This is a genomic window from Novosphingobium sp. AAP83, from assembly GCF_001295795.1.
Taxonomy (GTDB): domain Bacteria; phylum Pseudomonadota; class Alphaproteobacteria; order Sphingomonadales; family Sphingomonadaceae; genus Novosphingobium.
In genome coordinates this window covers 1-51,496 of record NZ_LJHY01000027.1, presented here as the reverse complement: position 1 = coordinate 51,496, position 51,496 = coordinate 1, and the positions used below count along the sequence as shown (strand labels likewise).

The 51,496-nt window shown below is 59.7% G+C and carries 44 protein-coding genes; 22 read left to right on the top strand and 22 right to left on the bottom strand.

The window, feature by feature from the left end; all coding sequences use genetic code 11:
• On the top strand, positions 1 to 1,484 hold a 1,484-nt coding region (locus IP81_RS15060; protein WP_197274656.1), incomplete at its 5' end, for an FG-GAP-like repeat-containing protein.
• A 7-nt stretch (positions 1,485 to 1,491) separates the two neighbouring features.
• Here the strand turns inward: IP81_RS15060 and IP81_RS15055 are convergent.
• Positions 1,492 to 2,793, bottom strand: coding sequence for a capsule biosynthesis protein (locus IP81_RS15055; RefSeq protein ID WP_231626897.1), 1,302 nt, complete (start codon positions 2,791 to 2,793; stop codon positions 1,492 to 1,494).
• 320 nt (positions 2,794 to 3,113) lie between these two features.
• Between IP81_RS15055 and IP81_RS15050 the strand changes: the two genes are divergently transcribed.
• The gene (locus IP81_RS15050; RefSeq protein WP_231626896.1) at positions 3,114 to 4,445 is read left to right on the top strand and encodes an LTA synthase family protein; all 1,332 of its coding nucleotides are present in this window, start codon (positions 3,114 to 3,116) and stop codon (positions 4,443 to 4,445) included.
• Here the strand turns inward: IP81_RS15050 and IP81_RS15045 are convergent.
• A complete protein-coding gene (locus tag IP81_RS15045; RefSeq protein WP_054108839.1) occupies positions 4,426 to 5,229 on the bottom strand; it encodes an SDR family oxidoreductase in 804 nt (267 codons plus the stop codon). The two genes, IP81_RS15050 and IP81_RS15045, sit on opposite strands and share 20 nt — an antisense overlap.
• Positions 5,230 to 5,335: 106 nt before the next feature.
• On the opposite strand from IP81_RS15045, the gene IP81_RS15040 reads away from it, so the two are divergent.
• Positions 5,336 to 6,049 carry a sterol desaturase family protein gene (locus tag IP81_RS15040; RefSeq protein ID WP_231626895.1) on the top strand — a complete coding sequence of 238 codons (714 nt, stop codon included), beginning with the start codon at positions 5,336 to 5,338 and terminating at the stop codon, positions 6,047 to 6,049.
• A 5-nt stretch (positions 6,050 to 6,054) separates the two neighbouring features.
• Here IP81_RS15040 and IP81_RS15035 read toward each other — a convergent pair whose 3' ends face one another.
• The 5 genes from IP81_RS15035 to IP81_RS15015 are packed head-to-tail and all read right to left on the bottom strand — an operon-like array spanning position 6,055 to position 11,363.
• Positions 6,055 to 7,257 carry a glycosyltransferase family 1 protein gene (locus tag IP81_RS15035; RefSeq protein ID WP_054108828.1) on the bottom strand — a complete coding sequence of 401 codons (1,203 nt, stop codon included), beginning with the start codon at positions 7,255 to 7,257 and terminating at the stop codon, positions 6,055 to 6,057.
• Positions 7,254 to 8,891, bottom strand: coding sequence for a capsule biosynthesis protein (locus IP81_RS15030; RefSeq protein ID WP_054108827.1), 1,638 nt, complete (start codon positions 8,889 to 8,891; stop codon positions 7,254 to 7,256). The genes IP81_RS15035 and IP81_RS15030 overlap by 4 nt, the downstream gene beginning before the upstream one ends.
• A complete protein-coding gene (locus IP81_RS15025; protein WP_054108838.1) occupies positions 8,888 to 9,499 on the bottom strand; it encodes a histidine phosphatase family protein in 612 nt (203 codons plus the stop codon). The genes IP81_RS15030 and IP81_RS15025 overlap by 4 nt, the downstream gene beginning before the upstream one ends.
• 9 nt (positions 9,500 to 9,508) lie before the next feature.
• Positions 9,509 to 10,369: a 3-deoxy-manno-octulosonate cytidylyltransferase gene (locus tag IP81_RS15020; RefSeq protein WP_231626879.1), complete on the bottom strand. Its 861-nt coding sequence runs from the start codon at positions 10,367 to 10,369 to the stop codon at positions 9,509 to 9,511.
• Positions 10,362 to 11,363, bottom strand: coding sequence for an SIS domain-containing protein (locus IP81_RS15015; RefSeq protein ID WP_054108836.1), 1,002 nt, complete (start codon positions 11,361 to 11,363; stop codon positions 10,362 to 10,364). The genes IP81_RS15020 and IP81_RS15015 overlap by 8 nt, the downstream gene beginning before the upstream one ends.
• Before the next feature lie 178 nt (positions 11,364 to 11,541).
• Here IP81_RS15015 and kdsA point away from each other — a divergent pair, with 178 nt between their 5' ends.
• Together kdsA and IP81_RS15005 are read left to right on the top strand one after the other, a co-directional pair.
• Positions 11,542 to 12,372, top strand: a complete 831-nt coding sequence (gene kdsA / locus IP81_RS15010; RefSeq protein WP_054108826.1) for a 3-deoxy-8-phosphooctulonate synthase — start codon at positions 11,542 to 11,544, stop codon at positions 12,370 to 12,372.
• A gap of 32 nt (positions 12,373 to 12,404) precedes the next feature.
• A complete protein-coding gene (locus IP81_RS15005; protein ID WP_054108825.1) occupies positions 12,405 to 13,457 on the top strand; it encodes a phytanoyl-CoA dioxygenase family protein in 1,053 nt (350 codons plus the stop codon).
• Between the two features lie 5 nt (positions 13,458 to 13,462).
• Here the strand turns inward: IP81_RS15005 and IP81_RS15000 are convergent, their stop codons facing one another.
• From IP81_RS15000 to IP81_RS14990, 3 genes are all read right to left on the bottom strand, one after another.
• A complete protein-coding gene (locus tag IP81_RS15000) occupies positions 13,463 to 13,654 on the bottom strand; it encodes a hypothetical protein (protein WP_231626877.1) in 192 nt (63 codons plus the stop codon).
• 147 nt (positions 13,655 to 13,801) lie between these two features.
• Positions 13,802 to 15,175, bottom strand: a complete 1,374-nt coding sequence (locus IP81_RS14995) for an alkaline phosphatase family protein (RefSeq protein ID WP_054108823.1) — start codon at positions 15,173 to 15,175, stop codon at positions 13,802 to 13,804.
• Positions 15,175 to 17,475 (bottom strand): TonB-dependent receptor domain-containing protein, encoded by a 2,301-nt coding sequence (locus IP81_RS14990; RefSeq protein WP_054108822.1) that lies wholly within the window; start codon positions 17,473 to 17,475, stop codon positions 15,175 to 15,177. Before IP81_RS14990 ends, IP81_RS14995 begins: the two co-directional genes overlap by 1 nt.
• Before the next feature lie 177 nt (positions 17,476 to 17,652).
• Here IP81_RS14990 and IP81_RS14985 point away from each other — a divergent pair, with 177 nt between their 5' ends.
• The 4 genes from IP81_RS14985 to IP81_RS21540 all read left to right on the top strand — a co-directional run bounded on the left by IP81_RS14985 (position 17,653) and on the right by IP81_RS21540 (position 23,803).
• The gene (locus IP81_RS14985) at positions 17,653 to 19,812 is read left to right on the top strand and encodes an RNA degradosome polyphosphate kinase (protein WP_231626875.1); all 2,160 of its coding nucleotides are present in this window, start codon (positions 17,653 to 17,655) and stop codon (positions 19,810 to 19,812) included.
• Complete coding sequence (locus IP81_RS14980; RefSeq protein WP_231626873.1) at positions 19,813 to 21,270, top strand: exopolyphosphatase; 1,458 nt, start codon at positions 19,813 to 19,815, stop codon at positions 21,268 to 21,270.
• A gap of 127 nt (positions 21,271 to 21,397) precedes the next feature.
• The gene (locus tag IP81_RS14975; RefSeq protein WP_054108834.1) at positions 21,398 to 23,638 is read left to right on the top strand and encodes a fused MFS/spermidine synthase; all 2,241 of its coding nucleotides are present in this window, start codon (positions 21,398 to 21,400) and stop codon (positions 23,636 to 23,638) included.
• A gap of 42 nt (positions 23,639 to 23,680) precedes the next feature.
• Complete coding sequence (locus IP81_RS21540) at positions 23,681 to 23,803, top strand: hypothetical protein (protein ID WP_255352434.1); 123 nt, start codon at positions 23,681 to 23,683, stop codon at positions 23,801 to 23,803.
• Between the two features lie 89 nt (positions 23,804 to 23,892).
• Here IP81_RS21540 and IP81_RS14970 read toward each other — a convergent pair whose 3' ends face one another.
• Positions 23,893 to 25,197 carry a sugar MFS transporter gene (locus IP81_RS14970; protein ID WP_054108820.1) on the bottom strand — a complete coding sequence of 435 codons (1,305 nt, stop codon included), beginning with the start codon at positions 25,195 to 25,197 and terminating at the stop codon, positions 23,893 to 23,895.
• A 91-nt stretch (positions 25,198 to 25,288) separates the two neighbouring features.
• The gene (locus IP81_RS21345; protein ID WP_231626858.1) at positions 25,289 to 25,471 is read right to left on the bottom strand and encodes a hypothetical protein; all 183 of its coding nucleotides are present in this window, start codon (positions 25,469 to 25,471) and stop codon (positions 25,289 to 25,291) included.
• Between the two features lie 6 nt (positions 25,472 to 25,477).
• Between IP81_RS21345 and IP81_RS21340 the strand changes: the two genes are divergently transcribed.
• The 5 genes from IP81_RS21340 (at position 25,478) to IP81_RS14945 (ending at position 31,044) form a co-directional block, all read left to right on the top strand.
• A complete protein-coding gene (locus tag IP81_RS21340; RefSeq protein WP_231626856.1) occupies positions 25,478 to 25,627 on the top strand; it encodes a hypothetical protein in 150 nt (49 codons plus the stop codon).
• Between the two features lie 177 nt (positions 25,628 to 25,804).
• Positions 25,805 to 26,674 carry a peptidyl-prolyl cis-trans isomerase gene (locus tag IP81_RS14960; RefSeq protein ID WP_197274655.1) on the top strand — a complete coding sequence of 290 codons (870 nt, stop codon included), beginning with the start codon at positions 25,805 to 25,807 and terminating at the stop codon, positions 26,672 to 26,674.
• Positions 26,671 to 27,669: a HupE/UreJ family protein gene (locus tag IP81_RS14955; RefSeq protein ID WP_157573264.1), complete on the top strand. Its 999-nt coding sequence runs from the start codon at positions 26,671 to 26,673 to the stop codon at positions 27,667 to 27,669. The genes IP81_RS14960 and IP81_RS14955 overlap by 4 nt, the downstream gene beginning before the upstream one ends.
• A 91-nt stretch (positions 27,670 to 27,760) precedes the next feature.
• On the top strand, positions 27,761 to 29,650 hold the full coding sequence (locus IP81_RS14950; protein WP_054108816.1) for a DUF3604 domain-containing protein: 1,890 nt from the start codon (positions 27,761 to 27,763) through the stop codon (positions 29,648 to 29,650).
• Between the two features lie 344 nt (positions 29,651 to 29,994).
• Positions 29,995 to 31,044 carry a hypothetical protein gene (locus tag IP81_RS14945; RefSeq protein ID WP_231626854.1) on the top strand — a complete coding sequence of 350 codons (1,050 nt, stop codon included), beginning with the start codon at positions 29,995 to 29,997 and terminating at the stop codon, positions 31,042 to 31,044.
• A 211-nt stretch (positions 31,045 to 31,255) separates the two neighbouring features.
• Here the strand turns inward: IP81_RS14945 and IP81_RS14940 are convergent, their stop codons facing one another.
• On the bottom strand, positions 31,256 to 32,434 hold the full coding sequence (locus IP81_RS14940) for an ROK family transcriptional regulator (RefSeq protein WP_054108814.1): 1,179 nt from the start codon (positions 32,432 to 32,434) through the stop codon (positions 31,256 to 31,258).
• 106 nt (positions 32,435 to 32,540) lie between these two features.
• On the opposite strand from IP81_RS14940, the gene IP81_RS14935 reads away from it, so the two are divergent.
• From IP81_RS14935 to IP81_RS14915, 5 genes are all read left to right on the top strand, one after another.
• Positions 32,541 to 35,039, top strand: coding sequence for a TonB-dependent siderophore receptor (locus tag IP81_RS14935; protein ID WP_054108813.1), 2,499 nt, complete (start codon positions 32,541 to 32,543; stop codon positions 35,037 to 35,039).
• Positions 35,040 to 35,121: 82 nt separating this feature from the next.
• Complete coding sequence (locus tag IP81_RS14930) at positions 35,122 to 36,360, top strand: glycerate kinase (protein WP_054108812.1); 1,239 nt, start codon at positions 35,122 to 35,124, stop codon at positions 36,358 to 36,360.
• Positions 36,357 to 37,625: a trehalase family glycosidase gene (locus IP81_RS14925; RefSeq protein WP_197274654.1), complete on the top strand. Its 1,269-nt coding sequence runs from the start codon at positions 36,357 to 36,359 to the stop codon at positions 37,623 to 37,625. The genes IP81_RS14930 and IP81_RS14925 overlap by 4 nt, the downstream gene beginning before the upstream one ends.
• Positions 37,586 to 38,887 (top strand): MFS transporter, encoded by a 1,302-nt coding sequence (locus tag IP81_RS14920; RefSeq protein ID WP_054108811.1) that lies wholly within the window; start codon positions 37,586 to 37,588, stop codon positions 38,885 to 38,887. Before IP81_RS14925 ends, IP81_RS14920 begins: the two co-directional genes overlap by 40 nt.
• Positions 38,880 to 39,782: an ROK family protein gene (locus IP81_RS14915; protein WP_197274653.1), complete on the top strand. Its 903-nt coding sequence runs from the start codon at positions 38,880 to 38,882 to the stop codon at positions 39,780 to 39,782. The genes IP81_RS14920 and IP81_RS14915 overlap by 8 nt, the downstream gene beginning before the upstream one ends.
• On the opposite strand, the gene IP81_RS14910 is transcribed toward IP81_RS14915, so the two are convergent.
• Positions 39,779 to 40,531: a phytanoyl-CoA dioxygenase family protein gene (locus tag IP81_RS14910; protein WP_054108810.1), complete on the bottom strand. Its 753-nt coding sequence runs from the start codon at positions 40,529 to 40,531 to the stop codon at positions 39,779 to 39,781. The genes IP81_RS14915 and IP81_RS14910 overlap by 4 nt on opposite strands.
• 94 nt (positions 40,532 to 40,625) lie before the next feature.
• Here IP81_RS14910 and IP81_RS14905 point away from each other — a divergent pair, with 94 nt between their 5' ends.
• Positions 40,626 to 41,417, top strand: a complete 792-nt coding sequence (locus IP81_RS14905) for an AraC family transcriptional regulator (protein WP_054108809.1) — start codon at positions 40,626 to 40,628, stop codon at positions 41,415 to 41,417.
• 262 nt (positions 41,418 to 41,679) lie between these two features.
• On the top strand, positions 41,680 to 43,113 hold the full coding sequence (locus IP81_RS14900; protein ID WP_054108808.1) for a DUF6880 family protein: 1,434 nt from the start codon (positions 41,680 to 41,682) through the stop codon (positions 43,111 to 43,113).
• Between the two features lie 137 nt (positions 43,114 to 43,250).
• Here the strand turns inward: IP81_RS14900 and IP81_RS14895 are convergent, their stop codons facing one another.
• The 8 genes from IP81_RS14895 to IP81_RS14860 all read right to left on the bottom strand — a co-directional run bounded on the left by IP81_RS14895 (position 43,251) and on the right by IP81_RS14860 (position 50,013).
• A complete protein-coding gene (locus IP81_RS14895; protein WP_054108807.1) occupies positions 43,251 to 43,784 on the bottom strand; it encodes a nuclear transport factor 2 family protein in 534 nt (177 codons plus the stop codon).
• Between the two features lie 6 nt (positions 43,785 to 43,790).
• Positions 43,791 to 44,321 (bottom strand): SRPBCC domain-containing protein, encoded by a 531-nt coding sequence (locus IP81_RS14890; RefSeq protein WP_082356200.1) that lies wholly within the window; start codon positions 44,319 to 44,321, stop codon positions 43,791 to 43,793.
• Between the two features lie 11 nt (positions 44,322 to 44,332).
• Positions 44,333 to 45,103 carry an SDR family oxidoreductase gene (locus tag IP81_RS14885; protein ID WP_054108806.1) on the bottom strand — a complete coding sequence of 257 codons (771 nt, stop codon included), beginning with the start codon at positions 45,101 to 45,103 and terminating at the stop codon, positions 44,333 to 44,335.
• A 68-nt stretch (positions 45,104 to 45,171) separates the two neighbouring features.
• Positions 45,172 to 46,212, bottom strand: coding sequence for a 4-hydroxy-2-oxovalerate aldolase (gene dmpG, locus IP81_RS14880; protein ID WP_054108805.1), 1,041 nt, complete (start codon positions 46,210 to 46,212; stop codon positions 45,172 to 45,174).
• A gap of 14 nt (positions 46,213 to 46,226) precedes the next feature.
• Positions 46,227 to 47,165 carry an acetaldehyde dehydrogenase (acetylating) gene (locus IP81_RS14875; protein ID WP_054108804.1) on the bottom strand — a complete coding sequence of 313 codons (939 nt, stop codon included), beginning with the start codon at positions 47,163 to 47,165 and terminating at the stop codon, positions 46,227 to 46,229.
• 10 nt (positions 47,166 to 47,175) lie between these two features.
• Positions 47,176 to 47,970, bottom strand: a complete 795-nt coding sequence (locus IP81_RS14870) for a fumarylacetoacetate hydrolase family protein (protein WP_054108803.1) — start codon at positions 47,968 to 47,970, stop codon at positions 47,176 to 47,178.
• Positions 47,957 to 48,787 carry an alpha/beta fold hydrolase gene (locus tag IP81_RS14865; RefSeq protein ID WP_054108802.1) on the bottom strand — a complete coding sequence of 277 codons (831 nt, stop codon included), beginning with the start codon at positions 48,785 to 48,787 and terminating at the stop codon, positions 47,957 to 47,959. Before IP81_RS14865 ends, IP81_RS14870 begins: the two co-directional genes overlap by 14 nt.
• Before the next feature lie 14 nt (positions 48,788 to 48,801).
• Positions 48,802 to 50,013: an acyl-CoA dehydrogenase family protein gene (locus IP81_RS14860; RefSeq protein ID WP_054108801.1), complete on the bottom strand. Its 1,212-nt coding sequence runs from the start codon at positions 50,011 to 50,013 to the stop codon at positions 48,802 to 48,804.
• Positions 50,014 to 50,365: 352 nt separating this feature from the next.
• Between IP81_RS14860 and IP81_RS14855 the strand changes: the two genes are divergently transcribed.
• Positions 50,366 to 51,478 (top strand): flavin-dependent monooxygenase, encoded by a 1,113-nt coding sequence (locus IP81_RS14855; RefSeq protein WP_082356203.1) that lies wholly within the window; start codon positions 50,366 to 50,368, stop codon positions 51,476 to 51,478.
• Positions 51,479 to 51,496 lie beyond the last annotated feature (18 nt).

Here is a 51,496-nt window from a genome sequence, read left to right as displayed (position 1 = left end):
AGCCATTTATCACGCAAGTTGGTACAGGTTCGCGTTTGGCGCTGCTGTTTGGCGGTGATGCAGAAAGCATAACTTTTAACAATATCTTGCCGTCGCAACTTAGCGCGTCAGACTTTATCTTCTCATCAACGGCCACTGGCTCCACATTCAACGGAACGGACTTCACTTCTCAGCCTGATGTCATCTTGGGAAGCCTTGGGCCGGACACCATTAACGGGTTCAGAGGTAATGATACGATTGTTGGTGGTGCAGGCAACGATACGATCAATGGTGGTAGCGGTAATGATACAATAGACGGCGGTCTTGGCGCGGATACTGCCGTTTACAGTGCTACCGCCGCGCAGCTTACAGTTTCGATCGGGGCAGGCGGGGTGGTCACGGTCAGTTCGTCGGCTGATGGCACCGATACGTTGACCAATGTGGAATTTATCCAGATCGAGGGCATCCCTTACCGCATCAGCCGCTTTGATGATTCGAACACCCCGCGCGTGGCGAACTTCGCCGTGGGCGCGGGCGGGTGGTCTTCGCAGGACCGGTTCCCGCGCATGGCGGCGGATGTGAACGGGGATGGACTGGCGGATATTGTCGGCTTCGGGCAGGCGGGCACGCTGGTGGCGCTGGGGCAGGCTGGCGGTACGTTTGCTACGCCGGTTACGGCGGTGGCCAACTTTGGCGTCAATCAGGGGTGGTCATCGGACAACATTTTCCACCGCGAGATGGCCGATGTGAATAACGATGGCCGTGCCGATATCGTCGGCTTCGGCTTTGCAGGTGTGCTGGTTTCGCTGGCGCAGGCCAATGGGACTTTCGGGGCGGCAACGCTGGGGTCCAGCAACTTCAATCCGGCCAATGGCTGGTCCACGCAAGATGGCGCGGCGCGGACTCTGGCCGATGTGAACGGCGATGGCTTTGCCGATATCGTCGGCTTTGGGGCGCCGGGGACTTTTGTGGCGCTGGGCACGGGGACGGGGTCGTTTGGCACGGCGACTTTTGCGCTGGCCAATTTCGGGATCAGTCAGGGCTGGTCATCGAACAACGTGTTCCACCGCGAAGTGGGCGATGTGAATGGCGATGGCCGCGCGGATATCGTCGGTTTTGGCGCGGCGGGCACGCTGGTGGCGTTGGGACAGGCCAATGGCACTTTTGCCGCAGCTACACTGGCGTTGGGCAACTTTGGCACCAATCAGGGCTGGAGCACACAGGACGTGTTCACGCGCGATGTGGCCGACGTGGATGGCGACGGGCGTGATGATATTGTCGGGTTCGGCGTGGCAGGCACCTTCGTGGCTTATGGCCAGACCAACGGCACATTCAGCGCGGCTTCGTTTGAACTGGCCAACTTCGGGCGTGATCAGGGGTGGAGCAGCGACAACATCTTCCACCGCGAACTCGCCGATGTGAATGGCGATGGCTTGGCCGACATCGTCGGCTTCGGCTTTGGCGGGGTGTTTGTGGCATCAGCATTTGACGGGCTGGTGCTTTAGCAGGGCGTTATTCCGGTGGAAGGCCATTGCCATCAAATCTGGCGATGGCGTGCCGGACAACCAGATCGAGCGCTGTTTTGGAGAAAAATCCGCCCGGGATCAGGCAGTGTTCAATCAGCACGCGGCGGAATGCAGCGTAGACCTGCTGATCCGGGGGCGGGATTTCTTGCCAGAATGCATCAAGGCCGCCCTGGTAGCACACCCCGGCGATATCATAGATGGCAATGCCCAAGGCCACGGTCGGGATGCCCATGGATAGCCCCAATGTGCCGCTGGTGCTGTTGATCGTGACCATGCCGCGTGATTGGCGTGCCACTGGCACAATATCCCCACTGGGCAAGTAATCGATCCGGTCTTCCACACCAAAGCGCACGGCCATGTCCGTGGTTATCTGCTGCCAATCGCGAACCCCGTTATCCAGCGGATGCTCTTTCACCACAAGCCGGGTGTCTGCCGGAGCGTGGGCCGCAAACGACGAGACGACAACTTTCAGCGCTTCGGCAATACCCGCAAAGGGTGAGTGCAGTCTGATCTGGGCATCGGAATCGAGCTGGAGCGGAAACAGGAAATAGGGTTGGCCCGCTGTGTCCAGCCGCTCCATCAGCGCGGCAGCTTCGGCGTTGCGTTCCTTGCTGCGGCGCAGCTTGCGCCACCAGCCCATGCCTTCGACCACGGGATGCCAGGGGCGGTGGTTGTTCCAGTTCGAATAATGCCAGCGGGTGAGTACGTCAGCCACATTATACAGCAACCCTTCCGTTGCGCGGCGGCGGAACGATGATGGCACCTGGCTGTGTGGCGGAACAGGCGGCAAGGCGGCGGCTGTTTCGAGATACCATTGCGGATCGCGCGGCAAGGCGGAATGCCCATTCACGCCATCGCGTTCGAAGGTAACCCAGTCCGGCCGGATATAGCCTTCTTCGAATACGTGAACCGGGATGCGCAATTCGCGGCACACTTTGGTGGCAAGCATGTGATGATCGCGGCAATCGCCGAAGAGAATCACATCGGTGATTTGCTTGTCGGCGATGATGCCTTCAAACGCCTTGGGCCAGTCTTTCAGCGTGCCGCGATAATCGATTCCTCCGGGAAGCCGCCAGAACAGGCGATCACCGCCGTTGAAATTGACTTTGTGGACCCTGTGCCCGGCCTTGAGCAGACCCTGCCCCAAATGGCGGAACAGTGGACCCATCAAGCCCTGAAGCAGAAGGACGCTGCGCTTTCCGCGCAGCTTGCGTCTGGCCGGGTCCGAAAGTGTCGCCATGGAAAGTGCGTCATTGTCGGTCGAAGACGAGGGCTTGTTGGACGTCATATGTCATTGCCGTACTGCCAACATCGGCTCTGGTCGATGCACAATGTCACATTTCCACCGGGTAATTGCGCTAATGATCACCCGATCTGGATGGACTTTGGGTTTGGCGGTGACAGCTTTGGCGGAGCTTGGTAACGGCGAGACAGGCGTATTGCACACCTTGCGCGCATTGGTGGTTTGTAGACATTGTGACAGCGACGTTTGTGATAAGTCTGGCTTTGTTGGCACTATCGCTGTTGCTTGATGCCTGCGTTCGTCCTCGGGCAGGGCGAGGCGGGTTGCTGCCAGGACGCAATTCCGCAGGGATGTGGCTGCACAGCTTGGTAATTGCCATTGTGTTCGGTTTTATTCTGGCGGTTTGCGGCCATGTGCCGGCATCTGCGGCGCTCGCTTTGGCGCTGATGGCGCTGTTCATGATGGTGTCGAATGCCAAGCGCGCGATGCTGGGCGAGCCGCTGGTATTCTCTGATCTGGCGCTGGTCGGGGCGATCTTCAAGCATCCCCAGTTCTATCTTTCAGCGCTCACCCGATCGCAAAAGGCCTTGCTGGTGATGGCCGCGCCGGTGGTGCCTGCGCTGGTGTGGTGGTTGTTTGTACCGTCATGGCAGGCCCATCTGGCAGGACTTGGGCTTGCATTGGCAGGGGCGCTGCTGATCAGGCTGTCGTTGAAGCTTCCGGCCATAGAACGGCTTGCCCGCGAGCCTGATCTGGAGGGCGATGTTGCACGCTATGGCCTGCTCGCGACCTTGATCCTCTATCGTCGCCGTTGGCGCGAAACGCGTGATCCGGTGCCTGTCATGGCGGCACAGACATTGCCGCACCCGCAAGAATTGGCGATTGCGATCCAGTGCGAATCGTTTGCCGATCCTGTCGAGATATTCGGCGATCCTGCACTGTCATTGCCGGGTTTGGCGGCGGCAAGGGAACAGGCGTGGCAGTGGGGTGATCTGCTGGTGGACGGCTTTGGTGCCTATACGATGCGTACCGAATACGGCGTTTTGTTTGGACGGAGCGAGGCGGAATTGGGGTTCCGCCGGTTTGACCCTTACCTGACCGCGCGGGGTGAAGGCTCCTATGCCTTGCCCGCACGTTTGTTGGCCGCAGGGTGGAGAAGCCTGTTCGTTCATCCGCATGACCTGCGGTTCTACAATCGCGACGAGATCATGCATGCCGGCGGATTTGCAGGGCTGGTGGGCGAGGAACGCTTTGCTCCGCCCGCGCCCGATGAAGGACGCTATGTTACCGATAAGGCGATGGCGATCGAGATACTCGATCTTGCCGCCAAAGCCGCAGTGCCGACGCTGGTTTTTGCGGTTACGATCGAGAACCACGGGCCTTGGGAGCCCCATGCCTCGGCCGGTAGTCTGACAGACGGTTACATGAGGCTGGTACGGAACAGCGATGCGATGCTGTTGACACTGCGCGATGGACTGGCTGCGCTGGGACGCCCTGCAACGCTGGTGTTCTATGGCGATCACCGTCCCAGCATTCCGGGTGTTTCGGTTCCCGGAGCTGCACGACATACGCCCTATGTCATCTTGCGGTTTGATGCAGGCGGGCAGATTGTGCCGGGAGAAGGGCAGCGCGTTGATCTGACGCCTGCACAATTGCACCATGCAGTGCTAGGCTTGATTAGCGGTCAGGCGGGGTAAGTGCGTTGAGCAACTTGTCCCGCAAAAAGCGGGGCAGGGCGCGGTCTATCCATCGCAGCAGGGCGAATGGCCAAGGCGTTATCAGGTGCGGCTGACCGCGCATGGCGGCTTTGGCGATCATCTGCGCAGCGTGTGCAGGCGTCAGGATCAAGGGCTTGGGGCCATCAACTTTGCGCGCTGCTGCGGTATTGATGAAGCCGGGTGAAACGAGGGTGACGGTGACGCCGTGGTTGCGCAAATTGATGCGCAAGGCATCGGCAAAGCGCGCAAGGCCCGCTTTGGACCCGGCGTAAGCCGCTGCAAACGGCAGGGCGTGAAAGGCTGCGGCAGAACCGATCAGGACGATCTTGCCATGCCCCCTACGGGCCATCCTTGCGCCAAGTTCGGCGGCAATGGCGGCGGGGGCAACGAAGTTTACCACCCCCAACCGCGCAACCTGCCCGGCATCTTCAACTGCATCGCCAACGGCCCTGATATCGCCGAGGCCCGAGGCGACAATCGCCAGATCAAAAGGGCCAGTGTCGTCGTCAACGGCGATGGCGGCAATGGCTGCGGCGATATCCTGCAAATCGCATATGCGCACGTCAGTGCTGGCTGCGCCTGCGATTCGGCATTCCTGCGAAATGGCGGCAAGTTTTCCGGCATCGCGGCCCCACACGCACAGGGCCGCGCCAGACCCGGCATAGAGTTTTGCCAAAGCTCCGCCGAGTTCGCCCGACGCACCGATGATCAGTACGCGGATTGGCCCGGAGATGCGTTCATTTTGGTTAGAATTTCTCGCCATGCCCCACAGGCTTACGCGTTCAAACGAAAATCGGAAAGGTGGCGCAGCAAACAGCGGCGGAGCAGTGTTGCAGTGCAGCAACGGTAGATTTACAAAGCGGATATGTTTGCCTGTACCTGATGTCAGTTGTGCTTGTTCTTCCATCGTGGTGGCTGGTTTACTTCTTGACAGAAACGGCCAAGTCTTGTCGAGAATAGCCGTAATGTCACGTCGTAATCCGCACTCGCAGCAGATCAGGCTGTTCAAAAATGAGCAGCTTGAACAATTGACGGTGATTTCGCCTCGCGGATTCGCCGTGATCTGGTGTGTACTTTTGCCATCCATTGCCTGGGTGGGTTGGGGTAGCGCAGATTTGGCAGCGGCGCTCGGCCTGATTGTGGCGGGCATAGCGGTTTGGACGGTGTTCGAATATGTCATGCACCGTTATCTGTTCCATTGGAAATCGAACGCGCCATTGGTGCAAAAGTTCGTCTTCCTGATGCACGGCAATCACCATGCCGATCCGAATGACGGTCTGCGCAACCTGATGCCGCCGCTTGCCAGCATTCCCATCGCAAGCGTGGTGTGGGGCGTTCTCATCCTGTTGTTGGGTGCGCCCGGAACATGGGTGTTTCTGGGCTTTATGATCGGCTATGTCGTTTATGACATGACCCATTACGCCTGCCATCAATGGCCGATGAAAGGGCGTCTGGCTTTCATGCTAAAACGCCACCACATGCGCCATCACCATATCGGTCAGCACGGCAACTATGCGATTACGGCGCTGTTCTGGGATCGCGTGTTTGGTTCGCTGATCCGGTCGGTCAAGCCGCGCGGGTAATTGCGCTAGTCGCGTTCCAGCCCGGCAATGGCCTGGGCGACGATTTCCATATGCTCATCCCAAGCGGGTTCATGCCAATGCGGCAGGCGCTGCTGCTGGGCCTGAAGCGCCGGGCCGCTATTAGCGTAATCCAGAATGCGTGATCCCCATCCGGGACCGTCAAGCGGATCAAGGTAATCCGGTGCCGCACCGCCCACTTCATGATGGGCGGGGATATCGCTGCATATCACGGGCACGCCAACCGCAAGCGCCTCGGCCACTGGCATTCCGAAACCTTCGGCAAATGAGGGCATCAACAAGGCGCGTGCGCCGCGCAGCAGCCCGGCCAGTTGCGCATCGGAACAGCCGCTCAGTTCTGTCACGTGGGGTTTCAGCGCAGGACAGCGGTCGAGCATGTCGAGCACTTGTTCGTTTTCCCAGCCGCGTTTGCCGATGATGACAAGGGCCGGAACTTGGGCGGCGGGCAGGCTTTGCACAAATTGCCGCCACAAGTTGAGCAGGAGCAAGTGGTTTTTGCGTGGCTCGATCGTGCCAAGGCATACGAAATAGGGCGGGGCATCTGCGGGCAAGTTGCTGGCAACATCGGCCAGTGGTTCGGTGCCGAGCAAGGCTACATGCAGCGCGATGGTGCGGCCACTGCGCTCTATCCATGGCTGGAACGACCGGCCGGTGGCGGCGGAATTGACGATCACGGCATCGGCATGATCGGCTACGGTCTGCATCCGCAAGCGGTGCAAGGCCGCGCCTGATGGCCGGGCATATTCGGGGTATTCTATCGGGATCAGATCATGCACCATGCAGATGAAGCGAGCATTCTCGCGGGCAAGGATGCGCCCCATTTTCTTCGCATTGGTCAGATGGTGCGGCGATACTTGGAGGAAGATCGTGCGTTGCCCTTTGGCCATTGCCGGGGGGCGTTCGGGAAGCAGGCGCGCCATCCATGGCAGGATGGAAATAACCGAACGCTGCTTGGGCTTTTCGCCACCCTTGGCCCAGCGCTGTTCCAGTTCATCGAGATAGGCCAGCGCAGTTGCACGGCTGATGCGCCCGTACAATCCGGTGGGATGGACCGCAGCAAAACACAGGGCATCGCCGTAAATCCGCAAAAGCCCGCGCGCATAGGCCATTTCGACGCGGTCCACACCCGATGGTGTGGAATAGCGCACGCGCGAGATCAGGCGCGAAATGTCGAGTATTACCTGTGTCATCGCCAATGGGCCATAAACCGCCCTTGCAGACGGCGCAAAGGTTCAACCCAGCCAAGCCGGTTGGGTGTGTGCGCGGCAGACATGCGTTGGATCAGCACTTCGGGCGGGCAGGGCAGCCCACTGACCGGATCGAGATAACGCGGGTATAAAATCAGCACACCTGCGACAAGTTCATCCAGCGCCAGCCTGCGCCCGCGCCGGTCGGGCACTGTACCCAGATCGCGGGTCAGGCCCCAACCTGCATAGAACGGCGTGCCGTGGCAGGTTACCTCGAGGCCGCGCATGAGCGCTTCAAAGCCGGTTAGCGAGGTGTTGACGTGGACCGCATCAACCGCATCCAGCAGGGTTGCCATGCCGCCACCGCGCACGATCCGGTCGGCAATTTGCAGCACGTCTTCATCGGCGACAGCGCCTTTGCGGTGTCCGGCATCGACATCGGGATGGGGGCGGAACCAGATTTCGGCATCGGGTTCCAGCGCGCGGGCACGGCGCAACAGTTCAAGGTTCGATTGCAGCCCACCGCCGCCGGCGATGACGGACATGTCGTCTTCCACTTGCGCAGGCACCAGCACGATCCGGCGCCCGGGAGTGCGCAGCGGAACCGTTGAGCCTGTGCCGACCGAATACTTGCTGATGCCTGAGGCAAGGATTGTCTGGCGCAAAGCACCGGCGCGGTCGATCAAGGCCGGGGTGAAGGTGTTTGTTGCGAGGATATGTTCGAGATCGCTGGGCGATGATGGATCAAAGTGAATGCCGCGCCTGTCCACCACCACCGATGAAGGCGGCACAAGGTTGCTGCCAAGCCCGACCGAGCGCACAAAGCCATCCTCCACACGGACCAGCGGCGTGCCTTGGCTTGCGGCCTCTGCCAGCAGGGTGGGCGATACGCGCGAGGGCCAAATCGCGACAGCACCGCCTGCCCGGCGCGCGATTTTGAGGGCCTTGGTCGCGCGGGAGACGATGTGAAGCGTTTGTCCCGGAACCCACAGGAAACGGCGGATTTCGTCACGCTTCCACCACGCCATGCCACATGCGGCGCTGATAGAGCGGTTGCTGGCAATCAGCCGCCGCCATTCGGCCAGCAGGGCGATGGTTTGCGCGATGGTGGCGGGCTGGCCGGTGAAGGGATCGGTGTAGCGTGCAGCGCTGATGGCTTGCAGGGCCTTGCTATCAAGGTCGGCGGGGGTGTCCGCAGGCGTGCCATAGCGGCCTGCCGACAGGACCTGCACCGGAACGGCGCAGAGGCGCGCAATGGCTACCCATTCATCATTGCCGTGCGCAATAAGCTGGCCTGCGTTCTCCAGCACGGACCATGGATCAACATCACCGATCCACTGCCCGCAGCGTGTTGGGCGGGATGGACCATCGCTGGCGCTCCAAATCATTCCGGCTTGTTCGTCGGTCGGAATCAATGCCTGCATGTCATCCAATGCATCACCGGCGCGGGGGCGCAATATGGCCGAGGCGGGGGCTGCAAGCTGCGCGGGCGGGAGCCAGAATTTACCGCCGACGCGCGCCTCGCGCAGCAGTTGCATAAGGTCAGGCGGCGGCGGATCAGCAACCGTGGCAGGTTCAGACAGAGTGACTGTGCAGCCATGGAACGGTGGCGCGCGCAGCAGGCATAAGGAGATCATGGTCTCCGCCCCCAGACCGGTGCATCCAGCGCGCCATCCGATGCTTTGCAGATCACGCCATAGCCGCCTGTTGGCAGTTTGAGCGTGGCCATAGCACCAAGTGCGGCGCGCAAGGATGGATCGGCCAGCAGGGCGAACCGCGCTGCACCATTGCTGGTGACGAGCAGCGTGGGCCGATTATCGGCCATAGTGGCGGCAAACAGCTTTTGCCATGCAGCGATGCGTTCATCGGCATCAACCACCCAGTCCGGTGGCGGAGTGGCGTTCTCGTCCCACGCGGCAAGCGCGGGTTTGCCGATGCGCGCGATGATGGCGTCGTCGGTCTGGTTCTCATCCGGTCCGTGATCGATCTCGCGCAGAAAGTCCGCCGTTTCCGCCGGGATTGCGTTGGTCTGTGCCACCTCGATCAATTGCGCGGTTTGGCGAGTGCGCAGGAGTGGCGAGACGAGGACTTTGCCAAATTGCCAGCCTTGCCTGGCGAAGTGTGCACCCAATGCGCGCGCCTGCTCGCGGCCTGCATCCGTCAGTGGCAGATCGGTACGCGCGCCGATCCGGCGAGGGGTCTCTCCGGCAGTGAAGGTGTTGCCGTGGCGCACAATAACGAACATCGATACCACTCAGGCCGGATAAGGATCGCCAAAACGGGTAATCGCTTCTTCAGCCTTGGCAAGGTCTTGCGGCGTATCAATGCCGGATAAGACATGGGCAGGAACGTCCACTTCGACGGTGTCTATGGCCCAGCCGTGTTCCAGAAAACGCAATTGTTCAAGGCCTTCAAGCTGCTCGTACTGGCCGGGGGCTGCCGCTGCGAACCATTCCAGCGCTGGCATGGTATAACCATAAAGGCCAAGGTGCTGCCATACCGGAGACATGACTTGGCTGCGCAGTTTGGCTTCATCGCGCATAGCCGGCAGGATCGATTTGGAAAACCACAACGCCCGTCCTCGGTGATCGCGCACGCATGTGGTGCCGCTGAACGGGGCGGTGCGTTTGTGTTCGCGCAGACGATCCAGCCTTGGCCAATCAAGGTTGAACACCGGAGTGGTGACGTCTGCCGTGCCGGAACGCAGGGTTTGCATCAGCCCCGAGACGATGGTGGCCGGGATGAAGGGTGCATCGCCTTGTAGATTGATGACGCGCCGTGGCGGGCAGGATTGCTGCTGTGCAGCGGCAAAAGCGCGCATCGTTCCGGAATCAAGATCCGCCGAGGTCATCGCCACTTGCGCGCCGATGGCGGTGGCATGATCGGCAATCCGCTGATCATCGGTGGCGACCAGCACGCGGCATTGCCCCGCGCTCTCTGCTGCAACACGCGCAATGGCGACAACTCTTTCCAGAAGCGTGCGACCGGCAATTTCGAGCAAGGGTTTGCCGGGTAAGCGCGATGATCCGAACCGCGCTGGTACTATGATCAAATCAGGGATCAAATCAGGGATCAAATCAGGGCCGGTTTGCGGTCCTTCAGCCGGTTCAGACAATGCCCGTCCTGACAATGTCGTGCATATGCACAACGCCGACCAACCTGCCATCGTCTTCGACAAAGATCACCGACACCGCATTTTCGTTCATGATGCGCAAGGCATCAGCGCACAAGCTGCCGGGGGGGACGGTCACCGGATTGGCCGACATGTGAAGGCCGATGCTGTCTTGCAGATCGTGGACGGCAATGCAGCGGCGCAGATCGCCATCGGTGAACACGCCCACCAACCGGTCACCCTGATCAACCACTGCTGTTGCGCCGTAGCGCTTGCGGCTCATCTCGATGGTGGCGCTGCTGAGGCTTGCCTCGCGGCGCACTTTGGGAATGGCAGAATCGGTGCCCATAATCTGTTCAACGGTGAGCAATTGCGCGCCCAACCTGCCGCCGGGATGAAACACGCGGAAATCGGACGAAGTGAAGCCGCGCGCTTCGATCAAGGCAACAGCTAGCACATCCCCTAGCACCAATTGCAGCGTGGTTGAGGAGGTGGGTGCAAGATCATTAGGGCAAGCTTCGCGGACAAGCGGTAAAGCAAGGCAAATATTGGATGCTTTGGCAGCGGTGCTGTCCGGCCATGCTGTGGCTACGATCAAAGTTACGCCAAAACGGTGACAGTAATGGAAGATATCGTTCAGTTCGCTTGTCTCACCAGACCAAGTGATTGCGAAAACAACATCACTTTCGGTAATCACCCCCAGATCACCGTGGCTTGCTTCACCGGGATGGAGAAACAGAGCGGGCGTTCCGGTTGACCGAAGGGTTGCAGCAATTTTACGGCCGACATGCCCGCTTTTGCCCATGCCGCTGACAATCACGCGCCCCTTGGTGCGTGCCATCGCTTCAATGGCTGAGTCGAGCGAAAGGCGGAAGGACGCTTCTTGAAACACCCCCTTGAGTTGCTCAAGGCCTTGAATTTCCGTCTCAATCGTCTTCAACGCTGATTCTGTGTAGCGTGGCGTGACAGCTTTAAGGTGCGTGTTCAAGGTTCTCATAGCGTTTCCCCCATAGTTACGCTCTTGTGCCAAGCCAAGCGTTTTGCCATTGCCGGCGACGTAATAGCTGCCAATTGCCACGAACAAAATTTACCGGCAATTAACGATTACACCTAAAGCTACTGATCAAGAATAACTATAGCGCGATCTGAAATCCAGATCGAAAATGGAATGAAATATGATCCTTTGTGGATGTAATGTTGCTGCGAACGCGCCATTGTTTGTAATTGCCGGGCCATGTGTGATCGAAAACGAACAGCATACGATGCGAATTGCAGAAAGCTTGGCGCAAACGGCTAACAAGCTCGGGATCATGCTGATTTTCAAAAGCTCTTTCGACAAAGCGAACCGTAGTTCGGACAAATCGTTCCGGGGGCCGGGAATTGACGCGGGATTGCGTATTCTCGAGAAGGTTCGGGCCGAAACCGGGCTGCCAGTCCTGACAGATGTTCATGAAGCTGAACAAGTGACAGCAGTGGCGCAAGTGGTGGATGTGCTTCAGACCCCGGCTTTCCTTGCGCGGCAGACCGATTTCATTGCAGCAGTGGCTGCTTCGGGCAAGCCTGTGAACATCAAAAAGGGCCAGTTCATGGCACCAGCCGACATGACCCAAGTGGTGGCGAAGGCACGCAACGCAGCCGTCGCTGCCGGATGTGACCCCGACTCCTTCATGCTGTGCGAGCGCGGCGTCTCGTTCGGTTACAACACACTGGTATCGGATATGCGCAGCCTTGCGATCATGGCGCAGACCGGCTGCCCGATTGTGTTTGACGCCACCCATTCGGTCCAGCAGCCCGGCGGGCTTGGCGAACGATCCGGCGGCCAGCGTGAATATGTGCCATTGCTGGCGCGCGCCGCAGTTGCCGCCGGGGTTTCTGGCGTGTTCATGGAAACCCACCCAGATCCGGACAAAGCGCTGTCGGACGGGCCTAACGCATTGCCATTGAACGATTTCGAACCACTGGTTGCGCGGCTTCAGGCGATTGACGCGCTGGTAAAGGCTTACTAGGCCTTCTGCATAATGTGGACGTTCTGGTGAAGATGGCGGCGATTGCAAGCCGGGTGGGCAAGAAGCTCAAAGGTGCGATGATGGCGCCGGTTTGGGTGCTGCAACTTTTCACGGGCTATAAAAGCTTTCTCGACAACCCTTTGATAGGCTCACGCAGGTTGAATGCGCGCGGCCTGCATTTGTGGCGGGTGCGTGTAGCCGATGCTTTGTGCCGCTGGCGCAGGCGGCGATTGGCGCGGCATGTGCGCCCTGAATGGCTTGCCGATTTCGAACGCGATGGCTTTGTCGCGATTCCCGATGTGGTGCCGCAAGCCGAATTTCCAGCGTTGCGCGCGGCCATTCTGGCCTATGAGGGGTCTGCGCGCGAAATGGTGCAGGGCGATGCGATCACCCGCAGGTTGGCCGTTGATCCTGCAATGCTCAATGCGATTCCGGCGCTCCGGACGCTGTTGGCGCGCAAGGATATTGTCGCGTTGCTGCATTATGTGGCGAGCTTCAGGATCACGCCGCTGCATTATATCCAGACCATCGTTAGCGGCATCGGCACGCCTGATTCTGATCCGCAGGAAACGATCCATGCCGACAGCTTTCATGCCTCGCTTAAATCGTGGTTGTTCCTCAATCCGGTGGCCGCTGATGAAGGCCCGTTCTGCTATGTGCGCGGATCGCATCGCTTCACGCCCGAGCGGCTGGCATGGGAACACCGGCGCAGTCTTGCCGATCCCGCAGCGATTGACCGATTGTCAGCCCGTGGATCGCCGCGCGTCGATGATGCCGGACTTGCAGAAATGGGCCTGCCGCCGGCTGAAGGGTTGGCGGTTGCGGGCAATACGCTGGTGGTGGCCGATACGGTTGGTTTCCATGCGCGCGGCCTTTCGGAAAAACCGGGCGAACGGGTGGAAATCTGGTCCTATGGGCGGCGCAATCCGCTCGTGCCGTGGTTGGGCGGAGACCTGCTCAGCCTGCCGGGCATTGCCGAGCACCGGGTTAACTGGATATGGGCGTTTCGGGATCGTTTTGAGAAGCAACTGGGCCAGCCTTGGCGCGCTGTAGGCAAGCGTCGTGCCATCACAGATGAGGCTTAACGGATTTACCTGCGCCGCGTTTCGTCTGAATGGGAAGCCGGGTCAAAAAACGGAAGTTCGCCATAAGCTGGCGAAAAGCCCAGCGCATCATAGATTTCGGGACGCAGGAAAGGGTAAGCGTCGCCTGCACTTTCATGCACCTTGGCGCATTCACCAAGGTAGCTGTCGATGGTGCGATAGAGGCCGCGTTTGATCATCGTTCGGTGCATTGGGTTCCTGTCAGGAAAGTGCTGCACCGCAGGCGGGTGATTCGCTATCGAATCTAAAGTTAGTCACAAACTCGCAACACGTTGCCGCACCGCACCCGATGGATCTGACATCAGGAGCGGTACGGCAAGGGTTTGTTATGGTTTGATATTCAATGCTGGCAGTTGAGCATCAGGCAGGCCGGTGCCGAGTTCGCGGGCCAATGTTGGTGCAATCGCGCGCATGTCGATCTCGCCCAGATTGCGCCCTTTTGCCACGCCTTTGCCCATGATCAGGAAGGCTGAACGCATTTCGGGAAGGCTAGGGAAATAGCCGTGCATGCCTTTCGTGCGCGATGGCTTTGCCAGCGGCGCATCCGCGGCAAATCCGCTGGCAAGCGCGCCGGGCTTCAGATCGACAAAGAACGCCGCTTGCGGATTGCCGCCGAGCTTGGCGATTTCCGCCTGATCGGCAACATGCGCGATACGGGCTTCCGGATTGGCAGCAAGGGAGGCCAGCAAAGTGCCGACCTTGGCGATCAGCGCTGCATCATCGCGACGGGCCAAGGCCACCGCGATAGTGCCACCCGTTGGCCAAGGCATGGCTTCCCATGATGCGACTTTACCTGCTGCATCCAGCGTGATCAGCCCCGCATCGATGAACGGGCGGAACAGGTTGATTTCGGTATCGGTGGCAACAAAACCGTGATCGCTGACGACGGCGACAGTGGCATCGGGGTGCGCGGCCATTTCTGCGGCGACCAAGTTGCCCACAACCGAATCGAGGCGTTCGAGCACCGCGTTGGATTCTGCCGATCCGGGGCCTGAGCCATGTTCTTCATGGTCAAGGCCCGCCAGATAGACCGTCATGAAATCGGGTTTCTTCGTCTGAATCATGCGCACCGCAAATTTGGCGCGCACTTCATCGCCGTCAACGCCTTCGTCAATGCCATCGGCATAAGCGCCGCAATCGTGCTCCAGCGCGTCATACAGCCCGTCGGTGGACATGGCTTTGAGCATCTTGCGGTCATCGGCATGGCCAGAGCGCCAGATTTGCGGGAGGTTATAGGTCAGCGACTTCACGCCGACACTGACGGGCCAATGGACGTTTGCGGTGCTGAGGCCAGCCTTGCGCGCAGCGTCCCACAAGGTGGGGGCGGTGATATCTTCGGCAAACCAGAACCAGCCACCATAGTTGATCTGCTTGGGATCAAACGTGGTGTTGGACACGATGCCATGGCGGGCAGGGGCTACGCCAGTGATCAGCGTTGTGTGGCTGGGGTAAGTTACCGTGGGCAGGTTGCCGGTGACGCCCGTGGCATAGGCACCGTCTTTGAGGAATCGGCGCAGGTTCGGGATCTTCAGCCCGCGCTTTTCCGCTTCGAGCACATCGCCGGGGCGCAGGCCATCGATGGAGATGAGCAGGACTGGAGCGGATGATGGTGCTTGAGCCCAAACGGCGACGGGCGCCGCACTGATAACCAGTGCGACGCCCGCGACGAGGGCCTTTGCTGGCGAAAGGCCGCTTTGCATCAGAAGCCGACCTTAAGGGTCGCAAACACCTGACGGGGAGCGCCGGCCAATAGGGTCTGGTTGTCACCGCTGAAGCTGAAGCCGTTCGACCCGATTGTTGCGACATAGCGCTTGTCGAACAGGTTGACGGCGTTGAGTTGCAGTTCGATCGGCTGCCGCTGGCCGATATCGAGACGGTAGCCGAGAGTGGCATCAACCAGTGTCCGCGCGCCTACCGAACGGTCGTTCAGGAAGTTGAAGAAGCGCTGCGACATATAGTTCACGCCAAGGCGACCGTAGAACATGTCGCTGTCATAGGACAGTTCGCCGCGCAGCAAGTGCTTTGGCGTATCGACCACGGTCTTGCCTTTGGTGGCGCGGATGGTGGTGGTGCCGCCTGCGGTGATCACAACATCATCGCGATAGGTGCTGTCGTTGTAGCTGTAAGAGGCGAAAGCGCCGAACCCGCCGGGCAGCTTTACGTCAACCGCGGCCTCGAGGCCGAGTGCGCGGACGGCACCGACGTTCTGCAGCGCGTTGGCTGCACCGACGATGCCAACCGAGGTTGGGATCACGAGCAGACGATCGCGGAAGTTGACATAGTAGCCAGCCAGCGAGGCGTTGATGATGCCGGTGCTGTAGCGCAGGCCAGCTTCATAAGTGTCCGAGCTTTCGGGCCGGAGCGTATCGCGGATCTCGTTAAATCCGGCCTGTGTGGTCGAAAACGGACTGCTCCCTGCGGCCGCAGCCTGAAACGCGCGGGTCACCTGCGTGAAACCGGCGAAGGCTTCAAGACCGTTGCCGATCTTGTAGTTAAGGCCGACGTGAGGCTGGAACCAGTCTTTAACATTGATCTGACCGGTGGCAAGGCCGCTGATGTTGACCAGTGCGAAAGCATTGGTATCGACCGAAAAGCCCTTCCAGCCCACGTTGATCTTCAGATCGCCAAGATCGATATTGTCTGACACGTAGTACTGAATCGTGTCAGTTTCAAACGCGATAGACCATTGCGTGAAGAACGGGTTGCGCTGGAAATCACGATGATCGCGGCCTGCGCTGGTGCGGCTTTCATAGCCATAGAACCGGCGCGAATGGATGAAATCGTTCTTTTCGTACCAGCCGCCGATCAGCAGGTTGTTGATGCCATAAGTGGCAGCGTAGGATGCAAAGACGCCCTTGCGCTTCATGTCATATTCGGTCGTGCGCATGGACATTGGCACGCCCGACGGGCTGGCGCGATAGGGGGTGCCCCATGTGCCCTGACCGTCGTTTTCGTGATAGTAGCCCTTGATCGAGAACTTGCCGGTATCGCCCACATCGATATTCAGGCCGAGCGCGGCGATCGTGTCCTTGCGCAGGCCCGATGCGTCATAATAGGCATCATCGGCACTGATGAACGGTGAGGGGTACGTGGTGCCAGCAGCCGGATTGGTGGAGGCAACGCCGGTGTCACCCCGGTTTGCGCCGATATCGCCTATTCTGACCGCTTCGACATAACGGCCTGGGCCGAAGTTGTCCCAATCATAGCCGAGGCGGCCTATCATTTCGAGGCTGAGATCGTGATAATCCTGTTCGGCACGGTCGGAGTAGCTGAGATAGCCGTCGAGATCGACGCCTTCGCCCAGCGGCATGATCGCCTTGGCATTGATCATGAGGGTGCTCTGCTGGCCATCACCCTTCCACTTGTCACCATTCTGGTATTGCGCCGAGACATAGCCGCGCAGGCCATCTTCGGTGCCGAGGCCGACGCGGCCAAAGCCGCGGAAGGTGTTGGCCGAACCATAAGAGCCGCTGGCGGTAACGCCGAGCGTGTCCTTGGGGTCGAGAGAGAAGAATTCGAGTGTGCCGCCAAGATTGCTGGTCGACTGGGCAGAGATGGAGCCCGAGCCCTGCGACACGCGGGTGACGCCGATGTTTTCAGGGCTGATCGCGCGGCTGATGTGCAGACCATTGGCGTTGCCATAGGACATATCGCCCAGCGGAATGCCATCGAGGTTGAAGCCCAGCTGGTTCTGGTTGAAACCGCGAATGGTGACGCGCGTTGACCATTCGTAGTTGCCAAAAGCGTCAGCCGACTGGAAGTTGACCGATGGCAGCTTTTCAATAGCCTTCAAAGGGCTGGTGCCCGAGGCATGGATGGTGAGTTCTGCGGTCGAAAGTTCCTGAACCTGGCGGGTCTGGCCTTGGCCCAGAACAACGATTTCGGCTGCGGCGCTATCTGCGGCAGCAGCAGCTTCGGCAGCGGGTGCAACATCTTCAGCGGCAAAGGCTGGAGCGGCAATAAGCGAGGTGCTGGCAAGCAGCACGGCGACGATACGCATGGTGTGATTCCTCATGAACCGGTTGATCCGGCTGGGGACCCGCTAGACCTTCGCTGTTGCAATATCGTGCAATTTCAGAGACTAATCAGGGTCATATTCATGACGAAGGGTTGACAGAAATCATATCACACAGTGATGTCACAGGAGTGTAACGCGCAATGCGCAATGGACGGAAACATGCAGCCAAATCACAAACGCGCGCAATCATGCGGCTTGCCACCGGTTCAGGAGCGATTCTTCAATCGTGAATTGAGCTGGCTTTCGTTCAACCGGCGCGTATTGGCCGAAGCGGTCAATCCTGACTATCCATTACTGGAGCGTCTGCGATTTCTTTCGATCAGCGGCAGCAACCTTGATGAATTCATGATGGTGCGCGTGGCCGGGATTGCAGGCCAAGTGCGCCGCCAGATTGACGAGCTGTCGATTGATGGCAAATCGCCGACGCAGCAATTGGGCGGCTTGCTCGATGCGGTCAAAGACCTGATCGATGCACAGCAAGAAGTGCTGGTGGGGCTAGCAAAGGATCTGGCGGCGGCAGGCATCCGCTTGATCGACAACGATCCCTTCACCCGCGCCGAGGCGGACTGGCTGCGTGCCTATTTCGAAGAACACGTCGTCCCGATCCTGACGCCGCAAGCGATTGATCCGGCGCATCCTTTCCCGTTCATCGCCAATCAGGGCACCGGCATCCTGTTCCAGATGCAGCGGCTGGCCGATAGCGCCAACGTCAGCGAGATGATCCTGATCCCGCCCGCTTTGCCGCGCTTTGTCCGGCTGCCGGGAGAGAATGCTTCTTGGATCGGCATCGAGGAACTGGTCCGGCGGCACGCCGCGCTGATCTTCCCCGGCTTCCGCGTGCTTGGCCACGGGACGTTCCGCCTTCTGCGCGATAGCGATATCGAAATCGAAGAAGATGCCGAAGACCTTGTGCGCTATTACCGCACCGCCATCCAGCGGCGTCGTCGCGGCAAAGTGATCATGCTGCAATTGCAGGATAACTTTGATCCCGATGCCGAACGCCTGTTGCGCGATCAATTGCGGCTCGATCATGCGCTGGTGATCAAGAGCAAGGGCTTGTTGGCGATCAATGGCCTTGCCACGGTGGTGGATGAAGACCGGCAGGAACTGAAATTCGATCCCTATAATCCACGCTACCCTGAACGCGTGGCCGAACACGATGGCGATTGCTTCTCGGCCATCCGGGAAAAGGATCTGGTGATCCACCATCCTTACGAAAGCTTCGAGGTGGTGATCGATTTCCTGCGGCAGGCCGCGGCCGATCCCGATGTGGTGGCGATCAAACAGACGCTCTATCGCGCGGGCAAGCAATCGGCAGTGATCGCAGCGCTGATCGCGGCGGCAGAGGCGGGCAAATCGGTGACGGCGGTGGTCGAACTGAAAGCCCGCTTTGACGAAGAGCAGAACCTGATGTGGGCAGCCCAGCTCGAACGCGCGGGCGTGCAAGTGATTTACGGGTTCGTCGATTGGAAAACGCACGCCAAAATCAGCCTTGTGGTGCGGCGCGAAGGCGGGGGCTATCGCACGTATTGCCACTTCGGCACGGGCAACTATCACCCCGTCACCGCGCGCATCTATACCGATCTGTCGTTCTTCACCGCCGATCCGCGCATGGGCCGCGATGCCGGGCAATTGTTCAACTTTGTCACCGGCTATGTTGAGCCCAAGCACACCGAGTTGCTGGCCATCTCGCCGATCAATCTGCGCGAAAAGCTTTATGAATGCATCGACCGCGAGATTGAGCTTGCGGGCAAGGACCGTCCGGCGACAATATGGGCCAAGCTGAACCAGTTGACCGATCCCGATCTGATTGACCGGCTTTACGTCGCCAGCCGCGCTGGCGTGGAAGTGCGGCTGGTGGTGCGCGGAATTTGCTGCCTGAAGCCCGGCGTTCCGGGCCTTTCCGAAACGATCGAGGTCAAATCGATCATCGGGCGTTTTCTGGAACACAGCCGCATCTGGGCCTTTGGCAATGGTGCAAGGATGCCAAACAAGCGCGCGCGGCTGTTCATCTCGTCAGCTGACGGGATGAGCCGCAACATGGGCCGCCGCGTGGAAGTGCTGGTGCCGGTGCGCAACCCCACGGTGCATGACCAGATCCTTGATCAGGTGATGCTGGCAAACCTGCTGGACACTGAACAAAGCTGGGCATTGCATGGCGATGGTGAATACACCCGCTTTGAAAAGGGCGACAAGCCGTTCAACTTGCATCGCTACTTTATGACCAACCCATCGCTATCCGGGCGCGGGGCAGCGCTTTCCAGTGGAAGAAAAGTACCCAAGCTTGCGCTTCGTCGCGGCGCGGCCCACCGTGGCTGAGTGATTCATACGCTTACGCACAATCCGACTTTTGCCTGGGGATCGGCCCGCGCCGTTATCGACATTGGCTCGAACACGGTGCGGCTTGTCGTCTATGGCGGCCCGCCGCGCGCGCCTGTTGTGATGCTCAACGAAAAAGTCACGGCCAAACTGGGCAAAGGCGTGGCCGAGGACGGCAAGCTTTCGGGCAAGGCCATGACCAACGTTCTGGCAGCGCTTGCGCGCTATAAGGCTATCATTGACCTTGGCGGGATTGGCACGGTCGATGTGGTTGCCACCGCAGCGGTGCGCGATGCCACGAACGGAGCCAAGTTCCTTGATCGCGTGCGTGCGCTGGGCTTTGCGCCGCGCCTGCTTTCGGGCGTTGAAGAGGCGGAGACCAGCGCCACGGGCGTGATCGGCGCATTTCCCGATGCGCGCGGGATCGTTGGCGATCTGGGCGGCGGCAGTCTTGAATTGGTGGATGTGGCCGATGGCGGCACCAGCCACGGCATCAGTATGCCATTGGGATCATTGCGCCTTGCGGCCATGCGCGCAGGCGGGGATCGGACTTTTGCGCGCAAAGTGGGCGCGATGCTGGCCAAAGCGGATTGGGCAGCAGAGCCGGGCGTCACGCTTTATCTGGTTGGCGGATCGATGCGCGCCTTTGCCCGTGCGGCCATGGTGCGGATGAACTGGCCGCTTGAGGATACCCACGGATTTACCCTTGATGCAGCCAAGGCGGCAGATTTGGCGCGGTTGCTGTCACGGCGGGGGCAATTGCTCAAACCCATCGACGGCGTTTCCAGCAACCGCTTGGGCGCCATTCCTGATACAGCGGCGCTGATTGCCGTGCTCTTGCGCAGGCTTATGCCAAGCCGGATCGTATTCTCGTCTTGGGGCTTGCGCGAAGGGCTGCTGTTCGGTTCGCTTTCGCCCGATGAACAAGCGCAAGACCCGCTGGTTGCAGGCGTGGCCGATTTCGTCACGCAACTGGGCATTACCGCTGACGAAGGCGATGCGGCAGTGCGCTGGATGCAAGATGTGGTGCCGATGGCCCGCACGCCGTTAGGCCGAGCCGCGGTGTTGCTCTGCCTCGCCTCTGGCCGTGTGGAGCCGAATTTGCGCCGCGAAACCCCGCGCGCGTGGGGCCTGCGCAAACGCTGGATCGGCGTTGAGACATCGGGCCGTGCGATCCTTGCGGCGGCCTTGCAAAGCAGCGTTTCGCGCGGCGGGCCGGTTGACGATCTTGCGCTGCTCATGCCGGCCAATACTCTGGTCGATGCGCAAGTTTTGGGTCTGGCCACCCGCTTGTGTCGCCGGTTAACGGCCGGATGCGTGCCGCTGATCGGACGCACCACATTGCGCCTGATTGAGGGGAAATTGGCGCTGGACAGCACAGAACCTGCTCTGATCGGCGATGGTGCCTTGCGCGATCTGAGAGAGCTTGGCCAGCAGATGGGGCTGGAACTGGCTTAGCGGCCTTGCTGTAGGGCGCGATGGTTGCGATTGGTTAACCATATTTGCTTAAGCCGTGATCCAAGAGCCCATCGGATGCTTTGTGCAAAAGCACAAACTGCTTTCCGAACAGTATCTTGGAGAAATGATGATTGCCCCGAGTGCGCGCGCTGTTTTCTTCGCGACCATCATTACCGGCAGTTTCCTGCTGTTCCTTGTGCAGCCGATGGTTGCCAGACTGGCGCTGCCGCTGGTTGGCGGTGCGCCCAGTGTCTGGAACAGTGCCATGCTGACATACCAGACGCTGCTGCTGGGCGGTTATGGCTATGCGCTGTGGCTTTCGAACAAGCCTGTGAAACGTCAGGCCGCGATCCACATCACGCTGCTGCTGCTGGCGGTGCTGACGCTGCCGATCACCTTGCGCGAATGGGTGCCGACGCGCTCCGGGCTTGAAGCTGTTACGATTCCGCTGTTGCTGCTCGTGTCCATCGGTCCGGTGTTCGGGCTGGTTTCGGCGCAAGCACCCCTGATGCAGCGCTGGTACGTGGCTGATCCCGAAGCGGGTGAGCCATGGTGGCTCTATTCGATATCGAACTTTGGCAGTTTTGCTGGCTTGCTCGCCTATCCGCTGCTGGTTGAACCGCTGTTCAGCACGCACGCGCAAGTGTGGGCGTGGTCCATCGGCTTTTGCGGTCTGATCGCGCTGGTGTGCCTTGCCGCATGGACCCGGCGGGGCGTTGCCGCCCATGTTGTTGCTACAGTGGCTGATACGGCAGGTGAGCACGCCGGGGAGGAGCAGGCCGGTCTGGTGTCACGCGCGCAAATCGCGCTCTGGCTGGTGCTATCGGCGGTGCCTTCGGGGCTGATGCTCTCCACCACCACGCATCTGACAACCGATATCGTGGCGATGCCGTTGCTCTGGGTGATCCCGCTGGCGCTTTATCTGCTCAGCTTTATCGTGGCATTTGCCAGCCGCCAGACTGTGGCGCGGCTGGTCTTGTGCGCAACGCCGATGCTCATGCTGGTCGGCGCACGTGTGATGATGAGTTCGAAGCAGCAAGCCTCGATCTTCCTACTCCTGCTCACGCTGGTGCTGGTATTTGCGATCTGCACCGCACTGCACAGCCGCCTTTACAGCCTTCGCCCGCATTTTAGCGCGCTGACCAAGTTCTATTTCGTGATGTCGCTTGGCGGCGCGCTGGGCGGGGCCTTCACCGCGCTCGTGGCGCCGTTGGTATTCAGTTGGACGTGGGAGCATCCCCTGCTGCTGCTGGCCGCAGCTTTGCTGGTGCCGTTGCCGGTTCTGGTGGATTGGCCCGCGCGCCTTGGCATTGCGCAAGCCCGTGCACGGCTGCACGCCCTGGGCCTTGCCGTGATCGGACTGTTGTTAAGCGTTTGGTTGCTGGCGGTGGCCAATGCGGGCCCGTCAACCGGCTGGGCTCCGGGCCTCGAACTGGCTCTGATGGCAGCGATCGTCCTGATCGGTCTGGCCTGCCTTGCGTGGAGAACCCTGTTCGTTACCCTGCTGTGCGGCTTGGTATTGGCGCAGGGCGGGGTCGAGACTATCGCCTCCTTAGCTCATTCCGATGCCCGCCGCAGTTATTTCGGCATTTATCGCATTCAGGATGATCCGGTGACCCGATCGCGCGCGATGATGCATGGCACCACCGTTCACGGCGTCCAGTCGCTTGATCCTGCCAAGCGTCGCACGCCGCTATCGTATTATGGTGTCAATTCGGGCGCGGGATTGGTGCTGGCCAAGACCGAGGCGATGTTTGGTGCGAAGGCAAGGGTCGGCGTTGTCGGTCTCGGCGGAGGCACTCTGGCGTGCTACGCCCGTCCCGGACAAGTCTGGACGTTCTTTGAAATTGATCCGGTCGTCTGGGATTATTCGCGCGATGGCACCTTCACTTTCCTGCGCGATTGCACGCCGGATGCCAAAGTGATCATTGGCGATGCGCGGCTGGAACTGGCCAAGCTGCCCAAGGCCACCTTCGATGTTCTGGCGGTTGATGCCTTCTCCTCCGATTCCATCCCGCTGCATTTGCTGACCGACGAGGCGCTGGGCATTTATACCAATGCTCTGGCCCAAAACGGTGTGCTGCTGATCCACATCTCCAACCGGTTCATGCGGCTTGAGCCTGCGATTGCGGCCCTTGCCCGAAAACGCGGGCTATCGGCGCTGCAATTGATTGACCGGCCAGCCAAGGGCTCGCTGACAAGGGCTTCGCAATGGGTGGTTTTGGCGCGTGATCCGGCAACTTTCAGCACATTGCGCGCAGATAAACGCTGGCAACCCCTCATGCCGCCGCAAGGCCCGGCATGGACCGATGATCATGCCTCCGTCCTGCCCTATATCCTTTGGCGGCAATTGATCCTCAAACCTTGAGTCGGGGGATGCCGGTCATCTTGCATTGAAAACTTCAGCCTGATGCTCACGCCAACGTCGTTGGCGCTGGGGCTGGCCAATCTCAGTATCCAGGCGATCATCAACGAGAACGATTATTCCGGCTCCGATCTTACCGGAATAGCGTTGGGCGATTACCTGATTTGAAGTCCGCGCTAGGCCACCGGCAGTCTTGGGATAGCACGGGATGCCGGTGGCGTGAGTATCCTGCCCACATCGTAGTAGTTTGCCCTCCGTCAGCCGGGAGCGTCACCACGCAGCGGTTTGGCGGCATATAGTCCGAACGCGGCAATCACAGCATAGCACAGCGCGGGCAGGGTGAACGCAATCGCGAGGCTGCCGGAGAGATCAGCCAACGTGCCCGTAAGTGGCGGGATCACGGCGCCGCCTACAATCGCCACGCAGATCACACCCGATCCGTCTGCCGTGCGCGGCCCCAATCCTTCGCAGGCAAGGCTGAAGATGGTGGGGAACATGATTGAATTCATCAGGCCGACCAGCAAAAGGGCATAGCCTGCAACCGCGCCGCCCGAATTGGCCGAAATGATGATCAGGGCGATGGCTCCTGTGGCGTTGGCCATCAGCACTTTGCCCGGGCTGAACACCCGCAACAGGCCTGAGCCCAGAAACCGCCCGACCAGCGCTCCACCCCAGTACAGCGGGATCAGTTTGCCGGCCGATTGCTCATCAACGCCAAGCACCGATGATTGCATCAGATAGTTGACGATGAACGAGCCAATCGCAACCTCTGCGCCGACATAAAGGAAGATGCATGCAGCGCCGAAGCCGAAGCGCTTTTGCTTCAACAAATCGAAGCTACGGATGATCGAACCCTCGCTATGACGTTCGCCCTTCAGGCGGTGGCGATTGAACCATACCACGCCGGCGACCACGGCCAGCGCTGCGGCAAGGCCAAGATAGGCCATTACGACCACACGGGTTCCCTCGACGCGATAAGCGTCAAGCGCTGCGCCGGACAATTGCGCTGCCGAAACTTCCGCCAGCCCGCCAAGGATCAGGATCGAGCCGACATAGGGGAAGATTGTGGTGCCAAGCGAATTGAATGCCTGGGCAAAGGTCAACCGGCTGCTGGTCGTCTTGGCAGGGCCAAGCAGCGAGATCAGCGGATTGGCCACCACTTGCACCACCGTGATCCCCGATGCGAGCACGAACAGCGCGAGCAGGAATACGGAGAATGTGGCGCTGGCCGATGCCGGAATAAACAGCAGGCAGCCGCCCATCATCGTCAGCAAGCCGACTACCGCGCTGCGCATGTAGCCCAGCTTTTTCACCAGCGCGGCTGCCGGAATCGAAATCGCGAAATAGGCTGCAAAGAATGCCGACTGCACCAGCATGGCTTGCGCGTAGTTAAGCGTGAACAGTTCTTTCAGTTTGGGGATAATCACATCGTTCAACGACGTGATGCCACCAAAAATGAAAAACAGCGCAAAGACGAATAGCTGCAAGCCGGGCGCGTTAATCGCTGTCCCATTGGCGTCAACTTGATCCGGATCGCCTAACGGGTTGGGGGTAAGCGCCATGCAATATCCTTTTGTTCCTGTTCTTGCTCAACAGTTGGGCGAAAAAATAGAGTTCCAGTTGCCTCAAGACTTGCGGCACGTAAAGTGGCTTTCAATCAGGCAGAGGACCGCCATCAGGCCCACGGCGACACCTTGTGACGCTCTCGGCCACGGCATTGTCGTTGCCGCTGCCGCTGGGCCGGATCGGGCTGAATACGGGCCGCAGCATGGCCGAATGGGGGCGCGAGGTGGGCGCATTCACCGCGTTTGCCGGGATGCCAATGGCACCGGACAACCTGCCATGTCACTCCCGCTGGGCATGTCTGCCGACGGGTTGCCCATCGGCATTATGACCACTGGTCGTTATGGCGAGGAAGGGCTGCTGTTCCGGCTGGCCGAACAAGTGGAGCGCGCCGCACCAAGGATCGGGCGGCGGCCAAAAGCCGGATGAGATAAGGGGAGCTTAACGGGACAGACCAGCTTTTTCCCATTGTCTTGCTCCTCTATCATCTGGCCATAAGGTAGTAATACTTATAGCATTATCAAATAGTTGGCCTTGCAAGGCTGCAAACTAGCCCGCACACGAATGGTCGACAAGAGGTGGGGAGCGACTGGCATTCGGAAATACTTGATCGCGTCGACCGCGCAGCCGCTGGTGCAATTCCTCATTATCGGGGCTGCCATCTGCGGGATTTATGGACTGGTCGCCCGTCCTCAAGCTGCACCGACCGAGATCGAGGTAGGGGCTACTGAACTTCGATGGCTTCGCAACGTGTGGCAGGGGCAGTTCGGGCGTCCTCCCAGCGTTGACGAGCTTCGCGCGGCGGTGAAGGTCTATGAGGACGAGGAAATGCGCTATCGTGAAGCGCAGGCGCTTGGCCTTGATCGCGATGATACCATCGTCCGCCGGCGCATGGCCCAGAAGTTTGATTTCCTGACGGGTTCGCAGGACAATGACACAACGCCGACCGAGGCCGAACTTCGCGCGTTTTTTAACAAGACGCCCGGTGATTACACCGCACCATCGGCGTTCGGGTTCTGTCAGGTCTATTTTGGTGACGGGGCAGCCGGATTGAATGCGGCCAAGGTTGCGGTCGTTAACCTTTCCCCTGCCGCGATCCGTGATCCGGCAGCAATTCCTGCCGGTATCATCGCCATTCCATTTCCGCGTTGCTATCAGGGGACGTCGCGTGCCGACGTGCTGCGCAACTTTGGCACAGCGTTTGCTGATGTACTTGGCAAGTTGCCCGTGGGCGAATGGCAAGGCCCGGTCGAATCCGGCTATGGTTTCCACGCGGTATTGCTGACCGGGCGCAAGCCGGGCCAGGCATTGAGCTTTGCCGAAGCAAGGCGCTCGGTCGAGGCAGGCTGGCGCGCGCAGGCGATCCGGACTGCCCGCGAGCGGCAAGATCGTGAACTGCGCAGCCGCTACAAGATTACAGTCGATGAAAAGGCGTTGCTTGAACTGAGCGCGAGTAACGCAGGCCAAGCGCGGTGAGGCATCTTTCAGGTGTTCTGGCCATTATCATGGCGCTGGCGCTGGTCCTGCTGGGAGCGGGCCGCGCTGAGGCCCATGAGGTTCGGCCGGTTTATCTGGATATCAAAGAGACGGCCGCAGGACGCTATGACGTGATCTGGAGGGTGCCGGTTACCAATGGCATGGCACCGCCGGTTTCGCCACGCTTCGCAGCGGGGTGCAAGGTTAGCGGCGGGCTGCCGTGGGTGGCAGGATCATCTGCCGTAAGCCGAATGGTGGTGACTTGTGCCGAAGGGTTGGCCGCAACCACGATTACGCTGGATGGGCTTTCGCACACCATGATCGATGGACTTGTCCGCATCCAGTTTGCTTCGGGCGAGGTGGCAACGCGGTTGGTCCGTCCGGCCAATCCCGCGTTTACCGTGCCCGGTGCCAATGGGCCGCTGGATGTGATCCGGATTTATGCCGGGCTGGGCACCGAGCACATTCTGGCCGGTTATGACCATCTGTTGTTCGTGCTGGGAATGGTGCTCTATGTGAAGCGGTCGCGGGCTGTGCTGCTCAGCATTTCCTCTTTCACGCTTGCCCACAGCATCACCCTGTCAATGGCTGCGCTGGGCGTTATAGCTGTTCCGTCGGCGCTGGCAGAGGCTTTGATCGCCTTGTCGATCCTGATGCTGGCGGTGGAATTGGTCCGGTCTGCGGCCAGTCCTGACGGTGCAACCGGATTGCGGCCGGCGGTTCTGGCCTTTGTGTTTGGGCTGCTGCACGGGCTCGGCTTTGCCGGAGCGCTAGCGGCCATCGGTCTTCCCGCCCACGAGATTCCGTTGTCGCTGCTGGGCTTCAACATAGGCGTGGAGTTGGGCCAGATTGCCTTTGTGATCGTGATTCTTGCCATTGGCCGTGTGACGCGTGCGCTGGGGCCGCAACTGCGGCAGAGGGCCTATCGTGTTTGCACATATGCGATCGGTTCATTGGCGGCGTTCTGGACCATTGAAAGAGTCATGGCGTTCTGACGGGCGGCCGTGCTGCCCGGTCTGACCGCCGATTTTATTACGTGACCCGGGGGGTAGGCCGACAGTGGCCGACGGGTACTTGGAGAAGAGCATGTACCATCGCAACAAGGGCTTAGTGCCGCTGCTTGGCGTTTTGCTGATGACAAGCGCCTGTAACGATTCATCAAAATCCGATGGCCTTGTTGTGCTGCCGGGCGGCGGTACTCCGACGCCGACCGCATCGCCGACGCCGCCTGCCGAAGCCGATCCCACGCGCGTGCTGTGGGGCGATCTGCATCTCCATACCGCATGGTCATTTGACGCCTTTGTGTTCACCACGACAGCAACGCCCGATGACGCGTTCAACTTTGCCAAGGGCGCGCCGCTGGCGCATCCGGCGGGGGGTGTCTACCAGCTTGACCGGCCACTGGATTTTCTGGCGGTGACGGATCATTCGGAGTTTGTTGGCGTGGTCAATGAGGCGGCAGACCCGTCCAACCCGCTGTCGACCGTGGCGGTTGCAGCCAACCTGCTTAACCCAAATCCGCTGGTATCGGGTCAGGCATTCCTTGCGATGGGCGCGGCAATCCGCGCGGGTAACAAGGATTATTTCACGCCAGAACGGGCCGCGTCTGATCAGGCTTCGGCTGATACGTGGACCCGCACGGTCAACATTGCCAATCGCCAGAATGATCCGGGCAAGTTCACCGCGCTGATCGCCTATGAGTGGACAGGGGCGCAAAATGGCGGAGAAATTCACCGCAATGTGATTTATCGGGGCGACACAGGGCCGTTGCCTTTCACATCGATGGACAGCAACCGGCCGGAAGACCTTTGGAATTTCCTTGAAGGTAACCGCCAGTCCGGACGCAATGTGCTGGCCATCCCGCACAACCCCAACATCAGTAACGGGGAGATGTTTGGCACGACGGATTCGTTCGGCAAGAAGATGACGGCAGCCTATGTTGCCACCCGATCACGCAATGAGCCTGTGGTCGAGATTACCCAGACCAAGGGCACGTCGGAAGCGCACCCGAGCCTTTCTCCCAACGACGAGTTCGCCAATTTTGAACTGATGGAGACGTTCCCCGGCAGCACGACGCCAATTACCAAATTTGCTGGTGGCTATGTGCGCGACGCCCTCAAGACGGGCCTTGCGATGCAGGATGGAGATGGTTTCAATCCCTACCGGTTCGGGGTGATCGGCGGGACGGATAGCCATCTTTCGATGTCGCCGGTGATCGAGAAGAACTATTTTGGTACCACGGGCAATCGCGACGGGACGGCCCAGTTGCGGATGGACTGCACGTATTGCGCCACGGGTTCGGATTTCCGCAAGTTCAGTTCTTCGGGGCTGACGGCGGTCTGGGCTGGGGAAAACACGCGCGCCGGGGTGTTTGATGCGCTTCACCGCAAGGAAACTTATGCCACCACCGGGCCGCGTATGCAGGTCCGGTTCTTTGGCGGGTTGGATATGTGGAACATCCCGGTCGGCAATTCGGGTTGGGTCGCGCGGGCTTATCGCGCAGGTGTGCCGATGGGTGGGACGCTCGGGCGGCTGCCGCTAGGGCGCGCGCCTGCGTTTGCGCTGTGGGCGCTGAAAGATCCGGACGGTGCGAACCTTGATCGTATCCAGATTGTGAAAATCTGGGTCAAGCGCGGGGTTACGCACGAGGCTGTGTTCGACGTTGCGCTGGGTGGCCAGCGCAAGAGAGCGCCGGGAACCGGCAAGCCGGAACCGGTCGGCAATACGGTTGACGCTGCACAGGCGACTTATACGAACACGATCGGTGCGGCGATGCTGGCTTCGAACTGGACCGATCCGACATTCGATCCCGATGTAGCGGCGGCCTATTACGTGCGCGTTCTGGAAATCCCGACGCCGCGCTGGTCCACGTATGACTCGGCGCGACTGGGGCGGGCGGTTCCCGCTGATCTGCCCGTATCCATTCAGGAGAGGGCGTTCACTTCAGCCATCTGGTATGATCCGACGAGGCGCTAATTCACAGGACTTTGGCGAAAGCCGCAGTACCCGCGACTGATTTTCCAGCCAATGCAGGCGTTAGGGGTGCGTGAAGGAAGGGGCCTCAGTTCTGCTTCGGCCTGCGTATTGTTCGGGCTGAAGCCTTCGCATGGGCATGTGCCGATAAGGCCGTTGCGCACCGGAGGCTGCGACCCGTGCTGCGGAAACGGGCTCCAATCTCGCCCAAACAGGGTGATATTGATTGTCCCTGCTCGACAATGCCTGGCGCTTCGATCAGAGTCAGCCTTATGAAGCCCTTGTCGCACGCGCAGCCCCTGTCTTTTTCGCCTCTAGCGTGGTTAGCCGCGGCACTGGCCGGGGTTGTGGCACCGGCCCTGGCGATGCTGCTGCTTGCGGACGTGCCCGCGCCGGCACCGCTGGCGTTGGTGGGTGGCCCGATACTGGCAGTGGGCCTTATGGGCGTTGGCATGATCGGAGCCGCCGCTGCAGGACGCCTGTGGATCGGTGTCCTATTGGCTCTGCTGGCCGGAGCGGTTCTCATACTGTTGGCCCATATGCTGGGCATGCCGCCGCTGCCGAACCCGTTCTCAACCGTACTGGCGCTTATCATCGCCAGCATCAGCTTTTCCGCGCGGGGCACCCTGTTTGCCCGTACCGTAGCCGCTAAGGGCTGGTGGATCGCCGTATCTGTGGTCAGCGGTGAGGCGACTATGCTGTTAACAGCCTCGGCTTGGCCAGGCTTGTGGCCGGATTGGCTGCTTGTCCTTTTGCCCGCGCAATGGGCCAGCGTTGCAATTCAAACGGCGCTTACAGGGTCGGGCACACGTGCGGCTAGTGGAGCTTTGTTGGCGCTCGCGGGCACTGCGGGCGTAACGCTACTGGTGGCCCGGCTGTGGCGGCGCGGCTGGCCCTATTTGCTGATGTTTTCGGCGTGGCTGGGTCTTTCCGCAGTCGTCTGGCACTGGCCCAGCCCGCGTATGCCCCGCGCTGATCTTGCGATTGCTGCGGCACCTGCCAGGCATATTGCGCCCATTGCGGTAACCGCTCCCGATCCCGCGACCGCCAGTGCGCTGGCCAGAGTGCAGCGCCAGATCGCAAAGTGGCCCGCCGCTCAGGTTCCAGACCTCACCCAACGGGCGCGCAACCTGCTGCTGATTGCCGCTGTGCCCGATCTTTACGATAGCGAACCACTGCAATCCCATCTGCCACTGCTGGTCGCGACCGAATTGAAAGCACGCCTGCCCGCCGATCAGCGGGCCGCCATCCTAGCCGCTATTGCCGATGATCCGGCAGCTGGAAGTGTTGCCGCCCGTGAGACTCTGCCAGCGTTGGGCCTGCCTGCCAATGTGGGGGATGAAGCACCTGTGCGGAACCGGATGGGGCTTTATGCCTCGCGCCTCAGAGGAAAATAGCCTGTACCGGGCGGGCTGCACGCAATCCCTATCATCATTGAATACGTCGCCGCCTTCAGCCGTAAGATCGTCTTGTACCGTACTTTCCGACTTTGAAACTTCCCGCGGATTGCCTGAAAGCGGGCACCTTGTGTCAAGCAGTTACGCCGCTACGGCTAAAAGGTCCGGTGCGCGGGATTATGCAGTCTGATCTCATGACCGACATTTGAATTCATAGCATAGTTGCGAAGAACTTTTGTTCGAGCGGAATGATGGCGGCCCCAATCGCGCAAGCATCGACGTGCGTTTGCGAAATGATGATCTTGGGCAAGGGGCGCGGTTCCTGCCGCCGGGCATCGTCAAACAGTTCGATGGCGGGAATGATTTTCTGTGCCAGAGTCTTTGGCAGACGGCCGCCCAGCACAATCACTTCGGGATCGAGCAGGGCGGCGATGGCCGATGCGATAAGTGACAAGGGATCGCGGCTTTTTTCGATCCATTCGTCAACGCCCGGCCAATCGGGGTCAAAGTCCGAGACCATTTTCGATATACCATCCAGATCGACGCCTGCCTTGCGGATAGATTGGAGCAGCGTTTCCAGTGTGGGCAATTGAAACAGGCGCCAAGGCAGGATCAGGCCGATTTCTCCGCCATTGCCATGGGTTCCGCGCATCAAGCGGTGATTGCTGACCACCCCGCCACCCAGACCCGCAGCCATGAACACATAGACAAAGTTTGCGTGATCGCGCCCGGCGCCCAGAAAACTCTCACCTATGGCGGCGGCATTGGCGTCATTTTCGACCCAAGCGGGCAGCGAGAGGGCATCGCTGAAGACCTCATCGATCGGCACCATGGCCCAGTCATCAAGCGCGCGGGGTGGATTGTAGCGCGACTTGCCATCAAGGCAGTAACCTGAAATGCCGATACCGACGCCGGTCAGCCGTTCGCGCGCACTGGGCGTCCGGTCCAGAAAGCGCTGCTTGACGCCTCCCAACCGGTCGAACACCGCTTTGCGCGTCATCACAGGCATTGCGACGTAATCGTAATCGACCACGTTGCCCGCAAAGTCCATGAGCAAGACCGACATCGCATCGGTCATCAAAGCAATGCCGAGCGAATAGGCGTATTCGGGTGCAATGTTGATCGTGACGCTGGGCTGCCCTCTGCGCCCGCTTGCCTTGCGGCCCCCTTGGGCCAGCGCGCCGCGATCGACCAGTTCATTGACCAGACGTGAAACGGTCTGCTGCGAAAGTTCGCAATTGCGCGCGATCTCGGGCTGCGTGGTGCCGCGATTGCGCAGCACGTAGCTCAGGATATTCGCCTCGCTTTCGGAGGGTTTTTGGAAATGGTCTTCGTGGGCGTGCACTGTCATCGCACGCACCATCGCAGAACCGGAGCGCGCTGGCAACATTTTCACTCATTATAATACTCATTATGGGTTGTAATAGAATCGAGTGGGTGATAATCGCTAGTCCAACGAAAGTCCCATCAAGGGCTATCAGGTGAGGAGAGTGTCGATGAAGCTGGTTCTGACAGCAGCCATGGCTGGTATTTCGCTGGCGGCCCTGATCCCAACAAACGTGTATGCACAAGCAAGCACGCAGGCTGGTGATCCCGCAGAAACTGAAGGCGCACCTGACGCGGAAATTATCGTTACCGGCACAAGCCGTTCGCGCGTCGCGCTTGATACGCCACTTGCGGTTAGCCAGCTTGGCGAAGATGCTTTGGCGCGGACAGGCGTGACCAGTCAGGCCGACATTCTCAACACCATCCCGTCGATCAAGGCCGATGGCGGTGGCGGCGAAGTTGCGGCCAACATCTTCATTCGCGGCCTGCCATCGGGCGGGCAGTACCAGTTCACGCCGCTGATGTATGACGGTGTGACGGTGCTTTCCTCTTTCGGCCTCAATTCATCGGCTTATGATGTTTACGCGCGCAACGATCTGGGCATCAGCCGTCTGGAATTCGTGCGGGGCGGTGTTTCCAACTTGTTCGGTCCTGGCTCGGTTGCGGGCCTGATCAACTACATCAGCAAATCAGGCGGCGACCAGCTTGAAGGCACGGTCCAACTCGAAGTAGCGCAGCGCGACCGGTATCGCGGCGATGTGGCGCTCAGCGGACCGCTTGGCAACAATTTCTACTTTGGCATGTCGGGCTTTTACCGCATCGACAAAGGCCCGATCCGCACCAATCTGGACACCAAGGGCGGACAGTTTCGCGGCAATCTGGAATATCGTTTCGCCGATGGTAGTGGCAATGTGAAGCTGCTGGGCCAGTATATCAATGACCGGGTCCAGTTCTACCTGCCAATACCGCTGGACGGGCCAACGCGCTCGCGGCTTGCCGGAAATGACGGAAACCTCGTCAATTCGGTGCAAAACGATTTCGCTGCAAACCTCGGCTTCAACACGCCCGGCGGAGGCGCGTTTGCGTCTGACATCGGTGAGGGCGTTTCGACCCGTGGCGGCATGCTTGGGCTGACCTTCGAAAAGGACTTCGGAGATAGCGGTTGGGGCCTCAACGGCCGGGTGAAGTACAGCGATTACAAGCACAAGTTCGGCCTGTGGTCTGATGGCGATGGCGTGATCAACGTGCCTGAAACGCTGCAAAGCTTTTTGACCAATCGCAGCCTTGGCACATTGGCCAATGCGCAATTCACCTTTGCAGGCGGGGGCGCTGTGCCGGCCAATTTCCTGCTGTTTGCCAATCGCATTACCGACCGCGATCGGCCTGTCCATGATTTCACCGCAGAAGTGAACCTTACCAAGAAGTTGCAAACCGGTTCGGTCGATCACGCTTTCACGCTGGGCGGGTTTTACGGCAATGCCAGCGCCGGTGATCGCAATGTGACCACCACATTCCTGGCCGAATTCAACAATCAGCCACGCCTTGTGAACCTGACGATCACCAACCCGGTCACGTCTGCGCAAACCGTGGTTTCGCGCAATGGCTTGCTGAATGCCGGTGCTGGTTATGTAAACAATCGCCACGAAGCAGAGCGCTATGCCGGTTATATCGCCGATCAGATGAAGATCGGGGACCGCGTCAACTTCGACATCGGTTTCCGTGTGGAACACATGCGTGGGGCGATCAGTCGCGAACGCACAGCAACGGCGGTGACTGATGCTGCCACGCCGAACCTGTCAACAGCGCTGCGTGACGTGATCTGGGGCAATGGTGGCTTCCTGACGGGCGATGTGAGCGTGACCGAGTGGGCCTTGGCGGCAGGTGCGCTTTACAAGCTGACCGATGACATGAGCGTTTATGCCAATGCATCGCGCGGGTTCTTCTTCCCCGAACTGCGCTCTGCCGCGTTCCGTCCGTTGCCTGCGGGTACGGCAGCCGATGCCAGCCTTTCCCCCGGCACGCAAAGCTACACTGCCGAGATCATCAAGCAGGCCGAGGTGGGCTTCAAGATGAGTAAGCCGGGCCTGACCATGACGGTGTCCGGCTTCTATACCAAACTTGATAATCGTCGGCAGGTACTGTTCGTCAACGATGGGCAGGGCGGGCTGATTGAACGGGTCAATCTGGTGGGCGCTGAATCGTATGGCGCGGAAGGCACGATCGACGTGCGGCTGGTGCAGAACTTGCGTTTCAACGGCAACATTACCCTGCAAAAGAGCAAGTTCACAGCCTTTGACACCACGCCTGCCAACATCGGCAAGCGGGTCGAGCGGCAGCCGGAACTGCTTTACAACGCCGGACTGTATTATGATGATGGCGCGTTCGATCTGTCGCTGTTCACCAACTATACCGGCCCGAACTTTACCGCATCGAACAACCTGATCGAACTGGATGGCTGGAACATTGCAAACCTTGATGCGGGCTACAAGGTGCCGGTGGCAACCGGTTCGCTGCGGGTGAGCGTCAACGTGTTCAATCTGTTCAACACCGATGCCGTTACCGAAGGATCGCCGCGGCAGGATTCCAACCAAGTCGCCAATGGCGCGTTCTTTGTGGGCCGCCCGGTGCTACCACGCCGGATCACGGGCCGTCTGACGTATAACTTCTGATGCCTTCCGCTACCGCTGCGGACTTGCCGCAGCGGTAGTCTTTGCGCACCATTACCGGACACTGCCGCAAAAGAGGTCTGTCATGCTGCTGCGCGATGAACTGCTGTTGATCTTCACGGCTGGCGTTGAAGCGGCTAGCGCTCCCGCCGCATTGGCGGGCTGCCTTCCCAAAGACGAACCGCAGGGGCGCACGATTGTGCTGGGCTGCGGCAAAGCGGCTGCTGCCATGGCCGAAGTTGCAGCACAGCACTTGTCGGGCGAAGTGACCGGCTGCGTCGTGACACGGTTCGGCCATGGCCCGCGTGGCCATACAGGCGCGATTACCGTGATCGAGGCCAGCCATCCGGTGCCCGACGCGGCCAGCCTTGCCGCAGGACAGCGCATTCGCGAACTGGCTGCGACGGCTCGCGCCGGTGATCGTGTCGTGTTTCTGATCTCGGGTGGCGGATCATCGCTGCTGATTGATCCCTTGCCGGGGCTGACGCTGGAACGCAAAGCGCAGATCAACGATCATCTGGTGAAATCCGGCGTGCCAATTGCCGACATCAACTTCGTGCGCAGCCATCTTTCGCAGGTCAAGGGAGGCCGTCTGGCTGCTGCTGCGGCGGCAGCGGGCGCTGACATGCACAGCTTCATCATCTCCGATGTGGTGGGCGATGATCCGGCGGTGGTGGCATCGGGTCCATCGCTTGCGAGCTTGTTTGATCCGCAGCGGGCGCTCTCCATACTGGAAAGCAGCGGCTGGCCGCTTGATGCAGCGTTGAAAGAACTGGTCATGGCTGGCAGCGCGCCGGACGTTCCGTCCCACCCGGTCCACGTGATCGCCAATGCCGTGACTGCGCTTGATGCAGCCGCCGCTTGTGCCCGGCAAAAGGGTTGGGATGTGATCCGGATTGGCGATGATCTGGGCGGGAATGCAGCGTTTATCGGGCATCGTCATGCAGCCCTTGCGCTTGAACATGCGGCAGCAGGACGCCGCTGCCTTTTGATTTCGGGCGGCGAACTGACAGTGACCGTGCGCAATCGCGATGGGCGCGGCGGCCCCAATCTCGAATACCTCACCGGACTGATGGCAGCCTTGCCAGAGGGGGCCCCGATTGCCGCGCTGGCTTGTGACAGCGATGGTATTGACGGCAGCGAGGACAATGCCGGAGGGTATTTTGACAGCGCATCGCGTGCCACCGCCGAAGCCTGCGAAGCCGCCCTTGCAACGAACCGCAGCTATGACCTGTTTGCGAGCACCGGCGGTCTGATCATGACCGGCCCCACGCGCACGAACGTCAACGATATCCGCCTGATCGCCGTGGGAGAGAAACCGTGAGCCGCAATCCAGTGCTTGACCAGCAGGCCCGCGACATCCTGCAACGCAATGATCGTGGCGGGTATACCGTGCCGACGCATGGGCTTTACCCATTCCAGTGGAACTGGGATTCCGCTTTCGTGGCGCTGGGTTTTGCGGCGTTTGATCGGGACCGCGCCTGGCAGGAGATCGAGACACTGATTTCAGCCCAGTGGGATGATGGCATGATCCCGCATATCGTGTTCCACCAGAACGATGATGGCTATTTCCCCGGCCCCGGCGTGTGGGGCACCGGCAAGACGCCGCCCACATCAGGCATTACGCAACCGCCCGTGCTGGCCACAATTGTGCGCGGCCTATGGGAACAAGAAGGGGCAGACCCGGCCAACCCCCGCATGCGCGCGCTTTATGCGGCGTGCTTGCGCAGCCACCGCTGGTTTCACACCTATCGCGATCCGCTGGGCAACGGGCTGGTGATGGTGACGCACAATTGGGAAACCGGGCGGGACAATTCCAGCGAGTGGGACGATGCGCTTGCGCGGGTCGACACGTCTGGCGTTGGAACTTATCAACGCCGCGATACCGGCCATGTTGATGCCGCCATGCGCCCGAAGCAAAGCGAATACGATCGCTATGTGGCCATCCTCCAGTTCGGCAGGAATTGCGGCTGGGACCACCGCAAAATCGCTGACGATGGGCCGTTTCGCATGGTCGACGTAGGCATGTCGATGGAACTGCTGCGCGCCAACCGCGATCTGTTGGCCATGGCAGAGGCCATTGGTGATGCGGCTGTGGCTGCTGAAATCGGCGACCGGATTGCGCTGTCTGAAGCCGGGATCGATTGGCTGTGGAACGAAGAGGCGGGAGCCTATTGTTCGCGCGATGCAACCACGCAGGAAAGCTCTGGCCTCGTGACTAATGCCAGTTTCCTTGCGTTTTATGCAGGTGTCGGGAGCGAAACGCAACGTGCAAGGCTGATCAAGGCGCTTGCCCGGCTGACCACCAACGCTGACTATCTGTTGCCCAGCCTTGAAGCAGGCAGCCGCGAGTATGATCACCGTCGTTATTGGCGCGGACCGATCTGGCTGGTTGTCAATTATATGGCCGCTATCGGTCTTGCAGAACAAGGCCTGAGCGATTGGGCGGAACGCATCCGCACCGATTCTGCGCGACTGATCGAAAAGTCCGGCTTCTTTGAAAGCTTCAGCCCGGAAACGGGCGAAGGTTCGGGCGGGGATGATTTTTCGTGGACAGCCGCGATCTGGCTGGCGTGGTGCGGCAAGTGATCGCGCGCATGACCGGGCGTTTCGCCAAACCGGCATCGCTCCACTATCCGTGGATGCTGGTAGGCTTGCTATGGCTCGTCTCGTTCCTCAATTCGGCAGACCGCGCCATTCTCAACGCGGTCAAGCCCTTGCTACGCGATGCCTTTGCCATCAGCGATATCCAGCTTGGCGTGATCGATACGGTGTTTTTCTGGACTTACGCGGTTTGCGCCTTCCTGTTCGGGCGCATTGGTGACAGCGTGCGCCGGCGCAACATGATCCTGTTCGGATTGCTGTTTTGGAGCACGGCCACGGGCTTTATGCCGGTGGCCACCGGTTTTGCCATGCTGCTGGGCATGCGCACGCTCGTCGCGGTGGGAGAGTCCACGTATTACCCGACAGCGACAGCGCTGATCGGCGCGTGGCACAAACCGGCGATCCGCAGCCGCGCGCTGGCCATTCACCAGACCGCCGTTTTTGCAGGAGGCGGCTTTGGCGCATGGGCAGCGGGCAAGTTGGCGGATCAATACGGGTGGTCGATGCCGTTCGTGGTATTTGCAGCGCTTGGCATCGTTGTGCTGGCGATCTTGCTGTTCACGTTGCGCGATGATGCGCCCTCCAGCAAGACGCGCATGGGCAAACCTGCGGGAGAGCCGCTGCTCCTGATCCTTGCCAACCCGGCGGCGCTATTGTTGTGCGGGGTGTTTTTCCTGGCCACCGCAGCCTCTTCGGCGGTGCTGAACTGGTGCAACACTTATGCGCACGACGTGCTGGGGCTGAACCTTGCCGACAGTGCTTTGGTAGGGCCGGTGATGATCACCACGGCAGGGTTTTGTTCGGTGCTTGTGGGCGGATGGATGTCTGACAGGTTTGCGGCCAAAAGCCCAACGGGGCGCTTTACGGTGCTGGCGCTGGGGCTTGCTTTGGCGGCACTGTTTCTGCTGCCGTTCCCTTTGGCGGGATCGGTCATCACCGTTGGCGCGTTGCTGTTTGCTACCAGCTTTGGCAAAGGACTGTTCGATGGCTGTATTTACGCCGCGCTTCACGATGTCATGCCCGATGCCGCCCGCGCCACGGCGGCAGGTCTGATGACGATGATGGGCTTTCTGGGGGCTGGCGTATCGACCGTTGCCCTGCCAGCCATTGCCGTCCACACCGGGCTGGCCGCCGGTTTCACGATGATGGCCGCGCTCTATGTCGTTGCGGTTGTTGCGCTTTTGGCAGGGCGTCCGATGATCCGGCGCGTGATGCAGCAGATGCAGGCGGAGACTGCCCGTGCATGATTCGGCCTATATCGGCGGGATTGAGCTTGGCGGCACCAAAACGGTGCTCGCCATCGGTAATTGCGCAGGCACCATTCTGCGCCGTCACACGGTGCCCACACGGGATCCCGCTGCGGTCATCGCCGATGCCTGTGCGTTTTTCAACCAAAGCAGCTTGCGCATTGATGCGCTTGGCGTGGGCGCATTTGGCCCGGTTGTGGTGGACCCCAAGGCGCCTGATTTTGGCCACCTGCTTGATACCAACAAGCCCGGTTGGAGCGGTTTCAACCTGATGGGCGCTTTGGCGCAAGGTATTGCAGCGCCTGCACGATTGGTCACCGATGTGGGCGCGGCGGCGATTGCCGAGCAGCGTCTGGGGGCCTTGCGCGATGTGGATATCGGCGTTTACCTGACCATCGGCACGGGCATCGGCGGGGCTATCGTGAGCAATGGAGAACTGTTGCCTGCACTGCTGCACCCCGAAATGGGGCATATTGCTTTGCATCGTCTGGCGCATGACCGCGCGCCATCCACTTGTGCTTTTCACGATGACTGCGCCGAAGGCCTTGTTGCAGGCCCTGCTATCATGGCCCGCTTCGGGGCGTCTCTCGATCATTTCATGCCCGATAGCGCTGAATTTGCGCTGGTTGCCGACTATCTCGGCCAGCTTTGCAGCAATCTTGTGCTGACGCTTTCACCCCAGCGGATCGTGTTAGGCGGCGGCGTTGGTCTTGCTCCCGGCCTGACCAGCGCCGTCCAGCAGTCCATGGTACGCCAACTGGGTGTTTACGGCCCGCGCGCGACTGCGCAAACAGGCTATCTTTGTCCGCCAGCGTGGGCGCAGGATGCAGGCGTGATCGGTGCGATGCTGTGCGCGGCGGGCGCGGTTTCCAGCACTGCCGCAGTTCGGGTTTAGGGCTGTTCTTCCCACGCAAATTTGAACGATCCGGCGGTCGGGTCAATGCCAGCCAGCATCATACCTTGGCCGCGCGAGGCGTGACGGTTGTCCAGCGGCACATCGGCAGGATCGCGCAACTGGATCAGCAGCGTGGTGCGGGCTTCGTCTGAACGGTTCTGGCCCGATCCGTGAACGGTGAGGTAGTGGAAGAATACTGCATCGCCCGCCTTGGCCGGAACCGGCGTTGCCTGTGCGATGGGGTAGGACGTTGTCGATACATGGTGGTCTTTGCCAAAGGCGGGAAGCGGGCCGAGTTTGTGGGTGCCGGGATAGACGCACAAACAGCCTTTTTCCTCGGGCGCATCGTCAAGGTGCAGGATCACGGCAATCATCGAATGATCGCGATGCGGAAAGTAGGGGTAATCCTGATGCATCGGAAAGGGTGATCCTTTCGCGGGCGGTTTGATGAACATCTTGTTGTGATGAAGCTGCACATTTGGCCCGATCAGGTCTTGCGCGACGCTGGTCAGGCGCGGGTCAGACAGCAAGCGGGTGACCAGCGCCGAGCGGAAATGGACATCGTGGCAATGCGTGATTGCCGTGCCGGTGTTGCGCACGCTGTCCCAAGTGGCATCGCTGTGTCCTTCGCTTTGGGCAATCGCGTGCATTTCGGCCCGCAAGCTTGCAGCTTCGGACTTGTCGAGCATGGCGGGCACAAGGATATAGCCGTTGTCTTGGTAGAAAAGCTTCTGTTCAGCATTAAGCATGGCGGTTGCGCTTCCTCGGAATTTCCATGAAACTGTCCACTTCAACTCGATTGCGCAATTGGTGCAAACGGCTTTTTGTGGTAGAAAATAGAATATGCCGGATTGGAAATTGCCGCTGGAAAATTTGGCGACGATCAAGGTGGCTGGACAGTTTCTGTTGACTGACCGGGATTTCTCAACCGTCCATCAAGGGAACACCCATGCATTGCACCTGCATGGTTACGCCGCTGAAATGCGCTTGGCCGGAGAACACATTACGATCGCGCCCGGCGATCTGACACTCAGTCCGGCCGGAATGCCCACTATGTATAATCTCCCAAAGCCGGGGCGACATTGGTGCATCCACTTTCAGATTGATCAGTGTGGTGGGCCGTCAGCTCCGATTTCTTTGCATCTGGCTGGCTGTGCCCACCTGCGTGAAAAGTTTGCCCATGTCAGTTGGCAGTTCGCCACTGCCAGCGACGATATCGGCTTCCACGCTGCCCGCATCGGAGCGCAGGACCTTCTGCTTTCGGCGGCCCGGCAATCAAACCCTTTGCCGCGAAATGATGCAGCTGCCGCTGCTGCCCAGTTCATCGACAATCACTTCGACCGACCAATAGGCCTCAAAGAGATTGCGGCGGCGGCAGGACGATCACAGGTGCACCTCAACAGAGTGTTTCGGCAGAGGTTTGGCATAACAGCTTTGCATCGCCTGCTGCAACGCCGGGCCGAACACGCCCGATTTCTGCTGGAGTCGACTGACTTGCCAATCTGGCGAGTTGCAGAACGGTGCGGCGTTCCCGATGCACAGCATTTCAACAAATTTGTGAAGTCCATGCTGGGCTCTAGCCCAAGTGGGGTTCGCATAAAAACCAGTGCAAAGATCGTTGATCCAGACCGGTGATCAGCAAGAACAAAATAGGCGAGAGTCGCGTGTACTGACGGATCCTCTTGTTTTGGCGAGCGGCAGCATTCTAGGGCTTCGTCAAACGAGACGGCGTTTGCTTCCGGCGGCAGCCACCAGGATTACGACGTTCGCTCCGTTCTTCGTGATCGCCTCTTTGGGCCAATAGCCGACAAAGACAAGGCGAGCAGGACCTCCATTTTGCAAGAATTCACGGCGACAGGCGGTTGACGTCTTCTAGGCAGCTTGCAAAGGCAGCGTAATGGCTTCCGAAAAGACACTGAATGCCAAGAACCTTGCCGGGCTTGGCGCCGAACGCCTAGCGGCACTGGTGCTCGAACTGTCTGTAGGCGATGCTGCGATGAAGCGTAGGCTACGACTTGAACTTGCCAGTCGCAGCGGTGGAGCGGATGTTGCGGCAGAAATACGCAAGCGGCTTGTGACAATTGCCAAGGCGCGTTCGTTTGTCGATTGGCGCAAGATCAAGGCGCTAGCGCTCGATCTAGAAACGCAGCGGATCGCGATTACGACGTATGTTGCGCCCGCTGCACCGGCTGAGGCATTCGACCTGTTATGGCGGATCCTGGCGATGGCACCTTCGATTCATGAACGGTGCGATGACGGAAATGGTACGATCAGCAACGTGATTGCCATTGCGCGAGCCGACCTTGGCGCGATTGGTGAGAGAGCAGGACTTGCATCTTCGGCGCTGGCGGACCGGGTGTTCGAGGGAGTTGTCGCCAATGATTATGGCCAGTTCGATGGACTGATTGCGATGCTGGCCAAACCACTAGGCCGCGATGGGTTGGAACTGCTGAAGGCCAAATTCGAAAAGCTGGCTGCGCAACCGCCGGCGCGCTCCAAAAATGCCGAACGGCGGATGATCGGGCATGGATTGAATGGGCCTTTGTATGAAGATGATTTTGCAGTTCACCATCATACCCGGATGGTCCAATCCGCTCTGACTGAAATCGCCGATGCATTGGGCGATGTCGATGGCTATGCGGTCCTTTTTTCAGCGCAAGAGCGCTCCAACCCCGCAATTGCTGCACGGATTGCCGAACGCATGTTGGCGGTGGGGCGGGCTGACGATGCCATGGCAGCGCTCGCACTGGCCGCGCCCGATTTTCGCAAAGGCGGGCATTGGCCCGCTTGGCAACGGGTGTGGATCGATACGCTCGATGCAGTGGGACGCGGCGAGGACGCACAAGCCGAGCGCTGGGCTACATTCGAGCGTACGTTGAATGCCGAATACTTACGCGCACATATCAAAAGGCTACCCGATTTTGATGACGAAGAGGCAGAAACTCGGGCGCTGGCCCATGTCAGCCAATCGGCAGATTTCCATCAGGCCCTAGCGTTCCTCATCAACTGGCCTGCTCATGATCTTGCTGCAAACCTGGTTATGGCGCGCCAAGGCGAACTTGATGGCAATTGCTATGAGTTGCTGACCTCCGGAGCCGAGGTGCTGGAACTGCGCCATCCCCTTCCCGCGACCCTGATGCTGCGGGCGATGATCGACTATTCGTTGATCCACTCTCGGACCAAGCGCTATGGCCATGCCGCCCGCCATTTAAAGACGTGCGAGCATCTGGCGAAACGCATCGAGGATTTTGGCGATAGGCGGGATCATGCTGCCTATGTGGCGCATTTACGCACGCTGCATCGGCGCAAGACCGCCTTTTGGAGCACATAGCGCGGATATGTCGCTCTATTCGCTGTAATATGAACCTTATGCAAGCCGGTTGTCTTAGGGTCAGGACCAAACAGGTCAACACGCAATATGTAATTCGTCTGTTGAGCAGGACCCCGTCAATTACGGCTGGGCTTAGATCAGGTATCCCATTGGATAAGGTGGCTTATATCGGTACGCTCATCAGGTTTGCGGCCCGTGGTGGCAAGGCGCTGGACCGATAGATGGCCGCCGGTTTGGCTGAACTTGGTAAGGACTTCTATCACGCGATCATAATAGGTGCTTTCAATCCGCCAGACCCCGCCTTCGCGGCGATAAGTGTCGGTATAGATTGCGGTGCCGAAAGTGTGGTCATCCTTTTCGAGATCGATGAACACGTCTTGCAGGTACCAAATGCCGGTGGCGGTATTGTCGCCGGTGATCGCCACTTCAGGCATGATCCCGATATGCATTGCCGCTGCGCCCGAATGGAACGAGTTGGCGAGGAATTCGAGCATTGCCGCGCGGCCTTTGAGCGACACTTTATAGGTGCCGCCGTTATAGGTGCAGGCGACATTTTCGACGAATATATCGGCCAGAAGCGCTTGATCTCCGGTATCGATGCCCCGGAAATAGCGGTGCTTGAGGATCTTGATTTCCTCGATGTCGGACAATTGTTGCAGGGTGAACGGCATGGCGAATCAGGCTTTCTGTTCGTTGGCATAGAGTGCTTCGGCGCGTGCCTTTAACGCGCGGCCGGTGTCATCGAATGCGCGTTTTACCCATGGTCCGGCAAAGCGGAACACGTGGATACCATTGATGCCGAGGAAGGCATCGGTGCTGAAGTAGCGGCAGCTTTCGGGACCTGTCGGTTCGATCACCTGATCGCGACGGGCAGGGTAGGGCCATTCTTCACTGTGGATCATCGCCCATGACAGCAGGCGTTCGGGTTCATTCGCGCAGATGAATTCGCAATTGGGCACAATACTGCCGGGTACGGCATAGTTCATTAGTTTCATGTGCACCGCCGCACCCATCTCCAGCGTGGATTCGGCTTTGACGCAAAACGGGTTCCATTCGTTATAGTGCGCCATATCGGTCAACACCGCCCATACCATGCGGGCAGGGGCGGCGATTTCTACCGTATCGCTGACGGTGATGGCATCAGGATCAAGTCCTGATACCGGATCATCGGCGAGCGAAGGGTGGCTGTTCATCCAGTCGAGCAGCATGGCAGGCTCCCTTATGCTGCGACCCAATCGCCGCCGTTGACATCGAGCATTGCGCCGGTGATTTCCGAGGCATAGTCCGAAAGCAGAAAGTAGACCGCTTTGGCGCAATCGGCATCACGCGGGATATGGCCCACCGGGATTTCGCTGGCACGCTGGGTGCGGAAGGCATCGGCACCTTCGCCAAGGCCCTGAATAAAGCCTTCCAGTGGTGCGCCCATCATCCAGCCCATCAGCGCGGTGTTGACGCGTATGCCGGTGCCACCGAATTCGACTGCGAGATGCCGGGTCATGTGATTGAGCGCGCCCTTGGCCATGCCATAGCCACCTTCACCCGGCATCGGCTTGCGTGTGCACAGGGTAGAGATGTTGACGATGGAGCCTGAGCCTTGTGCTTTCATTGTCGGGTAGATGGCCATCGCCATGCGCAAAGCGCCTGCTGCGCCCACGTTGAATGCCTGTAGTACCTGTTCGACATCATGTTCGATCAGCGGCCCCCAATCAGGGTGATAATAAGCCGAGTTGATCAGGCCGTCGATGCGACCCCATTTGCTGACAGCGGCCTGTGCGGCGGCCTTGCACTGGTCCATGTCAGTCACGTCGAGCGGCACGGCGATGGCTTCGCCTCCTGCGGCGACGATTTCCTGCGCCACTTCTTCGATAGCTTGCTTCGAACGCGCGGTGATGACGACTTTTGCGCCTTCACGCGCTGCACCGCGACAGGCGGCTTGCCCCATGCCGGGGCCTGCGCCTGTCACGATGACGACCTTGTCTTTCAGGATCATGTGCTTCTCTCCCGGTATGGCGCGTGGACTTTTGTCCGTTTTTTTTTGCGCTGGTGTTTGCGAGGGTATCAGCCCCCGCGTTGTTTGATGATATCAAGCGCGACATCGACGATCATATCTTCCTGACCGCCCACCATCTTGCGGCGGCCCAATTCGACAAGGATCGTGCGCGTGTCGATACCGTATGTCTCGGCGGCCTTTTCGGCGTGACGCAGGAAACTGGAGTAAACCCCGGCATAGCCAAGGGCGAGCGTTTCACGGTCGACCCGCACGGGGCGGTCCTGCATCGGGCGCACGATGTCTTCGGCGGCGTCCATCAGCATCATCACATCGCAGCCGTGGTTCCAGCCCTTGCGGTCAGCGGCAGCGACGAACACTTCGAGCGGCGCATTGCCTGCGCCCGCGCCCATGCCGGTAAGGCTGGCATCAATACGCACCGCGCCGCACTGTGCCGCGACAATCGAGTTGGCAACGCCCAGCGAAAGGTTGTGGTGGGCATGCATGCCGCGCTGCGTTTCGGGCTTCAACACGCGGTCATAAGCTTCAAACCGTGCGCGCACGCCGTCCATATCGAGCGCGCCGCCGCTGTCGGTGACATAGATGCATTGCGCGCCGTAGCTTTCCATTAGCAGGGCCTGCTTGGCTAACAGTTCAGGCTCGATCATATGGCTCATCATCAGGAAGCCCGAGACGTCCATGCCGAGATCGCGGGCGATGCCGATGTGCTGCCTTGACACGTCTGCTTCGGTGCAGTGCGTGGCGACGCGGACCGAGCGCACACCGATATCATAAGCGCGCTTGAGTTCCTCGACCGTGCCGACGCCGGGCAGGATGAGCGTGGTGAGCACACAAGTGGTCAGCACCTCTGCCACGGCTTCAAGCCATTCCCAATCGGTGTGTGCGCCAAAGCCATAGTTGAAGCTGGCGCCCGAAAGGCCATCGCCATGCGCCACTTCGATGGCGTCCACGCCCGCTTTGTCGATGGCGCTGGCAATCGCCTTGACCTGATCGATGCCATACATGTGGCGGATGGCGTGCATGCCATCGCGCAGGGTGACGTCCTGGATATAGAGCTTGTCGCCCGCTTCCACGTTGAAGGTTGAGGTCATTGTCCGGGTCTCCTTCAAGCGGCCGCTGCGGCCATGCGGCGCGCTGCGAGCAATTCGCCCGTGGCTTTGGCGGCGGCGGTCATGATGTCGAGATTGCCCGAATAGCTGGGCAGATAATCGCCCGCGCCTTCGACTTCGAGCATGATCATCGATTTGACGCCGGAGAATTCGCCCTGGCCGGGAATCTTCAGCTTGTTGTTATCGCCATAGCGTTCGAACTGGACTTCCTGTTTCAGGCGATAGCCCGGAACATACTTTTGCACTTCGGCCACCATGTCCTTGACGGACTGGCGGATTTCATCTTCATCCGCGCCTTCCGAAAGCGTAAACACTGTATCGCGCATGATCATCGGCGGTTCGGCGGGGTTGAGGATGATGATCGCCTTGCCACGCGTTGCGCCGCCCACTTCCTCGATGGCGCGGGCGGTGGTGCGGGTGAATTCATCGATATTGGCGCGCGTGCCGGGGCCGGCAGAGCGCGAGGACACGGACGCCACGATTTCAGCATAGTGCACTTTGCCAACGCGGCTGACCGCAGCAACCATCGGAATCGTGGCTTGTCCGCCGCAGGTGACCATGTTGACGTTCGACGCGCCAAGGTTGGCTTCCATGTTGACTGGCGGCACGATGAAGGGGCCGATGGCGGCAGGCGTTAGATCGACCACCTGAATGCCATCGGCGCGCAAGGCTTCGTCATGGGCCTTGTGGGCATAGGCGCTGGTAGCATCGAATGCGATGCCGATGTCCTTGTACAGCGGGTGCTTGAGCAGACCTTCAAGGCCTTCGTGGGTGGTGGCGATGCCGTGTTTGCGCGCCATGGCGAGGCCTTCGGAGTTTTCGTCGATGCCCACGACAATGGCCAGTTCCATGTTCTGCGGATATTTGATCATCTTCATCATCAGATCGGTGCCGATATTGCCCGAACCGATGATTGCGGCCTTTACGCGTGCCATTGAGTGGTCCTTACACGAAGTTCGCAACGCAGGTGCCCAGAGGGCCATCTGCATTGCTCAAGGTCATTTCGAAACGGTCGCCTTTGATCGCCGGGGCGAGGGGGACCAGGCTACCCGACAGGATCACATCACCTGCATCCAGCGTGACGCCATAAGCGCCAAGGGTGTTGGCCAGCCACGCCACCGCCTGTGCCGGATCACCTTGCACGGCATGGCCATAACCTTCTGACAGCAGCTCGCCATTCTTGGTCACGGCAACGTGCAGATTGGGCAGATCAAGCCCTGTGGGGGCAAGTCGCTCCGTGCCTATCACATAGACGCCGCAGCTTGCGTTGTCCGAGACGGTATCTATGATTTTGATCTTCCAGTCGTCGATCCGGCTATCAACGATTTCAAAGCAGGGCGCGACGCTTTCGGTGGCGGCCAGAACATCGGCAGCGGTTATGCCGGGGCCATTGAGGCTGCGTTTTAGGATGAACGCGATTTCAGCCTCGGCGCGCGGAGCGATCAGGGCCTTGGCGTCAATATCGATGTCGCCTTCGACATGCATCCAGTCGGTCAGGAAGCCGAAGTCCGGCTGGTGCACGCCCAGCATATCCTGCACGGCCTTGCTGGTGACGCCTATTTTCTTGCCGACGACCCGTTCCCCATCGGCCACCCGGCGCGACAGGAAATCAAGGTTGATGGCATAGGCATCGTCGAGTGTGAGCGACGGGTCCTGATCGATCAGCGGGGCAATGGTTTTACGCTGGCGCAGGGCATCATAAAGCGCCGCTCCATAGGTTTTGATCTTATCGGCGGGCATTGAGAAACTCGACAGCATAAGCGTTGAATTCAGCGGCGCGTTCCACCTGCACCCAGTGGCCGGTGCGGGCAAAAGTGATCGCACGGACATCGGGGCAGTGATCAAGGAAGCGGCGTGCGTGTGCTTCGGGGCAGAACTCGTCGTTCAGGCCCCATAGCACGAAGATGGGCTGGGTGATTTCGGGCAGGCGTGGCGAAAGATCGGGCGTGCGCATGCGCATCAGTACATCCTTGGGCTGGGTGCGCGCCACTTCAAAGCGCTCTGCCACCAGAGCATCTGGGATGTTAGGGGCAAAATCTGGGTGGACCAGATTGCTGACAAGGCGCTTCTGTTCCGCCAGATTGAAATCGGGGCTGCCGAAGTTTGACATCATCTTGGCAATGCCGGGCATGACGAAATAGCTTTCGCGCTCTGCCACGCAGCCTGGTGCCATCAGCACCAGATTTCGGGTGAAGCAGGGGTGATCAAGCGTCATTTGCAGGGCAATGCCGCCGCCCAGCGAATTGCCGACGAGGCTGGCCGAAGTGACGCCAAGGCCAAGCAACGCTTCATAAAGTGTGTCGGTGAACAATTGCAGCGTGTAATCAACGCCCTCAGGCTTTGATGATCCGCCATAGCCGATCAGATCAGGCAGGAGAACGCGGTAACCGGCATCAACGAATGCCGCGATGTTCGAGCGGAAGTTTGAGGCGCCCGATGCACCCGGACCGCTGCCGTGGATGAACACCACGGCAGGCGCAGATGGATCACCCGCCTGCGCTATGACTATGTCATAGCCGCCCGAAACGCGGTGGGTGGTTGTGGTAATTTCGGCCATGAATGCGGCTCCGGTCAAAGAAAAGTAAAGCCCGGCGCTTGCCCGCTCATCGCGCCAACCACATCGCCGGTGCGATTGGCCGGATCGTTGGCAACGTGGGCGCGACCGGCATGCAGATCAAGCCACGGTTGCAGGATCGGGCTGGAATTGTAGATCGCACGGCCGCCCAGAAGCTTGACCATATCATCGACCAGATCGGCCATGCGGCGCACCACACTGGCCGAGTTGTAGGCATAAAGCGTGCGCTTTTCCATCGGGATCGGTTGCCCAAGCTCGGCAATATCCATCAGGTCTTCGAAGGTTACGCGCAGGGTTGTTTCCATTTCAGTGACTTCGGCGTGGGCGCGGGCGATAGCGGCCATCAAGAAGGGATCGTCCTTGGATGCTTTGCCGGTGTTGGTCGAAACGCGCGAAGCACCGATTTCCCGCGCAGCATTGATCGCAGCACGTGCGCCACCAAATGCAGCGGTCGAGACCGATCGCATGAACACTTGTGCCCAAGGCAGGGTGTAAAGCGGACCGGTGTTGGTTTCCTGCCCGGGATTGGTGCAAAGGAAACCATCGACCGAACGGTGTGTGCGGTGTTCGGGTACGAACACATCATCAACGATAACATCGTGGCTGCCGGTGCCCTGCAAGCCGAACACGTGCCAGCAATCTGTATCGATCACATAATCGGAACGCGGCAGCAGGAAGGCCCGCATTTCTGGAGCGCCACCTGCGATTGCAGGCGGAACCAGTGCGCCCAGCACGACCCATTGGCAATGAACCGAGCCGGTGGAAAAGCCCCAGCGACCCGACAGGCGGAAGCCGCCCTCAACCGTGGTTACTTTGCCGACCGGCTGATAGGATGACGAAACCAGCGTGGCGGTGTCATCGCCCCAGACTTCGGCTTGCGCTTGTTCATGGAAAAGTGCGATTTCATAGGGGTGGCAACCGACCACGCCATACATCCAGCCGGTGGACATGCAGCCTTCGGCGAGGGCTTTTTGCACATCGTAAAAGACGTTCGGGTGCATTTCGTAGCCGCCCCAGCGCTTTGGCTGGAGGATACGGAAAAAGCCCGCTTCGTGCATTTCAGCAATCGAAGCGGCGGGCACATCGCGATCGGCAACGCATTGGTGTGCGCGTTTTTGCAAGGTCGGGATCATGGCGCGGGCGAGGGCCACGAGTTCACTTGCTGAACGGAGCGCATCTGCACGCGGCATAGCAACTGCGCTGGCCATTTTTCGAACCCCCTCCAAACCGAATCGCGAGGCCCATATGGCGCGCCGCATTCGTAATTAAAGATTGCATCGGATACGCAAATCGTCAATTAAAAACCCATATCTCTTTTGATAATGTCAGATTTTGCGTGTTTTTGGCCACTCAGGCTACACAGGGTGCCTTGCCGCAATGTTCAAGGCATTTTGGCCGGAGAGCGCGTTGAACAGCAGTGTGTGGCAATTGCCTTTTTGGGCAAACAGGTGATTTTTCGAGTGTTAAACTGGCAAATTATCGACTATTTGCCAACAGAATCAATTTATGCGTAAACAATGGCTTTTTAAGCTACGCATGTATTCTTGGGGAGTTGAAGGCATGGCGATCTCGGGCAAGACACTGGATCTCGTCGCGGCGCATGGATCAGAAGGCCGCAAAGCCCGCCGCATATCCGATGCGGTGGTGTCGGCGCTGCGCGAGGACGGGTTCTTCCGCCACTTTACACCAGCGAGCCATGGCGGGCGGGAAGGAACCCCGCAGGATTTCTTCGTCGACCAGATTGCCATTGCCGAACGCGATATGAGCACGGCCTGGGCGCTGGGCATCGTGGCGGTCCACAATTACCAGATCGCGCTGATGGCTCCGCAGACGCAGGACGAAGTCTTTGCCGATGGCCCGGATGCGATGATCTCCAGCTCTTACAACCCGGTCGGGGCCAAAGCCGAAGCGGCAGACGGCGGTTTCATGCTGTCGGGGCGCTGGGGTTGGTCAAGCGGGTGCCTGCATTGCAACTGGGTGTTGCTGGGCGGCGTGATCCCCGGCGATGGTTATCGCACCTTTTTGGTTCCCGCCAGCGATTACCGGATCGAGGATACCTGGCACACGATGGGCCTTCAGGGCACTGGATCGAATGACATCGTGATTGATCAACCCGTGTTTGTGCCCGAGCATCGCACGCACAAGCAGATGGATGGTTTCAACTCTGTTCACCACCAGACAAGCGCGGCCTATGACCTGCCATGGGCGCAAGTGTTTATTCGCGTGGTCAACACCAGCGCCATTGGTGCGGTGCGCCATGCGCTGACGCTTTTCAAGGATCGCGTCGGCCTGTCCTCTACTGATATGAGCAAAAGCGCGACGGATCCCGACGTGCTGGACCGGATTGCGCGCGCATCAAACCTTGCGGAAGAATGCCTGACTGTCATGGTTAGCAATTTCAAGGCGATGGAAGCGGCGCAGTGGAAGCCTTCAATCGAAGATCGTGTCCGCTACCGCTATCAGGCCAGCCTTGTGGCGGATCGCTGCATTGAAGCGATGGACCTGTTGATGGATGTGGCTGGCGGGCGCTCGGTCTATAGCGACAGCGCGTTTCAGGATCTGTGGCGCGATGTCCGCATGTCACGCGCGCATGTGGCCAACAATCCGGTCGGCTTTGCCCGCAATTACGCTACCGTGCTGATGGGTGGCCAGAACGCCGATTACTTCGTGTGATACGGCTGGGGGGGGGGG

Excerpts from the sequence above, each read along its gene's own strand:
- IP81_RS14890 (WP_082356200.1), bottom strand. The coding sequence starts at position 44,321 with ATGCTGCTCGACTGGATGAACAGCCACCCTTCGCTCGCCGATGATCCG.
- IP81_RS14900 (WP_054108808.1), top strand. The coding sequence starts at position 41,680 with ATGGCTTCCGAAAAGACACTGAATGCCAAGAACCTTGCCGGGCTTGGC.
- IP81_RS14855 (WP_082356203.1), top strand. The coding sequence starts at position 50,366 with ATGGCGATCTCGGGCAAGACACTGGATCTCGTCGCGGCGCATGGATCA.
- IP81_RS14875 (WP_054108804.1), bottom strand. The coding sequence starts at position 47,165 with ATGGCACGCGTAAAGGCCGCAATCATCGGTTCGGGCAATATCGGCACC.
- IP81_RS14910 (WP_054108810.1), bottom strand. The coding sequence starts at position 40,531 with ATGCTTAATGCTGAACAGAAGCTTTTCTACCAAGACAACGGCTATATC.
- dmpG (WP_054108805.1), bottom strand. The coding sequence starts at position 46,212 with ATGACCTCAACCTTCAACGTGGAAGCGGGCGACAAGCTCTATATCCAG.
- IP81_RS14940 (WP_054108814.1), bottom strand. The coding sequence starts at position 32,434 with ATGTTGCCAGCGCGCTCCGGTTCTGCGATGGTGCGTGCGATGACAGTG.
- IP81_RS14970 (WP_054108820.1), bottom strand. The coding sequence starts at position 25,197 with ATGGCGCTTACCCCCAACCCGTTAGGCGATCCGGATCAAGTTGACGCC.
- IP81_RS14865 (WP_054108802.1), bottom strand. The coding sequence starts at position 48,787 with ATGGCCGAAATTACCACAACCACCCACCGCGTTTCGGGCGGCTATGAC.
- IP81_RS21540 (WP_255352434.1), top strand. The coding sequence starts at position 23,681 with ATGCTCACGCCAACGTCGTTGGCGCTGGGGCTGGCCAATCTCAGTATC.
- IP81_RS14990 (WP_054108822.1), bottom strand. The coding sequence starts at position 17,475 with ATGCGTATCGTCGCCGTGCTGCTTGCCAGCACCTCGCTTATTGCCGCT.
- IP81_RS15030 (WP_054108827.1), bottom strand. The coding sequence starts at position 8,891 with ATGATCTCCTTATGCCTGCTGCGCGCGCCACCGTTCCATGGCTGCACA.
- IP81_RS15025 (WP_054108838.1), bottom strand. The coding sequence starts at position 9,499 with ATGTTCGTTATTGTGCGCCACGGCAACACCTTCACTGCCGGAGAGACC.
- IP81_RS15000 (WP_231626877.1), bottom strand. The coding sequence starts at position 13,654 with ATGATCAAACGCGGCCTCTATCGCACCATCGACAGCTACCTTGGTGAA.
- kdsA (WP_054108826.1), top strand. The coding sequence starts at position 11,542 with ATGATCCTTTGTGGATGTAATGTTGCTGCGAACGCGCCATTGTTTGTA.
- IP81_RS14985 (WP_231626875.1), top strand. The coding sequence starts at position 17,653 with ATGCAGCCAAATCACAAACGCGCGCAATCATGCGGCTTGCCACCGGTT.
- IP81_RS14885 (WP_054108806.1), bottom strand. The coding sequence starts at position 45,103 with ATGATCCTGAAAGACAAGGTCGTCATCGTGACAGGCGCAGGCCCCGGC.
- IP81_RS15035 (WP_054108828.1), bottom strand. The coding sequence starts at position 7,257 with ATGACACAGGTAATACTCGACATTTCGCGCCTGATCTCGCGCGTGCGC.
- IP81_RS14935 (WP_054108813.1), top strand. The coding sequence starts at position 32,541 with ATGAAGCTGGTTCTGACAGCAGCCATGGCTGGTATTTCGCTGGCGGCC.
- IP81_RS14870 (WP_054108803.1), bottom strand. The coding sequence starts at position 47,970 with ATGCCCGCCGATAAGATCAAAACCTATGGAGCGGCGCTTTATGATGCC.
- IP81_RS14930 (WP_054108812.1), top strand. The coding sequence starts at position 35,122 with ATGCTGCTGCGCGATGAACTGCTGTTGATCTTCACGGCTGGCGTTGAA.
- IP81_RS15055 (WP_231626897.1), bottom strand. The coding sequence starts at position 2,793 with ATGACGTCCAACAAGCCCTCGTCTTCGACCGACAATGACGCACTTTCC.
- IP81_RS14995 (WP_054108823.1), bottom strand. The coding sequence starts at position 15,175 with ATGCAAAGCGGCCTTTCGCCAGCAAAGGCCCTCGTCGCGGGCGTCGCA.
- IP81_RS14950 (WP_054108816.1), top strand. The coding sequence starts at position 27,761 with ATGTACCATCGCAACAAGGGCTTAGTGCCGCTGCTTGGCGTTTTGCTG.
- IP81_RS14905 (WP_054108809.1), top strand. The coding sequence starts at position 40,626 with ATGCCGGATTGGAAATTGCCGCTGGAAAATTTGGCGACGATCAAGGTG.
- IP81_RS15005 (WP_054108825.1), top strand. The coding sequence starts at position 12,405 with ATGGCGGCGATTGCAAGCCGGGTGGGCAAGAAGCTCAAAGGTGCGATG.
- IP81_RS21340 (WP_231626856.1), top strand. The coding sequence starts at position 25,478 with ATGTCACTCCCGCTGGGCATGTCTGCCGACGGGTTGCCCATCGGCATT.
- IP81_RS15015 (WP_054108836.1), bottom strand. The coding sequence starts at position 11,363 with ATGAGAACCTTGAACACGCACCTTAAAGCTGTCACGCCACGCTACACA.
- IP81_RS14895 (WP_054108807.1), bottom strand. The coding sequence starts at position 43,784 with ATGCCGTTCACCCTGCAACAATTGTCCGACATCGAGGAAATCAAGATC.
- IP81_RS15045 (WP_054108839.1), bottom strand. The coding sequence starts at position 5,229 with ATGGCGAGAAATTCTAACCAAAATGAACGCATCTCCGGGCCAATCCGC.
- IP81_RS14860 (WP_054108801.1), bottom strand. The coding sequence starts at position 50,013 with ATGGCCAGCGCAGTTGCTATGCCGCGTGCAGATGCGCTCCGTTCAGCA.
- IP81_RS14975 (WP_054108834.1), top strand. The coding sequence starts at position 21,398 with ATGATTGCCCCGAGTGCGCGCGCTGTTTTCTTCGCGACCATCATTACC.